Annotated in this window: 59 protein-coding genes and 1 tRNA gene (1 of these 60 only partly in view); 36 read left to right on the plus strand and 24 right to left on the minus strand. The window is 67.2% G+C overall.

Translation table 11 applies throughout. The features are described 5' to 3' along the window. The first annotated feature begins 313 nt into the window (after positions 1–313). Both mutM and GO615_RS16440 read left to right on the plus strand, forming a co-directional pair. Positions 314–1129, plus strand: coding sequence for a bifunctional DNA-formamidopyrimidine glycosylase/DNA-(apurinic or apyrimidinic site) lyase (gene mutM / locus GO615_RS16435; RefSeq protein ID WP_169129960.1), 816 nt, complete (start codon positions 314–316; stop codon positions 1127–1129). 173 nt (positions 1130–1302) lie between these two features. Then, the gene (locus GO615_RS16440) at positions 1303–3273 is read left to right on the plus strand and encodes a dynamin family protein (RefSeq protein WP_169129962.1); all 1971 of its coding nucleotides are present in this window, start codon (positions 1303–1305) and stop codon (positions 3271–3273) included. A gap of 108 nt (positions 3274–3381) precedes the next feature. Here the strand turns inward: GO615_RS16440 and GO615_RS16445 are convergent, their stop codons facing one another. From GO615_RS16445 to GO615_RS16465, 5 genes are read right to left on the minus strand one after another with little or no spacing between them, the layout of a single operon-like run. Beyond that, a complete protein-coding gene (locus tag GO615_RS16445; protein ID WP_169129964.1) occupies positions 3382–3636 on the minus strand; it encodes a YfhL family 4Fe-4S dicluster ferredoxin in 255 nt (84 codons plus the stop codon). A gap of 17 nt (positions 3637–3653) precedes the next feature. After that, on the minus strand, positions 3654–4142 hold the full coding sequence (gene coaD, locus GO615_RS16450) for a pantetheine-phosphate adenylyltransferase (RefSeq protein WP_169129966.1): 489 nt from the start codon (positions 4140–4142) through the stop codon (positions 3654–3656). Then, positions 4139–4678 (minus strand): 16S rRNA (guanine(966)-N(2))-methyltransferase RsmD, encoded by a 540-nt coding sequence (gene rsmD, locus GO615_RS16455; RefSeq protein ID WP_169129968.1) that lies wholly within the window; start codon positions 4676–4678, stop codon positions 4139–4141. The genes coaD and rsmD overlap by 4 nt, the downstream gene beginning before the upstream one ends. Further along, on the minus strand, positions 4675–6075 hold the full coding sequence (locus GO615_RS16460; protein ID WP_211167181.1) for a M16 family metallopeptidase: 1401 nt from the start codon (positions 6073–6075) through the stop codon (positions 4675–4677). The genes rsmD and GO615_RS16460 overlap by 4 nt, the downstream gene beginning before the upstream one ends. Position 6076: 1 nt before the next feature. Beyond that, a complete protein-coding gene (locus tag GO615_RS16465; RefSeq protein WP_169129970.1) occupies positions 6077–7453 on the minus strand; it encodes a M16 family metallopeptidase in 1377 nt (458 codons plus the stop codon). A 141-nt stretch (positions 7454–7594) separates the two neighbouring features. Between GO615_RS16465 and ftsY the strand changes: the two genes are divergently transcribed. The 4 genes from ftsY to GO615_RS16485 all read left to right on the plus strand — a co-directional run bounded on the left by ftsY (position 7595) and on the right by GO615_RS16485 (position 11561). After that, on the plus strand, positions 7595–8668 hold the full coding sequence (gene ftsY / locus GO615_RS16470; RefSeq protein ID WP_169129972.1) for a signal recognition particle-docking protein FtsY: 1074 nt from the start codon (positions 7595–7597) through the stop codon (positions 8666–8668). Then, positions 8665–9327 (plus strand): cell division ATP-binding protein FtsE, encoded by a 663-nt coding sequence (locus GO615_RS16475; RefSeq protein WP_169129974.1) that lies wholly within the window; start codon positions 8665–8667, stop codon positions 9325–9327. Before ftsY ends, GO615_RS16475 begins: the two co-directional genes overlap by 4 nt. Then, the gene (gene ftsX / locus GO615_RS16480) at positions 9324–10226 is read left to right on the plus strand and encodes a permease-like cell division protein FtsX (RefSeq protein WP_169129976.1); all 903 of its coding nucleotides are present in this window, start codon (positions 9324–9326) and stop codon (positions 10224–10226) included. The genes GO615_RS16475 and ftsX overlap by 4 nt, the downstream gene beginning before the upstream one ends. A 204-nt stretch (positions 10227–10430) precedes the next feature. Further along, positions 10431–11561: a radical SAM/SPASM domain-containing protein gene (locus GO615_RS16485; protein ID WP_169129978.1), complete on the plus strand. Its 1131-nt coding sequence runs from the start codon at positions 10431–10433 to the stop codon at positions 11559–11561. 14 nt (positions 11562–11575) lie between these two features. On the opposite strand, the gene GO615_RS16490 is transcribed toward GO615_RS16485, so the two are convergent. The 9 genes from GO615_RS16490 to GO615_RS16530 form a co-directional block, all read right to left on the minus strand. Continuing rightward, positions 11576–13288: a PAS domain S-box protein gene (locus GO615_RS16490; RefSeq protein WP_169129980.1), complete on the minus strand. Its 1713-nt coding sequence runs from the start codon at positions 13286–13288 to the stop codon at positions 11576–11578. A 228-nt stretch (positions 13289–13516) separates the two neighbouring features. Continuing rightward, positions 13517–14395 carry an AEC family transporter gene (locus GO615_RS16495; RefSeq protein WP_169129982.1) on the minus strand — a complete coding sequence of 293 codons (879 nt, stop codon included), beginning with the start codon at positions 14393–14395 and terminating at the stop codon, positions 13517–13519. Between the two features lie 50 nt (positions 14396–14445). Beyond that, positions 14446–15324, minus strand: a complete 879-nt coding sequence (locus GO615_RS16500; protein ID WP_169129984.1) for an NAD(P)-dependent oxidoreductase — start codon at positions 15322–15324, stop codon at positions 14446–14448. 49 nt (positions 15325–15373) lie between these two features. Next, on the minus strand, positions 15374–16633 hold the full coding sequence (locus GO615_RS16505) for a TRAP transporter large permease (RefSeq protein WP_169129986.1): 1260 nt from the start codon (positions 16631–16633) through the stop codon (positions 15374–15376). Beyond that, positions 16630–17196 (minus strand): TRAP transporter small permease, encoded by a 567-nt coding sequence (locus GO615_RS16510; RefSeq protein WP_211167182.1) that lies wholly within the window; start codon positions 17194–17196, stop codon positions 16630–16632. The genes GO615_RS16505 and GO615_RS16510 overlap by 4 nt, the downstream gene beginning before the upstream one ends. Further along, positions 17193–18164 carry a TRAP transporter substrate-binding protein gene (locus tag GO615_RS16515; RefSeq protein ID WP_169129988.1) on the minus strand — a complete coding sequence of 324 codons (972 nt, stop codon included), beginning with the start codon at positions 18162–18164 and terminating at the stop codon, positions 17193–17195. Before GO615_RS16515 ends, GO615_RS16510 begins: the two co-directional genes overlap by 4 nt. An 88-nt stretch (positions 18165–18252) precedes the next feature. Further along, positions 18253–19017 (minus strand): SDR family NAD(P)-dependent oxidoreductase, encoded by a 765-nt coding sequence (locus GO615_RS16520; RefSeq protein WP_169129990.1) that lies wholly within the window; start codon positions 19015–19017, stop codon positions 18253–18255. Positions 19018–19043: 26 nt separating this feature from the next. After that, complete coding sequence (locus GO615_RS16525) at positions 19044–20045, minus strand: transketolase family protein (protein WP_169129992.1); 1002 nt, start codon at positions 20043–20045, stop codon at positions 19044–19046. Next, entirely contained in the window at positions 20042–20890 is an 849-nt protein-coding gene (locus tag GO615_RS16530) for a thiamine pyrophosphate-binding protein (protein ID WP_169129994.1), read from the minus strand. The genes GO615_RS16525 and GO615_RS16530 overlap by 4 nt, the downstream gene beginning before the upstream one ends. 197 nt (positions 20891–21087) lie before the next feature. On the opposite strand from GO615_RS16530, the gene gcvA reads away from it, so the two are divergent. The 3 genes from gcvA (at position 21088) to GO615_RS16545 (ending at position 23763) form a co-directional block, all read left to right on the plus strand. Further along, positions 21088–21987: a transcriptional regulator GcvA gene (gene gcvA / locus GO615_RS16535; protein WP_211167183.1), complete on the plus strand. Its 900-nt coding sequence runs from the start codon at positions 21088–21090 to the stop codon at positions 21985–21987. Positions 21988–22133: 146 nt separating this feature from the next. Further along, a complete protein-coding gene (locus GO615_RS16540; RefSeq protein WP_169129996.1) occupies positions 22134–22685 on the plus strand; it encodes a hypothetical protein in 552 nt (183 codons plus the stop codon). A gap of 67 nt (positions 22686–22752) precedes the next feature. Then, complete coding sequence (locus tag GO615_RS16545; RefSeq protein WP_169129998.1) at positions 22753–23763, plus strand: nucleoid-associated protein; 1011 nt, start codon at positions 22753–22755, stop codon at positions 23761–23763. A 21-nt stretch (positions 23764–23784) separates the two neighbouring features. Here GO615_RS16545 and GO615_RS16550 read toward each other — a convergent pair whose 3' ends face one another. The 3 genes from GO615_RS16550 to GO615_RS16560 all read right to left on the minus strand — a co-directional run bounded on the left by GO615_RS16550 (position 23785) and on the right by GO615_RS16560 (position 26095). Then, positions 23785–24936 carry a methyltransferase gene (locus GO615_RS16550; RefSeq protein ID WP_169130000.1) on the minus strand — a complete coding sequence of 384 codons (1152 nt, stop codon included), beginning with the start codon at positions 24934–24936 and terminating at the stop codon, positions 23785–23787. Between the two features lie 46 nt (positions 24937–24982). Further along, the gene (locus GO615_RS16555; RefSeq protein ID WP_169130002.1) at positions 24983–25474 is read right to left on the minus strand and encodes an acyl-CoA thioesterase; all 492 of its coding nucleotides are present in this window, start codon (positions 25472–25474) and stop codon (positions 24983–24985) included. Positions 25475–25609: 135 nt separating this feature from the next. Then, on the minus strand, positions 25610–26095 hold the full coding sequence (locus GO615_RS16560; RefSeq protein ID WP_169130004.1) for a bacteriohemerythrin: 486 nt from the start codon (positions 26093–26095) through the stop codon (positions 25610–25612). A gap of 235 nt (positions 26096–26330) precedes the next feature. Here GO615_RS16560 and otnI point away from each other — a divergent pair, with 235 nt between their 5' ends. The 5 genes from otnI to GO615_RS16585 all read left to right on the plus strand — a co-directional run bounded on the left by otnI (position 26331) and on the right by GO615_RS16585 (position 29793). Next, positions 26331–27110: a 2-oxo-tetronate isomerase gene (otnI, locus tag GO615_RS16565; RefSeq protein WP_169130006.1), complete on the plus strand. Its 780-nt coding sequence runs from the start codon at positions 26331–26333 to the stop codon at positions 27108–27110. A 262-nt stretch (positions 27111–27372) separates the two neighbouring features. After that, a complete protein-coding gene (locus GO615_RS16570) occupies positions 27373–27774 on the plus strand; it encodes a hypothetical protein (protein ID WP_169130008.1) in 402 nt (133 codons plus the stop codon). A gap of 219 nt (positions 27775–27993) precedes the next feature. After that, positions 27994–29022: a type I glyceraldehyde-3-phosphate dehydrogenase gene (locus GO615_RS16575; RefSeq protein WP_169130010.1), complete on the plus strand. Its 1029-nt coding sequence runs from the start codon at positions 27994–27996 to the stop codon at positions 29020–29022. 102 nt (positions 29023–29124) lie between these two features. Continuing rightward, complete coding sequence (locus GO615_RS16580; protein WP_169130012.1) at positions 29125–29388, plus strand: hypothetical protein; 264 nt, start codon at positions 29125–29127, stop codon at positions 29386–29388. A 6-nt stretch (positions 29389–29394) separates the two neighbouring features. Continuing rightward, positions 29395–29793, plus strand: coding sequence for a RidA family protein (locus GO615_RS16585; RefSeq protein ID WP_169130014.1), 399 nt, complete (start codon positions 29395–29397; stop codon positions 29791–29793). Between the two features lie 109 nt (positions 29794–29902). On the opposite strand, the gene GO615_RS16590 is transcribed toward GO615_RS16585, so the two are convergent. Then, positions 29903–29979: transfer RNA gene (locus tag GO615_RS16590), tRNA-Met, on the minus strand. 52 nt (positions 29980–30031) lie between these two features. Between GO615_RS16590 and miaB the strand changes: the two genes are divergently transcribed. From miaB to GO615_RS16645, 11 genes are all read left to right on the plus strand, one after another. Continuing rightward, a complete protein-coding gene (gene miaB / locus GO615_RS16595; RefSeq protein WP_169130016.1) occupies positions 30032–31369 on the plus strand; it encodes a tRNA (N6-isopentenyl adenosine(37)-C2)-methylthiotransferase MiaB in 1338 nt (445 codons plus the stop codon). After that, on the plus strand, positions 31370–32350 hold the full coding sequence (locus GO615_RS16600; RefSeq protein WP_169130018.1) for a PhoH family protein: 981 nt from the start codon (positions 31370–31372) through the stop codon (positions 32348–32350). It begins immediately after the preceding gene. Further along, on the plus strand, positions 32350–32844 hold the full coding sequence (gene ybeY, locus GO615_RS16605; RefSeq protein ID WP_169130020.1) for an rRNA maturation RNase YbeY: 495 nt from the start codon (positions 32350–32352) through the stop codon (positions 32842–32844). Before GO615_RS16600 ends, ybeY begins: the two co-directional genes overlap by 1 nt. Before the next feature lie 25 nt (positions 32845–32869). Then, positions 32870–33703, plus strand: a complete 834-nt coding sequence (locus GO615_RS16610) for a CorC family transporter (protein ID WP_169130031.1) — start codon at positions 32870–32872, stop codon at positions 33701–33703. Continuing rightward, positions 33700–35232: an apolipoprotein N-acyltransferase gene (lnt, locus tag GO615_RS16615; protein ID WP_339380061.1), complete on the plus strand. Its 1533-nt coding sequence runs from the start codon at positions 33700–33702 to the stop codon at positions 35230–35232. The genes GO615_RS16610 and lnt overlap by 4 nt, the downstream gene beginning before the upstream one ends. Positions 35233–35373: 141 nt before the next feature. After that, positions 35374–36297: a glycine--tRNA ligase subunit alpha gene (gene glyQ / locus GO615_RS16620; RefSeq protein ID WP_169130033.1), complete on the plus strand. Its 924-nt coding sequence runs from the start codon at positions 35374–35376 to the stop codon at positions 36295–36297. After that, positions 36294–38381 (plus strand): glycine--tRNA ligase subunit beta, encoded by a 2088-nt coding sequence (gene glyS, locus GO615_RS16625; protein WP_169130035.1) that lies wholly within the window; start codon positions 36294–36296, stop codon positions 38379–38381. Before glyQ ends, glyS begins: the two co-directional genes overlap by 4 nt. 16 nt (positions 38382–38397) lie before the next feature. Beyond that, the gene (gene gmhB, locus GO615_RS16630) at positions 38398–38937 is read left to right on the plus strand and encodes a D-glycero-beta-D-manno-heptose 1,7-bisphosphate 7-phosphatase (RefSeq protein ID WP_169130037.1); all 540 of its coding nucleotides are present in this window, start codon (positions 38398–38400) and stop codon (positions 38935–38937) included. An 8-nt stretch (positions 38938–38945) separates the two neighbouring features. Further along, positions 38946–39716 carry a 1-acyl-sn-glycerol-3-phosphate acyltransferase gene (locus GO615_RS16635; protein WP_169130039.1) on the plus strand — a complete coding sequence of 257 codons (771 nt, stop codon included), beginning with the start codon at positions 38946–38948 and terminating at the stop codon, positions 39714–39716. A gap of 53 nt (positions 39717–39769) precedes the next feature. Continuing rightward, positions 39770–41479: a sensor histidine kinase gene (locus GO615_RS16640; RefSeq protein ID WP_169130041.1), complete on the plus strand. Its 1710-nt coding sequence runs from the start codon at positions 39770–39772 to the stop codon at positions 41477–41479. A 126-nt stretch (positions 41480–41605) separates the two neighbouring features. Then, positions 41606–42814 (plus strand): PilT/PilU family type 4a pilus ATPase, encoded by a 1209-nt coding sequence (locus GO615_RS16645; protein WP_169130043.1) that lies wholly within the window; start codon positions 41606–41608, stop codon positions 42812–42814. A 78-nt stretch (positions 42815–42892) separates the two neighbouring features. On the opposite strand, the gene GO615_RS16650 is transcribed toward GO615_RS16645, so the two are convergent. The 6 genes from GO615_RS16650 to GO615_RS16675 all read right to left on the minus strand — a co-directional run bounded on the left by GO615_RS16650 (position 42893) and on the right by GO615_RS16675 (position 47114). Beyond that, positions 42893–43231, minus strand: coding sequence for a hypothetical protein (locus GO615_RS16650; RefSeq protein WP_169130045.1), 339 nt, complete (start codon positions 43229–43231; stop codon positions 42893–42895). A 12-nt stretch (positions 43232–43243) separates the two neighbouring features. Continuing rightward, the gene (locus tag GO615_RS16655) at positions 43244–43810 is read right to left on the minus strand and encodes a phasin family protein (RefSeq protein WP_169130047.1); all 567 of its coding nucleotides are present in this window, start codon (positions 43808–43810) and stop codon (positions 43244–43246) included. A 329-nt stretch (positions 43811–44139) separates the two neighbouring features. Beyond that, the gene (locus tag GO615_RS16660) at positions 44140–44916 is read right to left on the minus strand and encodes an enoyl-CoA hydratase (RefSeq protein ID WP_169130049.1); all 777 of its coding nucleotides are present in this window, start codon (positions 44914–44916) and stop codon (positions 44140–44142) included. Positions 44917–44945: 29 nt separating this feature from the next. Next, positions 44946–45506 carry a lipopolysaccharide transport periplasmic protein LptA gene (gene lptA, locus GO615_RS16665; RefSeq protein ID WP_169130051.1) on the minus strand — a complete coding sequence of 187 codons (561 nt, stop codon included), beginning with the start codon at positions 45504–45506 and terminating at the stop codon, positions 44946–44948. Continuing rightward, positions 45503–46084, minus strand: a complete 582-nt coding sequence (gene lptC / locus GO615_RS16670; protein WP_169130053.1) for an LPS export ABC transporter periplasmic protein LptC — start codon at positions 46082–46084, stop codon at positions 45503–45505. Before lptC ends, lptA begins: the two co-directional genes overlap by 4 nt. A 34-nt stretch (positions 46085–46118) precedes the next feature. Next, complete coding sequence (locus tag GO615_RS16675) at positions 46119–47114, minus strand: KpsF/GutQ family sugar-phosphate isomerase (RefSeq protein WP_169130055.1); 996 nt, start codon at positions 47112–47114, stop codon at positions 46119–46121. A gap of 142 nt (positions 47115–47256) precedes the next feature. Between GO615_RS16675 and GO615_RS16680 the strand changes: the two genes are divergently transcribed. From GO615_RS16680 to murA, 11 genes are all read left to right on the plus strand, one after another. After that, positions 47257–49227, plus strand: a complete 1971-nt coding sequence (locus tag GO615_RS16680) for a monovalent cation:proton antiporter family protein (RefSeq protein WP_169130057.1) — start codon at positions 47257–47259, stop codon at positions 49225–49227. 160 nt (positions 49228–49387) lie between these two features. Continuing rightward, positions 49388–50206, plus strand: coding sequence for an ABC transporter ATP-binding protein (locus GO615_RS16685; RefSeq protein WP_169130059.1), 819 nt, complete (start codon positions 49388–49390; stop codon positions 50204–50206). Continuing rightward, positions 50203–50997, plus strand: a complete 795-nt coding sequence (mlaE, locus tag GO615_RS16690; RefSeq protein WP_169130061.1) for a lipid asymmetry maintenance ABC transporter permease subunit MlaE — start codon at positions 50203–50205, stop codon at positions 50995–50997. The genes GO615_RS16685 and mlaE overlap by 4 nt, the downstream gene beginning before the upstream one ends. Next, positions 50994–51467, plus strand: a complete 474-nt coding sequence (gene mlaD / locus GO615_RS16695; RefSeq protein ID WP_169130063.1) for an outer membrane lipid asymmetry maintenance protein MlaD — start codon at positions 50994–50996, stop codon at positions 51465–51467. Before mlaE ends, mlaD begins: the two co-directional genes overlap by 4 nt. Positions 51468–51495: 28 nt before the next feature. Continuing rightward, complete coding sequence (locus GO615_RS16700; RefSeq protein WP_169130065.1) at positions 51496–52272, plus strand: MlaA family lipoprotein; 777 nt, start codon at positions 51496–51498, stop codon at positions 52270–52272. A 57-nt stretch (positions 52273–52329) separates the two neighbouring features. Next, positions 52330–52950, plus strand: coding sequence for an MlaC/ttg2D family ABC transporter substrate-binding protein (locus GO615_RS16705; RefSeq protein ID WP_169130067.1), 621 nt, complete (start codon positions 52330–52332; stop codon positions 52948–52950). Continuing rightward, positions 52947–53231 (plus strand): STAS domain-containing protein, encoded by a 285-nt coding sequence (locus GO615_RS16710; RefSeq protein ID WP_169130069.1) that lies wholly within the window; start codon positions 52947–52949, stop codon positions 53229–53231. The genes GO615_RS16705 and GO615_RS16710 overlap by 4 nt, the downstream gene beginning before the upstream one ends. 13 nt (positions 53232–53244) lie before the next feature. After that, a complete protein-coding gene (locus tag GO615_RS16715) occupies positions 53245–54141 on the plus strand; it encodes an ABC transporter ATP-binding protein (protein WP_169130071.1) in 897 nt (298 codons plus the stop codon). Continuing rightward, on the plus strand, positions 54134–54901 hold the full coding sequence (locus GO615_RS16720; protein ID WP_169130073.1) for an ABC transporter permease: 768 nt from the start codon (positions 54134–54136) through the stop codon (positions 54899–54901). Before GO615_RS16715 ends, GO615_RS16720 begins: the two co-directional genes overlap by 8 nt. Positions 54902–54912: 11 nt before the next feature. Continuing rightward, a complete protein-coding gene (locus GO615_RS16725) occupies positions 54913–55170 on the plus strand; it encodes a BolA family protein (RefSeq protein WP_169130075.1) in 258 nt (85 codons plus the stop codon). A 10-nt stretch (positions 55171–55180) separates the two neighbouring features. Beyond that, a protein-coding gene (gene murA, locus GO615_RS16730) for a UDP-N-acetylglucosamine 1-carboxyvinyltransferase (protein WP_169130077.1) crosses the window boundary here: on the plus strand, positions 55181–55323 show its beginning. It continues 1120 nt past the right edge of the window; the window shows 143 of its 1263 coding nt (coding positions 1–143); the start codon lies at positions 55181–55183; its stop codon lies beyond the right edge, outside the window.

Raw genomic sequence — 55323 nt, forward strand, 5'->3', positions numbered from 1 at the left:
GGTGCTGACTGGGCGGGTGCTGACTGGGCGGAGGCCGGGAAGGCCAGCGCGATGGCCAGTCCCAGACCGGAAGCGAACGAGGAGATGAGGCGATTCATGTACTTGGCCCAGAGGGGATTGCACGAACTTCAAACCGGCCATGCGGTCGTGTCTGACGTATGCTGTTGCCGCGGTGCGTCGGCAGTCGTCCGTTAGAAGGCCCGAATGCGGATGCGTTCGCCCGATGTTATGCAGTTTCTTCGTTGGCGGGCAAGCGCGGCGGCTGTATGGGCCGTTTCCCGCAGTTTGTCTCCAGTGATTTCGAGTGTCGTGAATGCCTGAATTGCCTGAAGTCGAAACGACCTGCCGCGGCATACGCCCGGCGATCGACGGCCGGATCATGACCGGCGTGCGCGTGCGCAACGGCCGGCTGCGCGTGCCCGTGCCGCCCGACCTGGGCGAGCGCGTCGCCGGCGCGCCGCTGCAGGGCGTGCGGCGGCGGGCGAAGTACCTGCTGCTCGATTTTCCCGCCGGCAGCGTGATCGTGCATCTGGGCATGTCGGGCAGCCTGCGGGTGGTCGATGCGGACCAGCCGCCGGGTGTGCACGATCACGTCGATCTGGTCTTCGGCGACCGGGCGCTGCGTCTGCGCGATCCGCGGCGCTTCGGGCTGGTCGTGTGGCAGCCGGGCGATGCGCTCGCGCACCCGCTGCTCGCGCGCCTCGGCGTCGAGCCGCTCGGGGAAGAGTTCTCCGGCCCGTGGCTGCACCGTGCATTCAAGGGCGTGCGGGCGCCGATCAAGCAGGCGCTGATGGACGGCCATCGTCTCGTCGGGGTCGGCAACATCTATGCGTCGGAGAGCCTGTTCCGCGCGGGCATCCATCCGCTGGCGCCGGCCGGAAGCGTCGGGCCGCGGCGTGTGGGGCGCCTCGCCGAGGCGGTGCGCGGGACGCTGCTGGCGGCGATCGCCGCCGGGGGCAGCACACTGCGGGACTTCGTCGGCGGCGACGGGAAGAAGGGCTACTTCCAGCAGGAGTACTTCGTTTACGGCCGCGAAGGGCTGCCGTGCCGTGTGTGCGGGACGAGCGTGCAGCGGGTGGTGTGCGGCCAGCGCTCGACCTTCTTCTGCCCGCGCTGCCAGCGCATGTGACCGGAATGGCGGCGACGACGCGTAGTCGGCCGCGGATGTCGTTCGTCGGCGCCGGTGCGCCGCCGGTCGAGCCCGTGCGCCCACGCATTGGATGGCGCCCGATTCGGCGCTATGCTCACAGGATCTGAAACCTGTGCGCGCCCTGCCTGCGGGACCGCGCGAGCGAGACCTTCATGACCCTCGTGGATCAATTTTCCGCTTACAGCCAGTGGCGTGCCGATGCGGCGGGGGCGGTCGCGCGCCTGCGCCAGTGGCTGTCGCGCAACGAGCTCGGCGACGTGCAGGGCGACCTGCGGCTGCAGTACGTGCTCGACCGCCTGCGCGACGACAAGCTCACGGTGGCCTTCGTGGCCGAGTTCTCGCGCGGAAAGTCCGAACTCATCAATGCGATCTTCTTTTCCGCTCACGGCGATCGCGTGCTGCCGTCGAGCGCCGGGCGCACGACGATGTGCCCGACCGAACTGCAGTGGACGCCGGGTGCGCGCGCCGAGATCCGCATGCTGCCGATCCGCACGCGCGCGACGCATGCGAGCGTGAGCGAACTCAAGCAGTTCCCGGAAGAGTGGATGGTGCTGCGGCTCGATGCGGGGTCGCTCACGGACCTGCAGCAGGCTTTTGCGCGCGTCGGCGAAACCGAGCGGGTGGCGACCGAACTTGCGTCGCGCCTGGGCTTCGACATCGACGAGAAGGGCGAGACGGGCCTCAAGCCGGGTGCCGACGGCATGGTCGAGATCCCGAGCTGGCGCCACGCGGTGATCCAGTTCCCGCATCCGCTGCTCGAGCAGGGGCTGGTCGTGCTCGACACGCCGGGCCTCAACGCGATCGGCGCGGAGCCGGAGCTGACCCTGTCGCTGCTGCCCAATGCCCACGCGGTGCTGTTCGTGCTGGCGGCCGATACCGGTGTCACGCAGAGCGACATGGCGGTGTGGCGCGAATACGTGCAGGGCGGGCAGAACCGGCGCAAGGGACGGCTCGTGGTGCTGAACAAGATCGACGGCCTGTGGGACGGGCTGCGCGATGAGGCGCAGATCGACGCGGAGATCGCGCGCCAGGTGAGCTCGGTCGCGGAGACGCTGGAGGTTCCCGAGACGACGGTGTTCCCGGTGTCGGCACAGAAGGGGCTGGTGGGACGGATTTCCGGCGATGCCGCGCTGGTCGAGCGCAGTCGTCTGGGCGAGCTGGAACGAGCGCTGGCCGAGGACCTGCTGCCGACCAAGCAGGTGATCGTGCGCGACAGCACGCTCGCGGAGGTCGACGACCTGGTGACGCAGACCGATAGGCTGCTCGGCGCGCGGCTCAGCGGCTTGCGCGAGCAGCTGCAGGAGCTGACCGACCTGCGCGGCAAGAACCAGAGCGTGATCGAGTACATGATGCGCAAGATCCGCAGCGAGAAGACGGAGTTCGAGCAGGGGCTGCAGAAGTATTACGCGGTGCGCAGCGTGTTCTCGACGCTGACAAACAACCTGCTGGGGCATCTGGGCATGGATGCGCTGCGCGACGAGACGCGGCGCACGCGCGAGGCGATGCTGGAATCGACCTTCACGAAGGGCCTGCGCCAGGCGATGGAGAGTTTCTTCTTTTCGCTGCGCGGCAACCTGGCGCGCTCGGCGGACGAGATCGCCGAGATCACGCGCATGCTCGACAGCATGTACAAGCGCTTCAGCGTCGAGCACGGGCTCAAGCTCGCGGCGCCCGAGGCCTTCTCGACGCTGCGCTACGAGCGCGAACTCGACCGGCTCGAGTCGGCCTTCAATCGCCAGATCAACTCCGCGCTGGCGCTGGTGACGACCGAGAAGCACACGCTGACGCAGAAGTTCTTCGAGACCGTGGCGGTCGAGGCGCGGCGGACCTTCGAGGTGGCGAACCGCGACGTCGAGCAGTGGCTGCGCGCGGTGATGTCGCCGCTGGAGACGCAGGTGCGCGAGTACCAGCTGCAGTTGAAGCGCCGCCTCGAGAGCGTCAAGCGCATCCATCAGGCGACCGATACGCTGGAGGAGCGCGTCGCGGAACTGGAGCAGGCCGAAGCGGCCATGCTCGCACAACTGGCGGAACTGAAGGAGATCGCCGGCGGTATCCACGCGGCGCTGGGGGCGGCGGCGCCGGTCGCGGCCGACGCCGCGATGATGCAGGGCCGCGCGGCCTGAGTGCCCCGGGGGCCGGGGACGCATGTCGCCCCGGGGGGGGGGCGTGAACGAAAAAGCGGACCGTTTCGGTCCGCTTTTTCGTGAATCCTCCGGCGCCGGCCGGGGAGTTCAGGCCTTGTTGCCGGTCAGGCGGACGAACTTCTCCATCAGCTGTTCCTTGGTCTCGACCACATCCGGGTTGAGCGGGATACAGTCGACCGGGCAGACCTGCTGGCACTGCGGCTCGTCGAAGTGGCCGACGCACTCGGTGCACTTGTTCGGATCGATCTCGTAGATCTCGTCACCCTGCGAGATCGCGCCATTGGGACATTCCGGCTCGCACACATCGCAGTTGATGCATTCGTCCGTAATCATCAGAGCCATCTTTCAATTCCTCGTATTCACTTCACTGAAACTTTCTGCAGCAGCCGCTGATAGACGGCCGGCTGCACGAACTTGCTGACATCGCCACCCAGGCGGGCGATTTCGCGAACCATCGTGGCCGAGATGAACATGTATTCCTCCGCCGGCGTCAAGAATACCGTTTCGACGTCGGGAAAGAGTTTCCGGTTCATTCCGGCCATCTGGAATTCGTACTCGAAGTCCGACACGGCCCGCAGGCCGCGCAGGATCAGGCGCGCGTTCTGGGCGCGCAGGAAATCCATGAGCAGGCCGTCGAAGCCGATGACGTCCACGTTGCCGAACGGCGCCACGACCTCGCGGGCGATCTCGACGCGTTCGGCGAGCGTGAAGATCGGCCCCTTGCCGCGGCTTTCGGCGACGGCGACGACCACCTTGTTGAACAGCAGCGACGCGCGCCGCACGAGATCCTCGTGCCCGCGCGTGAAGGGGTCGAAGGTCCCCGGATAGATCGCCACCCCTTCCCTCATTCCTGCCTCCCATGCAGAAGATGAAAATGCACCTGGCCGGCGCGGCCCGCCTTGACCGTGCTCAATCCTGCCAGTTCAGTCACTGCTGCTTCAGATTCGGCGTAAATCCAGCCGTCCGGCTTCAGCACCCGGCCGAGCCAGGGCTCCAGCCGCTCGAGCCAGCCCTGGTTGTAGGGCGGGTCGAGGAACACCACGTCGAACCTGTCGGAGGTGGTTTGCGCGAATTTTAGCGCATCGCCGCGAATGAGCTCCACCTGCGACGCTTGCAGGGTCATTGCGGCCTGGCGCAGTGCCGCGAAGGCGCGCGCGTCCGACTCCACGATCACGACACGCTCGGCCCCGCGCGAGGCCGCCTCGAAGCCGAGGATGCCCGAGCCGCCGAAGAGGTCGAGGCAGCTGAGGCCGTCCAGGTCCTGCCCCAGCCAGTTGAACAGCGTCTCGCGCACGCGGTCCGGTGTCGGGCGCAGGCCGGGGACGTGCGCGACTTCAAGGAGACGCGAGCGCCATGCGCCGCCGACGATGCGAACCCGACTCACTTGCCGTGGCCTGCCTTCTTCGCCGCAGGGGCTGCGCTGCCAGTGCCGTTGTCGCCGTCGCCGCCGGCGACCACCGTGACGAGGTGCTCCGCCTTGACGCGGCGGGCGAAGGCGTCGCGTACCGACTCCACGGTGACCGCCGCGACCTTCTTCGGGTAGGTCTCGAGCCAGTCGAGCGGCAACTGGTAGAAGGCGATCATGCCGACGTAGTCGAGGATCTTGCGGTTGGAGTCGAGGCGCAGGCCGAAGCCATTCACCATGTTGTCGCGCGCGGCCTTGAGCTCGGCGGGCGTCGGTCCCTTGGCGACGAAGTCGTCGAGGACGCCGTTGATGACCTTGAGTGCCTCCTCCGCCTGGCTGCCGCGGGTCTGCAGGCCGATCTCGAAGGGGCCGGCGACGCGCAGCGGCATGAAGTAGCTCGACACGCTGTAGGCGAAGCCGCGCTTCTCGCGCACTTCCCTGGTCAGGCGCGACACGAAGCCGCCGCCGCCGAGCACGTAGTTGCCGACGAGCAGCGGGAAGTAGTCCGGATCGTCGCGGCTCATGCCGGGCATGCCCATCAGGATGTGGGCCTGCGCCGAGGGGTGGGCGATGTGCTCGCTGCTGCGTGCGGGCAGTTGCGGTGCGGCGATCGGCGCGGGCGCGGTGCCGGCGGGGAGGTCCTCGGTGAGCTGGCGTGCGATGGCATCGGCCTCGTCGCGGCTGACGTCCCCGACGATGGTCACCGCGGCGCTGCCTGCGGTGTAGTGGGTGCGGTGGAAGGCCTGCAGCTGGTCGCGCGTGATGGCTTGCAGCGATTCCACGGTGACGGAGCGGCCGTAGGGGTGGCTGCCGTAGATCATCGCCATGAAGCGGCGCGACGCGAGGGTGTCGGGCTGGGTGAGCGATTCCTTGAGGCCGGCGATTGCGCGCGCGCGTTCGCGTTCGAGGATGTCGGCAGGGAAGGTCGGCTTTGCGAGCAGGCGGGCGGCGAGCGCGATCGCGGCATCGCGCTCGGCGGCGCTTGACAGCGTGCGCACCGACAGCGTCGCCATGTCGGTGTCGGCCCCGCCGCCGATGCGCGCGCCGGTGTCGGCGATGCGCTCGGCGATCTCCTGCTCGTTCAGCCCTTCGGTGCCGGCGTCGAGCAGGCTGCGGGTGAGGCTGGCGACGCCCGTGGCGCCGTCGGGTTCGTAGGCGCTGCCGGCGGGGAAGGAGATCTGGATGTCGATGAGGGGCAGCGCGTGGCTCTCGACGAAATACACGCGCGCGCCGGTTGCGGCGTTCCAGTGCTTGATGTCCGGGCCGGCGGCGGCGTTCGGGCTCGCGAGCGGGCCGAGCAGGGCGGCTAAGGCGAGCAGGGTGCGGAACGGACGGAAATTTGGACGGAAGAACGCGGTCATGGGCTTCGTCTGCATGTCAGTGCCTCGCTCCCGGGGCGGTCGCGCGCGGCTTCGCGTCGGCGGGCAGCGGCAGCGGGTCGAGGCGGGCGCGGGTGAGGGTGTTGTCGGTGAAGTACTTGCGGGCGACGGCCTGGACGTCCTCGGCGGTGACCTTGCGGATGCCTTCGAGGAGCTTGTCGTCGTCGCGCCAGGACAGGCCGGTGGCTTCGAGGAAACCGATCTCCATCGCCTGGCCCATCAGCGAGTCGCGCTTGTAGACCTGGCCGGCGACGGTCTGCGTCTTGACCCGGCGCAGTTCGTCCTCGGCGACGCCTTCCTTCTGGATGCGTTCGATCTCGGCGCGCAGCGCGGCCTCCACGTCTGCGACGGTCTTGCCGGCGGCGGGGGAGCCGTCCATGACGAAGAGCTGCGGGCCGCGCCCGGTGCCGTCGTAGCCGGCGCCGGCGGATACGGCGACCTGGTTCTCGCGCACCAGGCGGCGCGGCAGGCGGGCGCCGTCGTAGCCGTCGAGGATTGCGGCGAGTACTTTCAGCGCGTGCACGTCGCGGTCGTTCTCGGGGTCGCGCAGCGTCGGCGCGCGCCATGCGAGCGCGAGGTAGGGCAGCTCGGCGGGCGCCTTCACGACGGTCTCGCGCGGTCCGAGCTGCTCGGGCTCGGTGGTGATGCGTCGCGGCGGCAGCGGGCGCGCCTTGATCGCGCCGTAGTGCTTGCGCGCCATGTCGAACACGGACTTGTGATCGACGTCGCCGACCACCACCAGGCGCGCGTTGTTCGGCGTGTACCACGTCTTGTGCCACTTGCGCGCGTCTTCCGCGGTCATCGTGTCGAGGTCCGTCATCCAGCCGATGATCGGGCGCCCGTAGGGGTTGGCCTGGAACGCGGTCGCCATCAGCTGTTCGCTGACGAGCGAGCGCGGCTGGTCGTCCGTGCGCAGGCGGCGCTCTTCCTTCACGACGTCGAGCTCGGGCTTGAAGTTGGCGTCGGTGATCTTCAGGTTGCTCATGCGGTCGGCTTCGAGCTGCATCACGTCTGCGAGGCGCGCGGACGGAATCTGCTGGAAGTAGGCCGTGTAGTCGTGCGAGGTGAAGGCGTTGTCGCGGCCGCCGACCGCGGCGACGCGCTTGTTGAATTCGCCCGGACCGACCTTGTCGGTGCCCTTGAACATCATGTGCTCGAGCAGGTGGGCGATGCCGGAGACGCCGGCGGGCTCGTCCATCGCGCCGACGCCGTACCACACCATGTGGACGACGGACGGGGCGCGGCGGTCTTCCTTGACGATGATCTTCATGCCGTTCGCAAGCGTGGTCTCGTACGGATTGGCTTGCAGGGGGCCGGCCGCCACGGCGAATGCGGCGGCCACGAGTGCGGCGCGTGGAAAGGTCTGGCGAAACATGGACATGTCCTGCATCTGGTAGAATTTGCGGTTCACGTCGCCCGTGGTTCGGGCATCCGATTCGACGCGAAGCCGCATCTTAGCGTTATTGGCGGCTCGGCGTCCGCCGTCGTTAAAACCTCACAACAGACCCGAGTGAGCATGTTTGGTTTCCTGAAGAAGTCCCCGAAGCCCGAGCCGGTCGAGCAACCGCAGGCCGAGGTCGCGCCGTCCGCCACGCCGTCCGCGCCCGCATCGGTGCCTGCGCCGGTGGTCGAGCCCGCGCCCGAGCCGGTGGTCAAGCGTTCCTGGGCGGAGCGGCTGAAGGCGGGCCTGTCCCGCACGCGCCAGCAGATCGGCGGCGGCCTTGCGAGCCTGTTCGGGCTGCGCAAGATCGACGAGGATCTGCTCGAAGAGCTCGAGACGACGCTGCTGATGGCCGATTGCGGCGTCGAGGCGACGCAGCATCTGTTGGATGAGCTGCGCAAGCGCTGGAAGCGCGACAAGCTCGAGACTGCCGACCAGTTGCAGAAGGCGCTCGCCGACGAGCTGCTGGCGCTGCTGCAGCCGCTCGAGCAGCCGCTCGAGGTGACGGGGCATTCGCCCTACATCATCATGATTGCGGGTGTGAATGGCTCCGGGAAGACGACCTCGATCGGCAAGCTGGCGAAGTATTTCCAGTCGCAGGGCAAGAGTGTGCTGCTCGCGGCCGGCGACACCTTCCGCGCGGCGGCGCGCGAGCAGCTCATGACCTGGGGCGAGCGCAACAACGTGACGGTGATCGCGCAGGAGGGCGGCGATGCCGCGGCGGTGATCTTCGATGCGATCAACGCGGCGAAGGCGCGCGGCATCGACGTCGTGCTGGCGGACACCGCGGGGCGGCTGCCGACGCAGCTCCACCTGATGGAGGAGATCGCCAAGGTGCGTCGCGTGATCGCGAAGGCCGAGCCGACCGGGCCGCACGAGGTGCTGCTGGTGCTCGACGCGAACATCGGCCAGAACGCGCTGGCGCAGGTGAAGGCCTTCGATGCCGCGATCGGCGTTACCGGGCTGGTCGTCACCAAGCTCGACGGCACGGCCAAGGGCGGCGTGCTCGCGGCGATCGCACGCCAGTATCCGCGACCGCTGCGCTTCATCGGCGTCGGCGAGGGTATCGACGACCTGCAGCCGTTCAAGGTGCGCGAGTTCGTCGATGCGCTGTTCGAACCCGTCGCAGGAGCCGGCGGCGCGGCATGATCGTCTTCAACGAAGTCGTGAAGCAGTACCCCGGCGGCTATACGGCGCTGGCCGGGGTCAGTTTCGAGATCCGCCACGGCGAGCTGGCGGTGCTGTCGGGCCACTCGGGGGCGGGCAAGAGCACGCTGCTGAAGCTGATCGCTGCGATCGAGCGGCCGACTTCGGGCAGCGTGAGCATCAACGGACAGGACGTCTCGGCGCTGCGCCCGCGCGCGATTCCCTACCTGCGCCGCAATCTCGGCCTGGTGCTGCAGGAGCACCGCCTGCTGTACGACCGCAGCGTGTACGACAACGTGATGCTGCCGCTGGTCATCACCGGGCATCCGCCGCGCGATGCGGCCAAGCGCGTCGCGGCGGCGCTCGAGCGCGTCGGCTTGTCCGGGCGCGGGCGCGAGATGCCGGCGGGGCTGTCGGGCGGCGAGCAGCAGCGTGTCGCGATCGCGCGTGCGATCGTGAATCGCCCGTCCATCCTGATTGCCGACGAGCCGACCGCGCATCTCGACACGGCCTACGCGAACGAGATCGCAAGCCTGTTCAAGTCCTTCAATGCCGCGGGGGTCACGGTGCTGGTGTCGACGCACGACGAGCGCCTGTTCGCGCAGCACAGCCCGCGCCGGCTGGTGCTGCACAAGGGGCTGCTGCAGGGGGCGGGCGCATGATGAACTGGTTATATCTTCACGGGCGGGCCTTTGCGCAGGCGCTGCGGCGCCTCGCCTCGCAGCCGCTGGGCACGCTGCTGTCGGCGCTGGTGGTGGGCATCGCGCTGTCGCTGCCGGCGGCGGGCTACCTGCTGATCGACAACGTCGCGTCGCTGGCGCGCGGGGTGTCCGGCACGCCGGAGATCAGCGTGTTCATGAAGCAGGATGCGTCGGCCGAGGACATCGCGGCGGCCGAGAAGCGGCTGCGCGGCGATGTGCAGCTCGCGGGGTATCGGCATGTGACGAAGGACGAGGCCCTGCGCCAGCTCGAGAAGAGCGGGCTGGGCGACGTGCTCGGCGGGCTGACCGCGAATCCGCTGCCGGATGCCTTCATCGTGACGCCCCGCGGCGAGGATCCGGCCGTCTACGACAGCCTGCACGCGCGCTTCGCCGCCTGGCCGGGAGTGGCCCACGTGCAGCTCGATTCCGCGTGGGTGAAGCGCCTGCACGCGCTGCTGGGACTGGGCCGTTCGGCAGTGTTGCTGCTCGCGGGCCTGCTGGGCTTCGCGCTGGTGATCGTGACCTTCAACACGATCCGGCTGCAGATCCTCACGCAGCGCCACGAGATCGATGTGAGCCGCCTGCTGGGGGCGACCGACCCCTTCATCCGCCGCCCGTTCTACTGGTTCGGCAGCCTGCAGGGCCTGCTTGGCGGGTGCGTGGCGCTGGCGACCGTGTGGGCGACGGTGCAGGCGCTGGGCCGCCCCGTCGCGAGCTTGGCGGAGACCTACGGCGCGGTGTTCGCGCTGAGCGGGCCGGGGCCTCTGGAGAGCGCGGCGATCCTCGGTTTTGCGGTCTTGCTCGGCTGGCTCGGCAGCGCGATTTCGGTGCGTCGGCATCTGGCGGAAAGGCTGCGCTGAGACGACGGGCGGTCGTGTGGGAGCGGCTTCAGCCGCGAATCAACCGTTCACGCCCGACAAGCGTCGATTCGCGGCTGAAGCCGCTCCCACAGAGAAAGGCTTCCGGAGTGCGCGTGCGATGACCCGCCCCGCATTGCGCGGTCCCCGCTATAATCTCCGCCCCCAATGTTGGGGGTAAATCTTTCTTCGGAATCGGACTCGCACATGAATGCGCCGGAACTGCGTTCGCCCATCGTCGGCAATCGCGTCGAGCTGAACATCTTCACGACGTTGACCTGCAACCTGAAGTGCTCGTACTGCTCCATCGCGGTCGGCGATGTCGTCGGTTCGCAGGGCAAGGCGCAGTATTCGCTCGACACGTTGGATGCCTTCGTCGCAACGCATCTCGCGGACAAGGAGATCTACGTCACCTTCTACGGCGGCGAGCCGACGCTGAACATCCCCTTCATCGTCGGCCTGATGGAGCGCCACCCGACCTGGCGCTACCAGCTGCAGACCAACGGCACGTTGCTGCACCGCCTGCCCGACGCGGTGCTGGCGAAGCTCTCCAACGTGCTGGTGTCGGTGGATGGCGCGGAGCACACGACCGACCATTACCGTGGGCGAGGGGTGTATCGCAAGGTCACGTCCAACATCGAGAAGATCCGACCCAAGCTCGGCGGCAAGCTCACCGCGCGCGTGACCTGGGGGCACGAGGACATCAGCTTCGAGGAACTCGACAGCCTGCTGCCGACCTTCGATTACGTTTACTGGCAGTTCGCCCAGGCGCACGGCTTTTATCGTCCCGAACACATGCGCCGCAAGAAGGAGGCGCTGGTGCAGCTGATCGACAAGTTCTTCGCCGTCGACGGCCTGTATCCGTTCATCCCGTTGATGGGCACGGTGCGCAACAAGGTGCTGCCGTCGCGGGCGCGTGAGGCGTGCAGCGGGCACACGCAGTGCCGTTCGTCTACGCACATCCTCAACATCCTGCCGGACGGGCGCATCTTCCCGTGCCCGGACCTGACGCATCTTCCCGAGTTGCAGAGCGGCGACCTGAACGCCAACTGGCTGAAGCCGAGCCCACTGCAGCCGGCGCCCGAGATGCCGTGCGAGGGCTGCGAGGCGTTGTCCTTCTGCCGCCGCAACTGCATGAAGAATCTGTACGTCGGGTATGTGCAGGACGATGTGCCCTACCGCGAGCGGGTGGTGGAGCCGATCTGCGAGCTGGTCAAGTTCATGGGCGCGGAGATCGACCGGCGCGACCCGCACGCGTGGTACGCGCGGGCGACGCTGCCGGTGCGGCGCGAGATCTCGGACTGCGAGATCTACGAGTATGTCGAGGTCATGCCCTGAGGATGCCTTGAGGCCTACATTGACGGGGTGTCGAGGACTTCGCGCACCATCTGCGCGAGGTCCTCGATCACGTAGGGCTTACTGATCATGCGGAACTCGCCGGGGATCGCCTCAAGTTCCAGCAGGGCATTGCCGGTGTAGCCCGAGGTGTAGAGCAGTCGCAGGTCCGGGCGCAGTCGCCGCGCGCGCCGGGCAATCTCGGGGCCGTTCATGCCGCCGGGCAGGACCACGTCGGTGAACAGCAGGTCGATGCCGGGGTCCTGGGCGAGGAGCGCGAGCGCCGTCCTGCCGTCGGCGGCCTGCAGGATGCGGTAGCCGAGCGCGCCGAGCACGCGGCATACGAGTTCGCGCACCTTGTCCTCGTCTTCAACCACGAGGATGGTCTCGTTGCCGGAGGCGTCGGGACGGGGGGCGGGCGCGTCGGCAGGCCGCGCGCCCGCTGGGCGGGCGATGACCGGCAGGAAGAGCTTCACCGTGGTGCCGGTGTCCGGCTCGCTGTAGATCTTCACGTGGCCGCCGGACTGTTTCACGAAGCCGTACACCATCGCGAGGCCGAGGCCGCTGCCCTTGCCGGTTTCCTTGGTCGTGAAGAAGGGGTCGAAGGCGCGCTGGACGACTTCCGGCGGCATGCCGCAGCCGGTGTCCGAGACGGCCAGCATCACGTAGGCGCCTGGTTTCACGTCGCCTTCGAGCGCCGCGTAGTGTTCGTCGAGACTCATGGCGCCGGTCTCGATCGTCAGCGAGCCGCCCTCGGGCATCGCGTCGCGTGAATTGACTGCGAGGTTGAGCAGCGCCGATTCGAGTTGGGTGACATCCGCGAGCGCGGCCGGCAGGTCCGTGGCGGCGTGGAACTTGATGTTGATGTGCTCGCCGAGACTGCGCTGCAGCAGGCTGGTCATGCCGGCGACGAGGTCGTTGAGGTCCAGCGGCACAGGGGCCAGGCGCTGCTTGCGCGAGAAGGCGAGCAGGCGCCGGTTGAGCTCGGCGCCGCGCCAGGATGCATCCATCGCGCCCTTGATGAGCTCGGCCGCCGCGGGGTCGTCCTGCACGCGGCGCGCGAGGAGCTGCAGGTTGCCCATCACCACCGTCAGCAGGTTGTTGAAATCGTGTGCGATGCCGCCGGTGAGCTGCCCGACGGCTTCCATCTTCTGTGCCTGATGGAGCGCGCGCTCGGCCGTGGCACGCTCCTCCATCTCCGACTGCAGGGCGCGATTGGCCTGCTCGAGTTCGGCGGTGCGTTCGCGCACACGCAGTTCGAGCTCGTCGCGTGCCTGGCGCAGCGCCTCCTGGGCGGCGCGGCGCTCGCTGATGTCGCGGATCGCGGCCGAGATCAGTACGTTGTCGCCGTTGCCGAGGGGGCTGAGGCTGATCTCGATCGGCACCTGCGAGCCGTCCTTGCGCTGCCCGGCGAGGTCCAGCCCGGTGCCCATCGGGCGCACGCTGGGTTGGCGGATATAGGCGTTGCGTTTGCCGACGTGGTTGCCACGCAATTGCTGCGGCACCAGCATCTCGATCGACTGGCCGACGAGCTCTTCGCGCGCGTAGCCGAAGAGCCGCTCGGTCTGGGCATTGACGAGGATGATGCGACCGTCGGCGTCCACGACGACGATGGCATCGGGGGCGGTCTCGATGAGCTGGCGGGCACGCTCCGCGGTCGCGCGGCTGCGCGCGAGCTCGGCTTCCAGGCGTGCGATCTCCTCTGCGTGCGAAGTGCCGGGTCCTTCCATCGTCTCCTCTCCGGGGTGTGGCGGGACGTGCGGGCGGTCCGTGTGCGGGAGCCAGCGCCGCCGTCCTGTTCTAATGGCGTGCCTGTTGTTGATCCGGTGCGGCGCCTATCGGTTCCCGTGGCCGCCGGGCGTGCCTGTTTCGGATATCGTAGTCCAGGCGCGCGGCGGACGGGGCGCGAACCCGAGCTGTTGTGCGATGTTTTACGCGTTTTCCGCTCGCGAGCGCGATCAGCTCGAAAGCCGGATCGCCAGCGCGGCCGAGATGAATACGAGGGCGGCGAGGTTCCCCATGATGACGATCGAGGCGACCTTCTGCGGTTCCTGTCCGTAGCGTTCGGCGAACATGAAATTGAGGACGGCCGGAGGCAGGGCGCCGAACAGCAGGAGCACGTCCGTCTCCGCGGAGGACAGGCCGAAGCCGAGGCAGAACAGCCAGGCGATCAGCATGCCGGTGAGCGGCGTCGCGACGGCGCCGACGAGGCCGATGCGCCATTCGGCGAAGGGCGCGGTGTTCAGGCGCACGCCGAGCGAGAAGAGCATGAGCCCGGTCGATACGTCGGCGATCACCTTGACCCCGGACATGAGCGGCGGCCACAGCGCGAAGCCCGACAGGCTCACCAGGATGCCCGCCATGCCGGCGGCGAAGACGGGTTCGCGGAACAGCTTCCACAGCTTCACGTTGTGCCCGAGCCACCAGGTCGAGATCGTGAAGTGCAGGACGTTCTCGATCAGGAAGAGGATCACGGCGGCCGGCAGGGCGCGCTCGCCAAAGGCCAGCAACAGGAGCGGCAGGCCCATGTTGCCGGCGTTCTTGAACATCATCGGCGGCAGCAGCGTCTTGGGCGAATAGCCCATCAGCCGCGCGATCGGCCAGCCGAGCAGGCCCGAGCCGAGTACGATCACCGCGCCGCCGAGGGCGATCATCTTCACCTCGGCGAACTCGAAGGACCGTCCGGCCAGCGCCAGGAACACCAGCGCCGGCACGAACACCTCCATGTTGACCTGGTTGGTCGCGATCATGTCGGGCCGGTGGCGGCGGCCGTAGAGATAGCCGACGACGATGACGGCGAAGATCGGGAAGACGATGCTGACGATCTGGATGAGCATGGGCGTTTCCCGCTTCGCCTTGTGCGCGCCGAAGGCGGAAGCGGTGGGTGTCAGGTCAGGCCGTTCAGGCGGTGGTAGCTGCGGATGACCTGGCTGTCGTCGGCCCGGCCTTCGCCACGTCCGGACGTGGCGAGGAACATCTGGTGTGCGACTGCCGCGATGGGCAGCGCGGCCTTGGCCTCGCGTCCGGCCTCCAGGACGATGCCCATATCCTTGACGAAGATGTCGACGGCGCTGCTGACGTCCGGCTCGGCCTGCAGCATGCGCGGCCCGCGGTCCTTGAGCATCCAGCTCGAGGCGGCGGAGCCGGCCATGATCTCCAGCAGCACGTTCAGGTTGACGCCGACCTTCGCCGCGAGCGAAAAGGCTTCGGCGACGACCGCGATATGCACTCCGCACAGGAGCTGGTTCACCGTCTTCACCGTGGCGCCTTGGCCGGGCTTCTCTCCGACGTGGAAGATGCGCTGGCCGATGGCGGCGAAGACCGGCTGAACCGCATCGAAGCTCGTGCGTTCGCAGGCGGCCATGATGGTCAGCGAACCCGCGCTCGCGCCGGCCGTGCCGCCCGAGACCGGCGCGTCGATGAAGCGGCGGCCCGTGGCTGTGACGCGCTCGGCGAGGCTAGCGACCACGCCCGGCGGACAGGTCGCCATCAGGCACACGATACCGCCCTCAGGCAGGGCCTGCAGTGCGCCGTCGGCAAAGAGCACCTGCTCGGCCTGGGCGGCGTTGATGACCATCAGTATCAGCACGTCGGCGCCGTGGGCCGCAGCGGCCGCGCCGGGTGTGCGCTCGCCGCCGGCCGCCGACAGCGCGTCGAGCGCCCCGGGATTGATGTCGATGCCGCGGACGCGGTAGCCGCGGGCGAGGAGATTGCGCGCCATGGGCATGCCCATCGCGCCGAGGCCGGCGAATGCGATCGTCGTCATGGTTGTCCTTCGGGCAAGGGACCCCGCGCGCGGCGGGGTCCCGATGGGGTCAGTAGAGGGTGAAGGCGGGCACGTAGGAGATGAGCACCAGCACCGTCACCGCCACCAGGTAGAAGGGCCACAGCTCGCGGACGATCTTGCCGACGGGCTCGCGCGAGATCGCAGCCGAGATGAACAGCGTCGTGCCCACGGGCGGCGTGAAGAGGCCGATGCTCAGATTGACCGCCATCATGATGCCGAGCTGGACGAGATCGAGGCCGATCGCGTTGCCGATCGCGACGAAGGTCGGGCCGAGCAGCAGGATCGCGGCGGGCAGGTCGAGGAACATGCCGACCACCAGCATGATCAGGTTCAGCATCAGGATGATCATGACCGGCGACTGGAGCACGCTCACGGTCCATTCGGCCACTGCCGTCGGCACGGACTCGACGGTGAGCACGTAGCCGACGAGGTTCGACGCCGCGATCACCAGCATCACGACGCCGGTCGTCAGCGCGGTATGCACGAGCGCATCGTAGAGCCTGCGCAGGGTCAGGTCGCGATACACGAGTGCGCTGACGAGCAGGCCATACGAGACCGCGATCACACTGACCTCGGTCGGGGTCGCGATGCCGGCGCGCAGCAGCACGACGATGAAGGCCGGCATCGCGAGCGCCGGAGCCGCGGCGACCGTGGCGCGCAGGATGTCGCGCAGCGTGATTTGCTCGGTGAGCCGCTTGAAGCCGCGCAGCCGTCCCGAGAGATAGCAGGTCAGCATGAAGCCGCTGCATAGCAGCAGGCCCGGCAGGATGCCGGCGAGGAACAGCGCGGCGATCGACTCGTTGGACACCGCGGCGAACAGGATCAGCGGGATCGACGGCGGGATCAGGCCGGCGATCACCGACGACGAGGCGGTGGCCGCGGCGGCGAACGCGCCGGGATAGCCTTCGCGCTTCTGCCACGGGATCAGCATCGAGCCGAGCGCGGACGCTTCGGCGACCGCGGAACCGGACACGCCGCCAAACACCGTCGAACCGACCACCGTGACTTGCCCGAGACCGCCGTGGAAGCGGCCGACGAGCGAGGTGGCGAAGTGGATCAGCCGCTTGCCGAGCGTGCCGCCCATCATCAGGTTTCCGGACAGCATGAAGAACGGGATCGCCAGTAGCGGGAAGCTCTGCGTCGGCTGGAAGATCTTCACGACCGCGGCGACGCTCGGCATTTCGCCGACGGTGATCGCCGCGAGGCCGGAGCTGATCACCAGTGCGTAGCCGACGGGGAGGGCCAGGGCGAGCAGCGCCCCGAACACCAGAATCATCATGAGGGTCATACGTCCTCCTCGATGTTGTGTGCGCGCACGGCAAGCGGGTCGCTCGCCACCAGCAGATGCACGAAAGTCGTCAGCGCCGTGATCCCGAGGCCGACGAAGCCCGCGATCAGCGCGAGATACGCCCAGCGCGCAGAGATGCCGGTGACCGGAAACTCCTCGCTGCCGGTGATTTCGATGACGTCGAGACCGACCCAGGCGAGATAGAAGAAGGTCGCGGCGACCAGGACCTGCTGCCCGAGCAGCAGCACGCGGTTACCCTTGCGGCCCAGCAGGGTGTTGAGCGCGGTGACCGCGATGTGCTGGCCGCGCTGCGCCGCCAGCACGATGCCGCTCATGACCAGCCACGGGAACAGGATGTTGGGCATTTCGGTCGGCCAGCCCATGCCCTGGTTGGTGAGGTAGCGGACGATCACCTCGGCCATCAGCGAGACGAACATCGCGACGAGCGAGCCGACGGCGATCGCGACGCTCGCCGCCACGATCGCGCTGTCCACCCACTTCACCACCGGAGCTGCGAAACCGGCTGGCTCCACAACGTGGGGAGAGGAGTGAGCGGCAGTCATTGCTTGCCCGCCTCGGCAACGATCAGCTTGACGAGGTCGGGGTACTGTTGCGCCCACTTGTCATAGACCGGCTTGGTCTTCGCGGCAAAAGCCGCCTGATCGACGTCGTTGATCTTCACGCCGGCGTCGGCGAGTTTCTTGCGCAGATCGGCGTCGGCCGCGAGCGACATCTGGCGGTTCAGCGTGCCGGCTTCGACCGCGGCCTCCTTCACGGCCTGCTGGTCCGCCTTCGAGAGGCCGTCCCACACCATCTTGCTCGCCAGCAGCGGCGTGGTCTCGTACTTGTGGCCGGTGAGCGAGATGTACTTCTGGACCTCATGCAGCTTGGACGAGTAGATGTTCATCAGCGGGTTCTCCTGGCCGTCGAACACGCCTTGCTGGAGCGCGATGTAGAGCTCGGAGAAGGCGAGCGGGCCGGGGTTCGCGCCCAGCGACTTGAAGATGTCGAGGGTGATCGGGTCCGGCGGCGTGCGCACCTTGATGCCGGCGAGGTCCTCCGGTTTCACGATCGGCCGCTTGTTGTTGCTGGTGTGGCGGATGCCGTTGTCCCACAGCGCGAGCACGACGAGTCCTTTCTTGCGGGCAAACTCATCGAGCTTCGCGCCGACCGGGCCGTCGACGACGCGGTAGGCGTGATTGAGGTCGCGGAACAGGAAGGGCAGGCCGATGACCGAGAATTCCTGGACGACGCCCGAGGTCGCGCCCTGCGAATTCGCGCTGAAGGCGAGCGTGCCCAGGCGCATGTTGGTCAGCGACTCCGTGTCGTCGCCGAACTGTGCGCTGCCGCCGACTTCCACCTTGACGCGCCCGCCGGTCTTCTGCGCGACGAGTTCGGCGAATTTCTTGGACGCCTCGGCCTTCGGGTTGCCGGGCGCGGCGTTGTGCGACAGGCGCAGCACTTGTTGCGCCCAGACGGGTGTCGTGGCCAGTGCGAGGCCTGCTGCGAGCGCGATCAAAGTCTTTTTCATGAGGGTCTCCTGCCTTCCGATGTCCCCTCGCGGCGGGTCTTTGCGAGCCCGCGCGAAAGGGTGGGTTCGATAGTTTTAGATTGCCGCGTCAGCCGTGGATCAGCATGCCGCCATTGACGTCGATCACCGCGCCGGTGATGTAGCCGGACAGCTCGGACGCGAGGAACAGGTAGGCTCCGGCGATCTCGTCGGCCTTGCCCAGCCGGTTGAGTGGAATCGTCGCCGCGATCTCGGCCTTCTTCGCATCGTCGAGCTTGCCGCTCGTGATGTCGGTGTCGATCAGGCCGGGGGTCACGCAGTTGAAGCGGATGTTGTCCGGACCGAATTCGCGCGCCATCGCCTTCGCGAGGCCCAGCACGCCGGCCTTGGCCGCCGAGTAGTGCGGGCCGCCGAGAATACCGCCGCCGCGCTGCGCCGACACTGACGACATGCTGACAACCGAGCCGCCGCCCTGCTTCTTCATCTGCGGGATCACGGCCTGCGACAGGTACAGCACGCCGCGCAGATTGACGTCGAGGATGCGATCCCAGCTCGCCGGGTCGATTTCCAGCGTCTTCACCGGCTGCGTGATGCCCGCATTGTTGATCAGGATGTCGATGCGGCCGAAGTCGGCGATGGCGCGACCGGCTGCGATCTGGCAGGCGTCGCGGTCGGCGACGTTGCAGGCGTAACCGCGGTGTTCCGGTCCGATGGAAGCGGCGGCGTCGGCGGCGGCCTTCTCGTCCAGATCCAGGATGGCGACCTTGGCGCCGTGCCTGGCGAACATGCGCGCCGTGGCGAGGCCGATGCCGCGCGGGGATGCCGCGCCGGAGATCATCGCGACCTTGCCTTCGAGTAGAAGCGAATTGCTCATCATTGTTCCTTGGGGTCGGGGCCGGCTCAGCCGAGCCAGTTCTTGATGGTCGAAGCCATCACGTTGGTCGAGATGCCGTAGCGGTCGTGCAGCGTCGGCAGCGCGCCGGCGTCGAGGAAGGCATCGGGCAGTGCGATCTGGCGGAACGGCGGCGTGACGCCGGCGGTCAGCAAGGCTGTCGCGATCGCCTCGCCCAGGCCGCCGATCGTCGTGTGGTTCTCGGCGACGACGACGAGGCGGCCCGAACGGCCCGCTTCGCGCAGGATCGTCGAGGTGTCGAGCGGCTTGATCGTCGGCACGTGCAGCACGGCCACGTCGACCCGATCCGCTTCCAGCGCCTTGGCCACTTCCAGCGCCCGCATCGTCATGATCCCGGACGAGATCACGAGCACATCGCGGCCGTCGCGCACGAGCTTGGCCTTGCCGAGTTCGAACTTGTAGTCGTACTCGTCGAGCACCAGCGGCACCTGGCCGCGCAGGAGGCGCATGTACACCGGACCCTTGTGTTCGGCCACCGCCGGCACCATCTGCTCGATGTCGAGCGCGTCGCACGGGTCGATGATCGTCATGCCCGGCATCGCGCGCATCAGCGCGAGGTCCTCGGCCGCCTGGTGGCTAGGGCCGTAGCCGGTCGTGAGGCCCGGCAGCGCGCAGGCGATCTTCACGTTGAGGTCGTCCTCGGCGATCGTCTGGTGCATGAAGTCGTAGGCCCGGCGCGTCGCGAACACCGCGTAGGTGGTCACGAAGGGCATCGCACCTTCATGCGCGAAGCCGGCCGCGGCGCCCATCAGCAACTGCTCGGCCATGCCCATCTGGTAGAAACGCTCGGGGTAGGCCTGCGCGAAGATGTGCAGGTCGGTGTATTTCGCCAGGTCGGCCGTCATGCCGACCACTTCGGGACGCTCGGCGGCGAGCTTCACGAGCGCGTGGCCGAAGGGCGCGGCGACGGTGCGCTGGCCTTCGCCGGCGATCGACGCGATCATCGCCGAGGTCTTGAGTTTGGGTTTTGCTGCGGTTGCAGTGCTCATGCTTGGTTCCTCCCGGCTTCCAGCGCTTCCAGGGCCAGTTGCCATTCGTGCGCATCGACGCGGATGAAGTGGTTCTTTTCCCGCGCTTCCAGGAAGGGCACGCCGCAGCCCATCAGGGTGTCGGCGATGATCATGCGCGGCTGGGGCAGGGGGTGGTTGCGCGCGGCGTCGAAGGCGGCGATCACGGCGTCGAGGTCGTTGCCGTCGATGCGCTGCGTGAACCAGCCGAAGGCCTGCATCTTCTCGGTAAGCGGCTCGAAGGCCATCACCTGCGACGACGGGCCGTCGGCCTGCTGGTTATTGACGTCGACGATCGCGATCATGTTGTCGAGCTTGTGATGCGCGGCCGACATCAGGCCTTCCCAGATCGCGCCTTCGTCCAGTTCGCCGTCCGAGAACAGCGTATACACGAAGGCGTCCGAGCCCTTGCGCTTCAGGCCGAGCGCGCGGCCGACGGCGATCGTCAGGCCCTGGCCCAGCGATCCGCCCGACATCTCCATGCCCGGCGTGTAGCTCGCCATGCCCGACATCGGCAGGCGGCTGTCGTCGCTGCCGTAGGTTTCGAGCTCTTCCTGGGGGATGATGCCCGCCTCGATCAGCGCCGCGTACAGCGCGATCGCGTAGTGGCCGTTCGACAGCAGGAAGCGGTCGCGGCCTTCCCAGTCCGGATCCTCCGGGCGGTAACGCATCGAGTTGAAGTAGGCCACCGCCAGCACGTCGGCGATGTCGAGCGCCTGGGCGATGTAGCCCTGGCCTTGCACCTCACCCATCCGCAGCGCGTTGCGCCGGATGCAGTAGGCGTGTTCGGCGACTCGGGCGCGATTGGCTGCCACGCTGATATCCACGCAAATCTCCTTTGTAGGTCCCGCCGTCCGACGACGTCGGGAGGGGGTTCTTTCTCTGTCGTGAGAGGGGTCTCTCCACCTTCGCTCGGGCCGTCCGCGGTCCGTCCGGCGAGTGGAGAAATCGTATTCCCTTGCCAAATCGCGCTCAAACGAATAATCATGGCTGATAGGTGAACTGGATTCATGTGAGTGGTGCAATGCAAAATCGTGTCCCCCTCAAGGCCGTGCAAGCCTTCGAAGCCGCTGCGCGGCTGTCTTCTTTTGCGCTTGCAGCAGAAGAACTGTTCGTGACGCCCTCCGCGGTGAGCCACCAGATCAAGCTCCTGGAGGAGCAATTCGGGGTCCGTCTCTTCCACCGCGTGCACCGTGCGGTGGTCCTGACGGACGCCGGGCGGCGCTACGCGGAGGAGGTATCCGCAGCGTTCTCGCGCATCGACCTGGCCACCCGCGAGCTCGGGCGCACCGAAAAGAGCGACATCCTCACCGTGCATTCGACGCCCAGTTTCGCGACGCAGTGGCTGATGCCGCGGCTGGCGCGGTTCAGCGCGGCCCATCCCGACATCGACGTGCGCCTGAACTCGTCCTACCCGCCACCGCCGGACCTGCTCACGCAGGGCGTCGATATCGACATCCGCTGGGGCATGCGGCGACTGCAGCCGGCCGGCACCATGGTGCTGCTCTTTCCGCCCGAGACCATCGTGCCGCTGTGCACGCCCGAACTCGCGAACGGCCCCCACCCGCTGCGCACGCCCGAGGACCTGCAGCACCACACCCTGATCCACAGCGAGGTCTGCCTCGTGAGCTGGCGCGACTGGATGCGCCAGCATCGCAAGGTCAAGCTGGACATCTCCCGCGGCCTGCGCTTCGACCGCTCCTTCATGGCGATCAGCGCCGCGGTGGACGGCCTCGGCGTGTGCCTCGAAAGCCTGCTTCTCGTTCAGCGCGAGCTGGAGACCGGGCGCCTGGTCGCCCCCTTCGGCCTGGAGGGGCCCAAGGTCCAGAGCTACACCTTCAACCTGCTGAAATCGCGCGCCGAGCTGCCCAAGATCCGCAGCTTCCAGGACTGGATCTTCGGCGAACTGGAGAGGGTGGCGTGAAGTTGGGAGTCCCCGCTGGTAACCGCCTGCAAGCTGTCCTATTAATGAAGCTCGGACCGCCCGTATACGGGCGGAAGGTGCCCGCAGCCGGGGCACGGCAGCATTCACGGACGCGACGGCCGTGAATCGGTGCAGGAGCAGCGACCATGTTCGACAAGGAACGGTTCATCCACGACTGCACGCACGCTGTGGCGGAAGGCCCGGCGGCGGTGCGCGAGATCGTCGCGGAGGCCGTCTCGGACGGCCCCTCGATCATCGCCGCGCTCGGCGCGCCCGCACATGCCGGCATCAACGCGTTGCTCCGCTCGCCCGAACTCACGATCATCAATTTCGTGTGGGCCCCCTGCATGAGCCTGATGCCGCACAACCACTGGATGTTCTCGGTGGTCGGAATCTACGCGGGGCGCGAGGACAACGTGTTCTGGCGCCGGTCCCCGCAGGGCATCGAGGCGTTCGGCGCGACTTCGCTGGGGGAAGGGGATGTCACCGCGCTCGAGCGTGACGCGATCCATTCGGTGCTCAACCCGATCGGCAAGATGAGCTGCGCAATCCACGTATATGGCGGCGATTTCTTCGCCCCGCCGCAGCAGCGCAGCATGTGGGATCACGAAACGCTCGTCGAGGAGCCCTGGGAAGTGGAGAAGGTGAAAGCGCTGTTCGACCAGGCGGAATCCCGCTTCAACGCCTGGCACGCGTGACGCGAAGGCGGTCACGTGCAGCTCCGGGCGTGCGAGAATCGCGCCCCCGTCTGCACGAGATGCCGCAATGAGCCAGGTCCAGCACACCGTCACCCACCTCGTCGTCCACAAACTTCACCGCGCCGGCGAGAGCCCGGCGAGCGCCGAGCTGCGCGAGGGCGCGTGCCGTGTGGACGATGCCGCATTGCGCCTGGTCGAGCGCCTGTGCGGCCACTACGCGGACCGCAGCAGCAGGGGCTACGGGCGCTTCGCGGAGGAGGCGGAGTCGGACACGCCCCTGCCGCGTCTCGTGCGCGAGCACGTCGTGGACAAGAGCCTCGACTTCGCCGCGCTGTCGCATCGCATGATGGACGCGCTGCGCCTGTGCGCGGACGAGGAAGGCGCGGAGGTCACGGGCTACGTCGTGATCGCGCGCATCCTCGAAGGCTCGACCGACTGCCTGTGGATCGCCGTGGTCGGCGAGGCCGTCGGCAGCGCCGTCACCGGCGCGCTCGACATCGTCGACTGCCTGCATCTCGACTTCACGGCGCTGCCCGCAGTGGGGCGCATCGACCTCACCGGCTGGCAACGCGGCGACGAGCGCTACATCAGCTTCCTCAAGGGGCGCGGCGATGTCGCGCCCTGGTTCAAGCGCTTCCTCGGCTGTGGCGACGTCGTGATCGCGCTGAAGGAAACCAAGAAGCTCGTGCAGCGTCTCTCCGACTTCGCCGACACGCAGCGCCTCGAGGCGCCCGCGCGCGACGCGATGCTGGAACGCGCGCACGGCTACCTCGACGAGCTGGGCGAGGCCGGCTCGCCGCTCGCGCTCGATGAGATCGCGCGCAAGGTGTGGCCCGAGCAGCCGGAGCGCCTTGACGCGGCCCTCTCGTCCGGCGAGGCGCCGCTCGCCAGCGGCTTCGTCCCCGACCGCCGCGCAATCCGCCCGCTGGTGCGTTTCCGTGCCGCCGGAGAGCAGTGGAAGCTGGAATTCGACCGCGCGAGCCTGCATTCGGGCGCCGTGCACTACGACCGCGCGAGCGACACGCTGGTGCTGTCGGGCCTGCCCGAGTACCTCAAGAAGATGCTGCAGGAGGAATGAGGCGACAGCGCTCGCGCCGGCTCAGCGCGCGGCGAGGCGCCACAGCGACGTGACTTCCGCGGCGCGTGCCGCGTGCAGCGCATCGTCGGCGTCGCTCGCCTTGCCATGCCGGGGACGGGCGTCGAGCCTTCCCAGCACCTGCAGGCCGCCCGCGTCGATCGCCGCGAGCAGCTCCTCGCGCGAGCGCAGGCCCAGATGCTCTGCGAGATCCGACAGGATCAGCCAGCCTTCCCCGCCGGGCGCGAGATGCGCCGCGAGGCCGGCGAGAAAGGCGCGCAGCATGCGGCTGTCGGGGTCGTACACGGCGTATTCGACGGGCGAGCTCGGGCGCGCCGGCACCCACGGCGGGTTGCATACGACCAGCGCCGCGCGCCCCTCGGGGAACATGTCGGCCTGCACGACTTCGATCTGTCCCGCATAGCCGAGGCGCGCTATGTTCTCGCCCGCGCAGGCCAGCGCGCGCGGATCCTGGTCGGTCGCGACGATGTGTGCCACGCCACGGCGCGCGAGCACGGCGGCGATCACGCCGGTGCCGGTTCCCACGTCGAAGGCTGTCGCGTCACCCGTGAGGGCCGCGGGCAGGGGCGCCTGCGCGACGAGATCGACGTATTCGCCGCGCACCGGCGAGAACACGCCGTAATGCGGATGGATCGCCGCGCCAAGCGCCGGGATCGGCACGCCCTTCTTGCGCCACTCGTGCGCGCCGATCAGGCCCAGCAGTTCGCGCAGCGACGCGACATAGGGTTCGTCGGCGGCGCCATAGGCTTCCGTGCAGGCCTGCCGCACGTCCGGCGCGCGGCGCAGCGGCAGGTCGTGGCCGGCCTCGAAGGGCAGCAGGAGCATGCCTAGCACCCGCGCGCGCTGCGCCTGCGCCTGGCGATGCAGGTGGAAGCTCTCGGTCGTGCTCTTCGCCGCGGCGGGCTTGCCGGGGCGGCGCGGCTTGCGCTCGATGCGCCGCGCCATCGCCTGCAGCAGCTGCTTCGCATTGTGGAAGTCGCCGCGGTACAGCAGCGCCGTGCCCTCGCACGCGAGCCGGTAGGCCTGGTCCGCGGGCGTCTGGTCGTCGACGAGCACGACCCGCCGCGGCGGCGGGCTGCCGCTTTCCGAGCGCCAGCGGGCCGAATGTGTCGCGCCGGTCTCATCCTGCCAGACGATTTGCGGGTGATCCTGCATCGGTTTTCCTTGATAAGTGCGCCACCCGCGGGGCGCAGGGGCGGGGTCAGGCCTTGTCGGCCGACCCGTGGGTCTCGGCGAAGCGCTTCTCGAGCTCCAGCCGCAGCGCCTTGCGCGCCTCCGCCGCCTCGAAACGCCGCTTCTCCTTCGGGCTGAACGGGCGCAGCGCCGGCACCGGCACCGGCTTGCCGTCGTCGTCGACGGCCACCATGGTGAAGAAGCAACTATTGGCGTGGCGCACTTCCTGGGTGCGGATGTTCTCCGCGACGACCTTGATGCCCACCTCCATCGACGACTTGCCGGTGTAGTTCACGCTCGCGAGGAAGGTCACGAGCTCACCCACCATGATGGGCTGGCGGAACATCACCTGATCCACCGACAGCGTGACGACGTAGCGTGCGGCGTAGCGGCTCGCGCAGGCGTAGGCAACCTGGTCGAGCAGCTTGAGCACGGCGCCGCCGTGCACCTTGCCGGAGAAGTTCGCCATGTCCGGTGTCATCAGCACCGTCATCGTGAGTTGGTGTGCAGGAAGATCCATCTCTGTTCTCGTCGGGGTTCGGGGGCGCGCCCTGTGCTCAGGGTCTGTCGGCGCATTGGCGCCAGCGGCGATTCTGAGCGCTCGCGCCGGGCGACGCAAACCCGCATGCGTCCCCGACGCGCTGCGTTGCGAGGATTACCAGAACTTCCACCACCACTTCTTTTTCTGCATCGTCGTCTTCACCTCTTCGGACCACTCCGAATAGCCCTTCAGGTCGGTGTTGCGGACGAAGTGGTTGCCGAAGCGCTTGTCGCTCTCGTTGATGTGTTTCGTCAGCCACACCTGCAGGAAGTGCAGCAGTTCGAAACTGATCGAGGCCTGGCCGCTGTCGAGCTTGTCCTGCAGCGACTTGACCTGGGCGATGAGGTCTTCGTGCTGCTGCTTGTGCAGTTCGAGACCGGGATAATGCGACACTCGCATCAGGCTCTCTTCCAGCAGGAAGTGGGTGCGCGTGTATTCCGCCAGCTGGTCGAGGATCGCGCGACAGGCCTGGCTGCCCTTGTGGTCGCGGATCGCGGCGTGCAGCTGGTTGAGCAGATCGACCAGCGTGCGATGCTGTTCGTCGATCTCCTGGATGCCGACGTTGAAGCTGTCGGACCACTCGAACAGGACTTGACTCATTAGTGCTCTCCGTACGACGTTGGAATTGTTGTGCGGGTCCGGCGGAGACGGGGCGGCGCCGCTACCGGATCGGCATCGCCCGATTATGCTCCGGGGGAAGGTGACTGTCATGCCGCGAGGCGCGATCCGAATGGCGCCGCAATGCTGGCGTGGTGCGGAGAAGTCCGCGACAATCGCCGCTCCGCGGGGCGTTCGCCCCTTGTCGCTTTTCCTGCCGTTTGCCGAGGACACCGCGATGCCCAGGTTTGCCGCCAACCTGACGATGATGTTCAACGAGCAGCCGTTTCCGCAGCGTTTCGCCGCCGCCGCGCGTGCCGGTTTCGCGGCCGTCGAGTTCCTCTTCCCCTACGAACACGCGCCGGCCGAGGTCGCAGCGTGGCTGCAAGACAACAGACTCGCCAACGTACTCTTCAACATGCCGCCGGGCGACTGGGCCGCGGGCGAGCGCGGCCTCGCGTCGCTGCCGGGGCGCGAGGCGGAATTCCGCGCGGGTGTCGCGCGCGGGCTCGAATACGCGCAGGCGCTCGGGACGCCTTGCCTGCACGTGATGGCAGGCCTGGCCGTGCCCGGCGTTGCGCCCGGCGTGCAGCGCGCCCTGTACGTCGACAACCTGCGCCATGCGGCGCGGGCTGCTGCGCAGCACGGCGTCAAGGTGCTGATCGAGCCGATCAACACGCGCGACATGCCGGGCTATTTCCTGAGCACCCAGGCCGAGGCGCATGCGATCCGCGAGGAAGTCGGCGAGCCCAACCTGATGGTGCAGATGGACCTCTACCACGCCCAGATCATGGAAGGCGACATCGCCACCAAGCTGCGCCGCTACCTGCCTCACATCGGCCACATACAGATCGCGGGCGTGCCGGCGCGCAATGAGCCGGACGACGGCGAACTCGACTACCGCTACCTCTTCCGCCTGCTCGACGAACTCGGCTACGCCGGCTGGGTCGGCTGCGAGTACCGGCCGCGCGGAAGGACCGAGGACGGACTGGGGTGGATGAGGGCGAACGTGGACTGACGGGCGGGGGGCGTTCTGGTGGAATTGACCCATGCCGGTGGGGCGAATCGCGCAGCGGGGCGGCCACAGGCTCGCGGCTGCCTGCGGAGTCATGTCGCCGGATGTTGGCAAAAATCAATTAAAACAGTGGATTGAAGAAAATCTCTCCTCGCGGGGACGGGCTGGCACGCGCAGTGCATAAGAGAAGTGTCGGGCAGCGCTCGACGACTCAGATCGTAATGGGCGTTCCGGCCCGTGCCCCAACCTCGACAGGAGAGACAAAATGAAAACCTTTCCGCGCAAGCTTGCCGCAGCCATCATCGTCCTCGGATTCGCGACCACCGCGAGCTACGCAGCCACCGTGTCCGCCACCGCTCCAGCGCAAGGCAGCCAGGCAAGCGCGCCTGCCGCCCCGGTAACGATGCTGGCCAGGAAAGGGGCGGACGATGGCGCTCCCAAGCCCCGCCCCGATGACACCGGCTGCGACGATAACGGCACCGACATCTGCAACGCGATCGTCGCGAAGAAGGGTGCGGACGATGGCGGAGGTCGCAAGCCGCGGCCCGACGATACCGGCTGCGATGATAACGGTACCGACATCTGCCATGCGGTCGTCGCCAAGAAGGGAGCCGACGACACCCATCCGGAGGATGAGTCGGAGTTCGAGACCGAGACAGTCGGCTGAGACCAAGTCGGCAGCGAGCTTCGCCGCATGACGGCGAGGCTCACCGGAAGTTTCCCCCCCCTTGCCGGAAGTGTCTCGCGCCAGCGCGGGCGCGTCCGGTGAGGGGGCAATGGTCTTCGAACGGCAAGGCGCATCGGGCGAACGCGACGGCACCCCCTTTCTCCGGCTATGCTTCGGTTTGAACATTCAACCGCATGGCCCGTCCGTCCCGTTCCCCGAATGAGCTTCCGCATCGCAATCAACGGCTACGGCCGTATCGGCCGCTGCTTCCTGCGCGCCCTCCACGAATCGCCGCTGCGCCAGTCGCTATCCGTCGTCGCCATAAACGAGCCGGCAGACATCGAGAGCATGGCCTATCTGACGCGCTTCGACTCGACCCACGGCTGTTTCCCCGGTACCGTCGGCATCCGTGACGGCTGCCTGCACATCGACGACCAGGACATCACCGTGACCCACGCGACGACGCCCGATGGCGTCGACTGGCGGGCCTTCGATGCCGACCTCCTCGTCGAGGCTTCCGGGCGCTACCGCTACCGGCACGAACTCGAAGCCTTCCTCGGCGCCGGCTGTCCGCGCCTGCTGCTCTCGCACCCAGGTCACAGCGCCGCCGATGTCGATCGCACCGTCGTGTTCGGCATGAACCACGAGTCGCTCGAAGGCAACGAGCGCATCGTCTCCGCCGCCTCCTGCACCACCAATGCCGTCGTGCCCATCCTCGCGATCCTCGAGCAGGCATTCGGCATCGAGCACGCGCTGACCACGACGCTGCATTCGGTGATGAACGACCAGCCCGTGATCGACGGCTACCACGCCACCGACCTGCGCATGACGCGCTCGGCGATGCAGTCGATGATCCCGGTCCAGACCGGCCTCGCGAAAGGCATCTCCCGCCTGCTGCCGGCGCTGGAAGGGCGCGTCGTCGCCAAGGCCATCCGCGTTCCCGTGCCGAACGTGTCGGCCATCGACCTGACGGTGACGCTCCGGCGCAACGCCACGGTCGAGACGATCAACCGCCTGATGCGCCGCGTAGCCGAGGAGGACCGCCACGGCGTGCTCGCGTACTCCGACGGCCCGCACGCGTCGGTGGACTTCAATCACAACGGCTTCTCCGCCATCGTCGACGGCAGCCAGACCCATGCGAGCGGGGAGCGGCTCGTGAACCTGATGCTGTGGTTCGACAACGAATGGGCCTTCTCGCGCCGCATGCTGGACGTCGCGGCATTCTGGGCGAAGCGGCTGGGGCGCTGAGCGTCGCGCCGCCGTCTGCACGGCGCGGCGAATGTGCAGTGCATCGACTATTCTGGATGGGCACGCCGCATTCTGCGGCCGCAACCATTCACGGAGTGTCGTGTGGCAAGCAAATACTTTTGCCTGGTGCTGACGCCGGACGGGCTTTCCGAACTGGCGCCGGTCCTGAAGGACTATCTGCACGAAGGCCCCATCGGCACCTACCTGTACTGCCGGGAGGCCGACCCGGGGCGCAACTACTTCCATGTGGTCGCGGAATGCGTCAAGGACAACCGCCCGACGATCGAATCCGAGGCTTTCATCCCGCACCGTTTCGTCAAGGTCGTCATCTCCAGTCCGGACCGCAAGCACATCGGCTTCCTCTGACTGCGCATGACCAAGCGGATCGTCCTCATCAAGGACGCCCCCACTCCTGTCGGCCCGTATTCGCAGGGCGTAATCATGGATGGGTGGGTCTGGACCTCCGGGCAAGTCGGCTTGAATCCGGCCACGGGGGAACTGGTTGGCCCTGACGTGGCGACGCAAGCCAATCAGGCGCTGCACAACATCGAGGCGATCCTGCGCGCGGCTGGATCCAGCCTGAACCAGGTTGTCCGCGTGACCGTCTTCCTGACGAACATGGACGACTTTTCCGCCGTGAATGCCGTGTATGCCAACTACTTTGCGACGGATTTCCCGGCGCGCTCGTGCGTGGAAGTCTCGCGCCTGCCGCTCGGTGCCCTGGTCGAGATCGATGCGATGGCCAGGGTGAATCGCCTTGCGTCTCGATAGCGCGTATTCGCTCCATGCAACCCACTTGCCCGCACACAGGATCCGGGCGAAAGCGGGCAGGAAAGCAAAAAGCCCAGCCGGTGAGGGCTGGGCTTTCGCTTGGAAATCGTGGTGGTGATGGGCAGAATCGAACTGCCGACCTATGGGTTATGAATCCATCGCTCTAACCGTCTGAGCTACATCACCGCTCGAGCCTGCTAATATAGCGGTTTGGGAATCTGCGCGTCAACACGCTTCAATGAAGAAACTGTATATCCGCACTTTCGGCTGCCAGATGAACGAGTACGACTCGGACAAGATGGCGGACGTGCTCGGGGCGACCGAGGAACTGGTGAAGACCGACAACCCCGAAGAGGCGGACGTGATCCTCTTCAACACCTGTTCGGTGCGCGAGAAGGCGCAGGAGAGGGTGTTCCACGACCTCGGGCGGGTGAAGCACCTGAAGCAGGCGAATCCGAACCTCATCATCGGCGTCGGCGGTTGCGTCGCGAGCCAGGAGGGCGAGGCGATCGTCGCGCGTGCGCCCTACGTCGACGTCGTGTTCGGACCGCAGACCCTGCACCGCCTGCCGCAACTGATCGCCGAGCGGCGCTACAGCGGCCGCTCGCAGGTCGACATCTCCTTCCCCGAGATCGAAAAGTTCGACAACCTGCCGCCCGCGCGCGTCGAGGGGGCGAGTGCCTTCATGTCGATCATGGAAGGCTGCTCCAAGTACTGCACCTTCTGCGTCGTGCCCTACACGCGGGGCGAGGAGGTGTCGCGGCCGCTTGACGACATCCTCACCGAGGTCGCCGGCCTCGCCGGCCAGGGTGTCAAGGAAGTGACCCTGCTGGGCCAGAACGTCAATGCGTGGCGCGGGCCGATCACGAAGCAGGGCGGCGAGACGGGCGACTTCGCCTTCCTGCTCGAATGCGTCGCGGAGATCCCCGGTATCGAGCGCCTGCGCTACACGACCTCGCATCCGCGCGAGATGACGCAGCGCGTGTTCGATGCGTACGCGAACATCCCCAAGCTCGTGAGCCACCTGCACCTGCCGGTGCAGTCGGGTTCCGACCGCATCCTCGCGGCGATGAAGCGCGGCTACTCGGTGCTGGAGTTCAAGTCGGTGGTGCGCAAGCTGCGCGCGGCCCGTCCCGATCTTTCGCTGTCGTCGGACTTCATCGTCGGTTTTCCCGGCGAGACCGAGGAGGACTTCGAGAAGACGATGAAGCTGATCGACGAGGTCGGGTTCGATGCGTCCTTCAGTTTCGTGTATAGCCCGCGTCCCGGCACGCCTGCCGCGGATCTGGAAGACCCGGTGCCGCAGGAGACCAAGCTGCGCTGGCTCGCACGCCTGCAGAAGCGCATCGACGAGCAGGCCCAGGCGATCAGCCAGGCGATGGTGGGGCGAGTCGAACGCGTGCTGGTCGAGGGGCATGCGCGCAAGGACGAGACCGAGCTCGCCGGGCGCACCGCCAACAACCGCGTCGTGAACTTTCCCGGCAATGCGCGCCTGATCGGGCAGTTCGTCGACGTGACGATCACCGCCGCCCTGCCGCACAGCCTGCGCGGCGAAATCGTGACGAGAGAAATCTGAATGGGCCGACCCACCGAAGTGGTGCTGGAGCCGCTGGACAACCAGCGGCTCGCGAACCTGTGCGGCGCGCTGGACGAAAACCTGCGCCAGATCGAGACCGCGTACGACGTGACCATTGCGCGCCGCGGCGAGCGCTTCACGCTGCAGGGCGGGGCCGCGCAGGCGGCGTTGGCGGCGAAGGCGCTGCGCGAATTCTACGAGCAGGCTGGCGAGCATCTCAGCGTCGATGACATCCAGCTCGGCCTGATCGAGATCGCCAATCGCCGCAAGTCGGATCAGGCCGCGCCGGCGCTGCTGACGCGCAAGACCGAGCTGCACGGCCGCACGCCGCGCCAGGTCGAGTACCTGCGCAACATCCAGGCGCACGACATCACCTTCGGCATCGGTCCCGCGGGTACCGGCAAGACCTATCTTGCGGTCGCGAGCGCGGTGGATGCCTTCGAACGCCAGCTCGTCGAGCGCATCATCCTGACGCGTCCGGCGGTCGAGGCGGGCGAACGCCTCGGGTTCCTGCCCGGCGACCTCGCGCAGAAGGTCGACCCCTACCTGCGCCCGCTCTACGACGCGCTCTACGACCTGATGGGCTTCGATCGCGTTGCCAAGCTGTTCGAGCGCGGCAGCATCGAGATCGCGCCGCTCGCCTTCATGCGCGGGCGCACGCTCAACCACGCCTTCATCATCCTCGACGAGGCGCAGAACACGACGCCCGAGCAGATGAAGATGTTCCTCACCCGCATCGGCATCGGCGCGAAGGCCGTCGTCACCGGCGACCTCACGCAGATCGACCTGCCTCGCGGCCATCGCAGCGGCCTACTGGAGGCGCGCGAGGTGCTCGCCGCCGTGCGCGGCATCGCCTTCACCGAGTTCCAGAAGGAAGACGTCGTGCGCCACCCGCTGGTCGCGCGCATCGTCGAGGCCTACGACAACCAGGCGACGCGCGCCGCGATGCAGGCTGCGCTCGCCAAGAAGGAGCAGGCCTGATGATCGATTCCCCGCCGCATCTGGCGCTGACGATCCAGAAGGCCATCGGCAAGGCCAATCGCGACAACGCCCCGTCTTCCACCGACATGCGCCGCTGGGCGCAGGCCGCGCTGCAGGGCGTCGATGCCGAAGTCACGGTGCGTCTCGTTGGCGCGACCGAGGGGCGCGAGCTCAACCGCGATTTTCGCGGCAAGGACTACGCCACCAACGTGCTGACCTTCGTCTATGGTGAAGGCGAGGGCATGCCGGACCAGGATGACGATGCGCCGCTCGCCGGCGATCTCGTGCTGTGCGTGCCCGTCGTCGTGCGCGAGGCCGCCGAGCAGGGCAAGCCGCTGGCCGCGCATTACGCCCATCTGATCGTGCATGGCATGCTGCATCTGCAGGGCTACGACCACGAGGACAGCGACGAGGCCGAGGAGATGGAGGCGCTCGAAACACGGATTCTCGCCGAACTGGGCTATCCTGATCCCTACGCCGAACGCTCCGCCTGACCCGCCCGACCGATTCTTCCGACATATGGACCCCGCATCACCCCGACCTAGTCTGCTCGAACGCCTCTCCGCGCTGCTGTCGCGCGAGCCCGAGGATCGCGAGGAACTTCTGGCCCTGCTGCACGCGGCCTTCGAACGCAACCTGCTCGACGCCGATGCGCTTGCGATCATCGAAGGCGCGCTGCAGATGTCCGAGCTGCAGGTCGGCGACGTGATGATCCCGCGCGCGCAGATGGACATCATCCGCCTCGACGAGCCGGTGGACCGCATCGCCGCGCACGTCGTCGATACCGGCCACTCGCGCTTCCCGGTCGGTGACAGCAAGGACGACATCGTCGGCATCTTCCTCGCCAAGGATCTGCTGCGCTACTACGCCGGTCGCGACTTCGACATGCACACCTTGCTGCGTCCGGCCGTGTTCGTGCCCGAGTCGAAGCGACTGAACGTGCTGCTGCGCGAATTCCGCGTCAGCCGCAACCACATGGCCATCGTCGTCGACGAATACGGCAGCGTCGCGGGCCTGGTAACGATCGAGGACGTGCTCGAGCAGATCGTCGGCGACATCGAGGACGAATTCGACCGGCTCGAGCCCAGCGACAACATCCAGCTCGATGCGGATGGCCGCTACCGTGTCCGCGCCACCACCGAGATCGGCGAATTCAATGCCGCCTTCGGCTCCGACTTCAGCGACGCCGAGGTCGACACCGTCGGCGGCCTGCTAATCTGCCAGCTCGGCCGCCTGCCGCGCCGCGGCGAGGTGGTGATGCTCGGAAACCTGCGCGTCACCGCGCTACGTGTGGATGGCCGGCGTGTGCATACCCTGCTCGTGCAGCCCCTCGCCGGAACGGCCGAAGCGTGACCCATCCGGTGCAGGACTCGGGCGCCGCACCGGCGGGCGGGCGGGTGCGCGGCCTGCTGGCGGCGCTGCTCGCGGGCGGCACGTCGGTCCTTGCCTTTGCGCCCTTCGGAATCTTTCCGCTGGCGGTGCTGAGCCTCGCCGTGCTGGCGGGCCTGGCCGCGCGGCAAACGCGTGCGCGTGCAGGTTTTGCGCTCGGCTTCGCGTGGGGGTTGGGCGCCTTCCTGGCCGGGGTGTCCTGGCTTTATGTCGCGCTCAATCGCTACGGCGGCATGCCGATGCCGCTCGCTGCGCTGGCGATCCTGCTGTTCTGTGCCTATCTCGCCCTCTTCCCGGCTGCGGTCGGGGCGCTGTTCGTGCGCTTCGGGCGGGGTGGGGCGTGGCGGCGCGCGCTGCTCTTCGCCGGCCTGTGGATGGGCTCCGAGCTCTTGCGCGGCTGGTTGTTCACGGGTTTCCCGTGGCTCGCGGCCGGCTATTCGCAGACCCCGCCGAGCCCGCTCGCAGGATTCTTCCCCGTGCTGGGCGTGTATGGCGTGGGCGGCCTTGTCGCCTTCCTTGCGGCGTTGGTCGCCCTCACTCGCTGGCGTAGCGCGCGTCCCGCCGCGGAGGCCCTCGCCGCGATCCTCGTCCTGAGCGGGGCAGGCTTCGGCCTGGGGCGTATCGCCTGGACCTCCCCTGTCGGCGAGCCGCTCGAAGTCGCGCTGATCCAGACCAACATCGAGCAGAGCCTGAAGTGGCGCCCCGAATTGCTGTCCGACTGGCTGGAGAGCAACGCGCGCCTCGTGCGCGAAAACCCCGCGGACCTCGTCGTGCTGCCCGAGACGACGCTGCCGCTGCTGGCAGACCGCCTGCCCGACGGCTACCTCGAAGAGCTTGCCGCCCCGGTCGCAGCGCGCGGTGGCGACGTGGTGTTCGGCGTGTTCCTGCGCGACGCGCGCGGCGCCATCTACAACGCCGCGCTGAGTCTCGGCGCTTCGCCTTCGCAGAGCTACGCGAAGCAGCACCTCGTGCCCTTCGGCGAATACTCCCCGCCGCTCTTCGGCTGGTTCTACGAGATGGTCGATATTCCCATGTCCGACCAGACGCGTGGCGCCCCCGACCAGCCGCCGCTGCGCCTCGGCACGCAGCGCGTAGCGATCAACATCTGCTACGAAGACCTCTTCGGTCGCGAGCTGATCCGCAGCCTGCCCGAGGCGACGCTGATGCTGAACCTGTCGAACCTCGCCTGGTACGGCGACTCCCTCGCCCAGCCCCAGCACCTGCAGATCGCCCGCGTGCGCGCGATGGAAACAGGGCGGCCGATGCTGCGCTCGACCAACACCGGCATGACTGCGCTGGTGCAGCCCGACGGCCGTGTCGCCGAGGTCCTGCCGGCCTTCATGCAGGGGGGGCTGAGCGTGTCGGTGCAGGGCTACGAAGGGCTCACCCCTTATGCGCGCTGGGGCGATTTTGCCGCGCTGCTGCTGGGCGTGCTGGCGCTTGCCGTCGCGGGCCGCCTGCGGCGTGATGGGCACGCCCGGCGCGGGATCTGACGCCGGCGTGCGCGGCGTTTCGCCCGCGAGACGCGCATTTTCCGTCGGGGAACTTCGCCCTGTCCCCGGAATGCCATTAAAATCCACCCTTTGCGTCCGCCGCGCGGCGCCCTTGTCGTCGCCTACAGCTGTCGAGAGACCATGTCCCTGCACAAACCCACCTTCCAGCAAGTCATCCTGACGCTCCAGCAGTTCTGGGCCGAACGAGGCTGCGTGCTGCTGCAGCCCTACGACCTCGAAGTCGGCGCCGGCACCTCGCACACCGCGACCTTCCTGCGCGCCATCGGCCCCGAGCCGTGGAACGCCGCCTACGTCCAGCCCTCGCGTCGCCCCAAGGACGGTCGCTACGGCGAGAACCCCAACCGCCTGCAGCACTACTACCAGTTCCAGGTCGTGCTCAAGCCCTCGCCGCTTGAGTTTCAGGAGCTCTACCTCGACTCCCTGCGCGCGCTCGGCATCGACACCAACGCGCACGACGTGCGCTTCGTCGAGGACGACTGGGAGAACCCCACGCTCGGCGCCTGGGGCCTGGGCTGGGAAGTGTGGCTCGACGGCATGGAAGTCACGCAGTTCACCTACTTCCAGCAGGTCGGCGGCCTCGACTGCAAGCCGGTGCTGGGCGAGATCACGTACGGCCTCGAGCGTCTCGCGATGTACCTGCAGGGCGTCGAGAACGTCTATGACCTCGTGTGGGCGGTGTATCCGGACGGCCGCAAGGTCACCTACGGCGACGTGTACCACCAGAACGAGGTCGAGCAATCGACCTTCAACTTCGAGCACGCCAACGTCGAGTTCCTGTTCTCGCTGTTCAACAACTACGAATCCGAAGCGAAGCGCCTGATCGAAATCGGCCTCGCGCTGCCCGCCTACGAGATGGTGCTGAAGGCCGGGCACAGCTTCAACATGCTCGACGCGCGCGGCGCCATTTCCGTCACCGAACGCGCCGCCTACATCGGTCGCATCCGCAACCTGTCGCGCGCCGTCGCGCAGGCCTATTACGATTCCCGCGAGAGCCTGGGCTTCCCGATGCTCAACACCGCCGCAACCAAGACGGAGGCCGCATGATGACCGCCTCCCTGCTCGTCGAACTACTCACCGAGGAACTGCCGCCCAAGGCGCTGCCGCGTCTGGGCGAAACCTTCGCCGCGAAGATCTTCGACGGCCTCAAGGCGCGCGACCTCGTCGCCGAGGATCGTGGCTTCCGCTGGTTCGCCGCGCCGCGCCGCCTCGCCATCACCGTGCCGCACGTCCGCGCGGCCGCCCCGGCGCGCGAAGTCACCGAGAAGATCATGCCGGTGCAGGTCGCGCTCGACGCCGACGGTTGTCCGACCGCGGCGCTGCTGAAGAAGCTCGAAGCCAAGGGCATTGCGGCGGAGGCCGTCGCGAGCTTCGAACGTCGCATGGACGGCAAGGCCGAAGCGCTGTTCTACACCCGCAATGAAGACGGCGCCACGCTCGACGCCGTGCTCGCCGAGATCGTCCAGGAAGCCGTCAAGGCCCTGCCCATCCCCAAGCTGATGCGCTGGGGCGCGGGTGATGCGCAGTTCGTCCGCCCGGTGCACAAGCTCACGCTGCTGCACGGCGATCGCGTCGTTCCGGGTCGCGTGCTCGATCTCGACTCCGACCGCGTCACGCGCGGCCACCGCTTCATGAGCTGCGGCGACATCGCGCTCGCGACCGCCGATGCCTACGAGCCGACGCTGCTGGCCGAAGGCAAGGTGATGCCGGACTTCGCCGAACGGCGCGCCGAGATCGAGCGCCAGCTCCTCGCGACCGCCGCACGCGAGGGTTCCAGCCTGGGCGAGTACGCCGACCTCCTCGACGAGGTCGCCGCGCTGGTCGAGCATCCCACCGTCTATGTCGGCGAATTCGAAGCCGAATTCCTCGCCGTGCCGCAGGAATGCCTGATCCTGACGATGCGCGCGAACCAGAAGTACTTCCCGCTGTTCGACCCCGCCGGCAAGCTGCGCAACCGCTTCCTGATCGTGTCGAACATGCGACTCGAGGACGCCTCCAACATCATCACCGGCAACCAGCGCGTCGTGCGCCCGCGCCTGTCGGATGCGCGTTTCTTCTTCGAGCAGGACCGCAAGCACACGCTCGACAGCCGCCTGCCGCGCCTCGCCCCGGTCGTCTATCACAACAAGCTCGGCAGCCAGCTCGAGCGCGTCGAACGCCTCGAGCGCCTCGCCGGCGCGATCGCCGCCAGGCTGCACGGCGACGCGAAGGCCGCCGCCCGCGCCGCGCGCCTCGCCAAGGCGGACCTCGTCACCGACATGGTCGGCGAGTTCCCCGAGCTGCAGGGCGTCATGGGGCGCTACTACGCGCTCAACGACGGCGAGGGCGAGGTCATCGCCGACGCGATCCAGTCGCACTATCAGCCGCGCTTCGCCGGCGATGCGCTTCCCGCCGGCAACGTCGCCGGCGCCGTCGCCCTCGCCGACAAACTAGACGCGCTCGTGGGCTTCTTCGGCATCGGCCAGTTGCCGACCGGCGACAAGGACCCCTTCGGCCTGCGCCGCGCCGCGCTGGGCGTGCTGCGCATCCTCATCGAAACGCCGCTGCCGCTGGACCTTGCCGAGCTCATCAATGACGCCGCCGCCGGCTTCAAGCCGGGCCTGCTGACCGCCCAGGGTTTCGAAGCGCAGCTCCTCGACTTCATGTTCGAGCGCCTGAAGAACCTGCTGCGCGATGCCGGCCACGCCGGCGACGTCATCGACGCCGTGCTCGCGCTGCGCCCGACCCGCATGGATCTCGTCCCCGCCAAGCTCGCCGCCGTGCGCACCTTCCGCGCCCTGCCCGAGGCCGAGGCGCTCGCCGCCGCGAACAAGCGCATCGTCAACATCCTCAAGAAGGTCGAAGGCGAACTGCCCGAGCCCGACGTCGCGCTGCTGCAGGAAGAGGCCGAGAAGGCGCTGTTCCACCGCGTCGTCGAGGTCGCGCCGCTGGTGCGCTCGCACATGGCGAACGAGGACTACACCGACGCCCTGTGCGTGCTCGCCGGCCTGCGTGCGGCAGTCGACACCTTCTTCGACGAGGTCATGGTGATGGCCGAGGAGCCGATGACGCGCCAGAACCGCCTGGCACTCTTGCGCCAGCTCGCCGGCCTGATGAACCAGGTGGCGGACCTGTCGCGCCTGTCCGCCTGACGACGGGAAGCATTCCATGCCGCAGAAGCTGATCATCCTGGACCGCGACGGCGTCATCAACTACGACTCCGACCAGTTCATCAAGTCGCCCGACGAGTGGAAGCCGATCCCGGGCTCCCTCGAGGCGATCGCGCGCCTCAACCAGTGGGGCTGGCGTGTCGTCGTCGCGTCGAACCAGTCCGGTGTCGGGCGCGGCCTCTTCGGCATGGACACCCTCAACGCGATCAACGAAAAGATGGTGAAGAGCCTCGCCCAGGTCGGTGGCCGGCTCGACGCGATCTTCTTCTGCCCGCATTCGGCCGATTCCACCTGCGACTGCCGCAAGCCCAAACCGGGTCTGTTCCTGCAGATCGCCGAGCGTTTCAACGCGAACCTCGACCGCGTGCCGGTGGTCGGCGACAGCCTGCGCGACCTGCAGGCCGGCGTCGCGGTCGGCTGCAAGCCCTACCTGGTCCTCACCGGCAAGGGCATGAAGACGCGCGACGATCCCGCGCTGCCCGAAGGCACGCTCATCTACCCCGATCTCGCGGCCCTCGTCGCCGATCTCACCGCCTGAAGGATACCGTGGTCGTCCTGCGCTCCCTGCTGTTCGCCATCGTCCTGGCGATCTTCACCCCGCCGTTCGCCCTGTTCGGCATCCTCGCCTATCCCTTGTCTCCCCGCACGCGCCACCGCATCGTCACGGCCTGGGCGCCGCTGATGATGTGGTTCATCCCGCGCATCCTGGGCATCCGCTACAAGGTCATCGGGCGCGAGAACATCCCTTCCGTGCCTTCCGTGATCCTCTCCAAGCACCAGTCGGCATGGGAGACGATGGCCCTGCAGGTGATCTTTCCGCCCTTGTGTTTCGTCCTCAAGCGCGAGCTCCTCAGGGTGCCGTTCTTCGGCTGGGGGCTCGCGGCCATTCCGGGCATCGCCATCGACCGCGCAGCCGGGAAGGATGCGCTCGCCCAGGTGGTCGATCAGGGCCGTGCCCGGCTCGCTGAAGGCTATTGGGTGGCGGTCTTCCCCGAGGGGACGCGCACCGCTCCCGGCGCCAAGCGCCGCTACAAGGCGGGCGGGGCTGCGCTGGCGCAGCAGGCGGGCGTGCCCGCGGTCCCGGTGGCGCATAATGCCGGGGAGTTCTGGGGCCGCGAGGCCTTCCTCAAGTATCCCGGCGAGATCACCGTCAGCATCGGCCCCGCGATCGATCCGACGGGCCTGGATGCCGCCGAGGTCAATCGCCGCTCCGCGGCGTGGATCGAAGGCGAGATGCACCGCCTGTTCCCGCACCACTACCGGAGTGGGCGCAGCAGCGCCGGTGCAGTGCCCGGCGAGGTCGAAGAGGCGGAGTGAACCGGGCGGCTTCGGTCGTCCCGCAAGCGCCCCTCCGGGGCACGGAGCGTGGAATGGATGGGGCGGAAGAAGTGCAGATGATGGATCGTCGCGGCAGGATCTCGTCCCGTCCGGCGCGATCGCAGGCGGGCGAGCCTGTCGGTCATTTCCGCCTGATGCGCTATTTCACGCTCGCCAGCCTTGCCGCGTTCGTGATCGTCGCCGTCGTCCTGTATTTCCTGCAGCGCGGCGAGATCACGTTCTTCTCCGAAGTCCAGCGCGAGCAGGGCGAGTTCTTCTCCCGTGCGCAGACGGATCTGGCTGCCAAGCAGGACCAGGCCGCGCGCGCCAGTCTGCTTGCGCTGCACGAAGCCGGGCATGTCACCCTCACGCGCGTTGTCGGCAATGTGCTGTGGGATACGCACATCGCGCCTTTCGCCGCGCGTGCGCAGGCCATTTCAGCGGCCCCCTGCCGCAGCGTTCCCCCTTCCGTCGCGGGCAGCAACGATCCGCGGCGCGCATGCTTTGCGGAGTTGGGCCGGACGATCATGGCGCTGCCGGGATTCGCCGAGCTCGACGCCAAGGCCTATGAGACGATGCGGGCGAGCAGCGTGTTCAAGATCAAGGTGTTCGATCTGCGCGGCATCACGATCTACTCGTCGGAGCACGCGCAGATCGGCGAGGACAAGGCGGATAACCAGGGGTGGAGGAGCGCTGCCGCCGGCGTGCCCGCGAGCGAGATGACCCATCGCGAGCGCTTCAGCGCCTTCGAAGGCGTGGTCGAGAACCGCGACCTGATCTCGAGCTACATCCCCGTGCGCGAGCGTGGCAGCGATCGCGTCATCGGCGTGTTCGAGATCTATTCCGACGTCACTTCCTTCCTGGGACACATCCAGGCGGTTTCGGCCGAACTCGGGGGGCTCGCGCGTGCGAACCAGACCGAGCTGGAGCGGACGCTGGCACAGAACGAGGCCAAGGTCCGGGGCAGCTCGGAAGTCTTTCTGCTCATCGTGGGAGGTACGCTGGTCGTCCTCTACGGCGCCCTGTGGGCGATAGTCCGCATCGGACAGCGCATCATCGACGCACAGGCAGGGGCGCAGGAGCGCGCCGCGGAGCGCGAAGAGCGCTGGCATCATGAGAAGATGGCCGCCCTGGCGACGATGGCCGCGAACGTCTCGCACGAGGTCGGCAATCCCTTGGCAACGATCTCGATGCTCGCGCAGGAGATCCAGCTCAACAAGCAGCGCGGCGGGTGCGAAACCTGCCAGCCGGCGCTGATTCTCGAGCAGACCCGCCGCATTGCCGGAATGACGCGGCAGATCTCGGAGTTCGCCGCGGCGCGACGGGAGTCGCGCGAACTCATCGATATCAACACGATGGTCAAGTCGGTCCTCGATTTTCTCGGCTTCGACCGCCGTTTCCGCTCGATTCGCCTCGAATTCAAGGGAGGTGCCGATCTTCCGGCTGTCTCGGTGATCCCCGATTATCTCAACGAAGTGCTGATGAACCTGCTGCAGGCCTGCACGGAATGTCCAGCAGGTCCGGGCGGAAAGGGGGGCGCCATCATCGTCGAGACGATGACCAGCGGTGCCGAGCTGCTGATCCGCATCTCCAGCGAGTGCAAGGCCTATCCGGGCGTCTGCAAGGACCATGAGCGTTTCGAGGACAGCCGCTTCGATGTCGTTAGGCGGCGCATGCGGAGCCTGGGCGGCCGCGTCACGCGCGAGCGCTCGTACTACGAGATCGCCCTGCCGGCCCATGCGCCGGTCGCGCCCGCGTCCTGATTTTCCGGCTGACCTTCCCGCGGTACCGTATCCGGCCTTGCCGGGGATGCCCTAAAATTTCGCTTTCGTTGCTGAATCCGGTGGTCTGGCGGTTTCATGCCAGGCTTGCCCCCTGAAGGAATCCTTATGTCGTCCGCCCTGGGCATAGAAGAAGCCCGTTCCTACATGCACAGGCTGCTGAATGCGATGCACCAGATGGACGGGTCCGACCTGTTCATCTCGGTGGATTTTCCGCCGACCGTGAAGGCGCATGGCACGATGAAGGCGCTCAGCCAGCAGCGGCTCACGCCCGACATCACGCGTTCGCTGGCGCTTAGCCTCATGAATGACCGCCAGCGCGCAGAGTTCGAGGCAGAGATGGAGTGCAATTTCGCCATCTCCATCCCCGGTGTGTGCCGCTTTCGCGTGAACGTCTTCGTCCAGCAGCAGCACGTCGGGATGGTGATCCGCACCATCGCGTCCGAGATTCCCTCGCTCGCCAAGCTAGGTCTGCCCGAGGTGCTCAAGGAGATCATCATGACCAAGCGCGGCCTCGTGCTGGTCGTGGGCGGCACCGGTTCGGGAAAGTCGACGACGCTCGCGGCGATGATCGATCACCGCAACAGCTCGGGGCCGGGACACATCATCACCGTCGAGGATCCGGTCGAGTACGTCCATCGCAACAAGCAGTGCCTCGTCACCCACCGCGAGGTCGGCGTGGACACGCACTCCTGGGAGCACGCGTTGAAGAACACGCTGCGCCAGGCGCCCGATGTGATCCTGATCGGCGAGATCCGCGACCGCGAGACGATGGAACACGCGATTGCCTTCGCCGAGACCGGCCACCTGTGCCTGGGCACGCTGCATGCGAACAACGCCAACCAGACGATAGACCGCATCGTCAATTTCTTCCCCGAGGAGCGCCGCAACCAGCTGCTGATGGATCTGTCGTCGAACCTGCGGGCGATCGTGTCGCAGCGCCTGATCCGCACCGAAGACGGCAAGGGGCGCAAGGCCGCGATCGAGATCCTGCTCAACACCCCGACGATCGCGGAGATGATCTTCAAGGGGCAGTTTCAGTCCATCAAGGAGATCATGGCGAAGTCGCGCGAGCTGGGCATGTGCACCTTCGACCAGGCCCTGTTCGACCTCTACGACGCCGGCTTCATCAGCTACGAGGAGGCCATCCGCAACGCCGACTCGACCAACGAGCTGCGCCTGCAGATCAAGCTGAAGGCCGAGCGCGGCCAGCCGAAGACCTCCGCGGCCGCGGAACTGAGCCTGTCTATCGAGGAGGAGAAGGACGAGGAGGAGGCCGAGGGCTCCGCCGCTCCGGGCGTGAAGGTCGCTGGCTAGGAGCCTGTCGGACTTGAAGAATCGAAGCGAAAATTCGGCTGTGCGAGGACAGATTTTGTCGATTTTGCAGGTCAATAGTCATTCTATTGACCAAAAAAGCGGCGAAATATGGACCGCCCAGGCGGATTTGCAGCCGATTTCCTTTAAGTCCGACAGGCTCCTAGGTGGCGAGTCGTCGATCGGGCACGCGGATTCCGTTCGGCCGAGCCCTTCGACTTCGTTCAGGGCAGGCCTGTCGAAGCCTTGCCGATTCCCTTCGACAATCCAGCCCTGAGCAAGATCGGAGGATTTTGATCGTTCGCCGCCGTTAACGACCGCGCCCCTGCGATTCCCGCCGTAAAACAAAAAGCCCAGCAGATTGCTCTGCGGGGCTTTTTGCTGCCGCGCCGCCCCGGACGGGGCGGGCGCGTCGATCAAATCAGGCAGCGATCAGGCAGCCTTCTTCGAAGCGGTCTTGGCGGTGGCGCTCACGGCCTTGACGGTGGCGTTGGTCGCGGCAGCGACGTTCGCCTCGGCGATCTCGGCGACTTGCTTGGCAGCCTTGCTGACGCTGTCGTAGGCGCTGTTGGCGGCGGCGATGGCCGACTTGACGGCGGCGACGGCGACGTCCGAACCGGCGGGAGCCGACTTGGCAGCCTTGTCGAGAGCGGCGGCGACGTTCTTGTTCAGCTCGGCGATCTGGGCTTCGACCAGCTTCGAGACTTCTTCCTGACCCTGCGAAGCGATTTCATACACGCTGCGGTTGTAGGCCACGGCCTTCTCGACCAGCGGCTGAACCAGCGCGGCCTGCAGGCCCAGGAATTCCTGAGCGTCCTTCGCGCCGAGCAGGGCCTTGGAGTTGGCCAAGCCGTCTTCGAGGATCGAACGGGCGGTGTTCAGGTTCAGGGCGGCGAAACGCTCGGTGCTGGCGAAGGCGTTGTTGGCCAGGGTCAGCAGGGTTTCGACGTTGGTCTTGTTGGCGGCGGCGAATTGCTCGGGAGTAGCAAACATTTTCATCTCCTGATGAAGGTTACGTTTGGATTTGGTTTGCTTCGCGCCGGCCGCAGTGCGTGGTGCGTCGCAACATGGATTCGATTATAGGTCGGCGCAACTGCGTGTCAAGCTCTTTTGTGCGTTGCACAAAAAAATTCTTGCAGCGCTTGCCGGCGTCCCGCGTTTCTCTATGTGCCTGTTTTTTCTTTGTTTCATATTGAAACAAATGCCAAGCGGCAGGTTGCGATTATGTGCCAACGGCATTGATGCCGCTACGCAGCATGCGCTGCGAAGATTACACGAAAATTACGGGAGGAGGGCGCCGCCGCAGGATTGCGGCGGCGCAAAAAGCATCAGCGATGCTTGAAGACGGGCTTGCGCTTCTCGACGAAGGCGGCCATGCCTTCCTTCTGGTCTTCCAGGCCGAAGGCGGAATGGAAGGTGCGACGTTCGAACAGCAGGCCTTCGGTGAGGCTGCTCTCGAAGGCGCGATTCACCGACTCCTTGATCATCATGACGGCCGGCAGAGAGAAACTGGCGATGATCGTGGCGGCCTCGATCGCCTCTTCGACGAGGCGGTCGGCGGGGATGATGCGAGCGACGAGGCCGGCACGTTCGGCCTCGGCGGCGTCCATCATGCGCGCGGTGAGGCACATGTCCATCGCCTTGGCCTTGCCGATCGCGCGCGGCAGGCGCTGCGTGCCGCCGGCGCCGGGCAGGACGCCCAGCTTGACTTCGGGCTGGCCGAACTTGGCGGTGTCGGCGGCGAAGATCATGTCGCACATCATCGCCAGCTCGCATCCGCCGCCCAGCGCGAAGCCGGCGACGGCCGCGATGATCGGCTTGCGGCAGGTCTTCAGGCGCTCCCAGTTGCGCGTGATGTAGTCGCCCTTGTAGGCGTCCATGTGCGAGTAGTTTGCCATCGCGCCGATGTCGGCGCCGGCCGCGAAGGCCTTTTCCGAGCCGGTGATGACGATCGCGCCGATGTCCTCGTTCTTCTCGAAGCCGTCGAGCGCGTGGCCGACTTCATCGATCAGCTGGTCGTTGAGGGCGTTCATCGCCTTCGGGCGATTGAGCGTGATCAGTCCGACCCGTCCGCGCGTTTCGACGATGATGTTGTTGTACTCCATGCGTTCTCCTCGGTTGCAGGGTGAAGCGGTCAGTTGGTCTTCTCGGTGCCGGAATTCTTCGGCTGGATCACGGCGCGCACGCGCCCGTCGCCGGCGGCGCGCGTCTCGGTCTTGCCGGGCTGGTTGGTGACCAGGTAGTTCTCGCTCAGCGAGTCGTACTCGATATAGTGCCCGCGCACCTCGTCGGCGCCGGATTTCACGTGGGCCTGGTTGAACAGGCGTGCGCGCTCGGCGCGGCTGTCGTACTCGATGCGCTCGGCCTCGCCTTCGACGTACTCGTTGCTGCCTTCGCGCTTCTGGCGGAAGGTCGCGAGCCGTTTCTCGCTGCCGGTTGCGACGCCCGACTGGAAGCCGTCCGCCCCCTGGGTCACGACCAGCTTCGCGCCCTTGATCACGAGGGTGCCCTGGGTCAGCACCACGTCGCCTTCGAAGACGTGCACCTTGTTGCGGTCGTCTACGGTGACGCGGTTGGCTTCGATGTTGACCGGTTGGTCGCGGTCGGCGCGCTCGGCCAGCGCGGGTTGCGACAGCAGGCCCAGAACGAGTGCGTGAGCGAGCGCCAGCAGGGCAGGGAGGGAAGTGCGCGTCATGGTGAGTTCCGGTTGGTGCGCGGGATGTGCACGCGCGCGTTGCCGATGAGTTCCAGGGTGCCGAAGATATTGTCGGACTTCATGCCGTTCGCGTGGGCCGTGCTCGTCCCCTGCGTGATCGCGACCGGGTCGGAGCTCGCGGCGCGCTCGTCGTCGGGCCAGATCGTCAGCGAGGACGAGGCGAGCGTCATTTCCGGGCTGCCTTCTGCCGCATCGCGTCGCGCTCGCACGTCGCCGGTCAGGCGTACCTCTTCGCCCTCGCGCAGCACCTCGCCCTGTTCCGAGCTGAGATGCAATTCGCGTCCGTCGGCCTCGTAACGCAGGCGGGGGCGCTCCAGCCCCGTGGTATTCGTTTGCGGGTGGTGCGTGATCCGGTCGGCCAGCAATTCGTAATGTTGGCGGCCTTCGCGGTCGAATGCGATCAGGCGCGTGCGTTCGGCGATGAAGTCCGGTTCGGCGCGCGTCTGCGCCGACGGGCGGGCCTCGTCTCCGGTGGTGACACGCTCCAGCCACAGCGAGGCGCCGGCCACGATGAGCAGGCCGGCGAGGGGGTAGAGTTGCTGGACGGACGGTTTCACGGCCGGGGTGTCGGGCGGGACAGGGCGAAGCGCATCAGATCACCTTCGCGAGCATGAGGTCGTGGGTCGTCAGTGCACCGGCCAAGGCGCCCCGATCGTCGACAACCAGCAGCTGGTTGATGCGCTGCCGTTCCATCATCTCGGCGGCGGCAACGGCGAGCGCGTCGGGGCCGATGCTGCGCGGGCTGCGCGTCATCACCTCGGCGATCGTCGCGCTGCGCGCGTCGCAGCCGCGTTCCAGCGCCCGGCGCAGGTCGCCGTCGGTGAAGATGCCGATCGGGCGGCCGTCGGTGGCGACTACCGCGGTCATGCCCATGCCGCCGCGCGACATCTCGATCAGCGCCGCCATCATCGAGGCGTCCTCGCGTACCTGCGGCACGCGCTCGCCGGGGCGCATCACGTCGCTGACATGGGTCAGCAGGCGGCGACCGAGACTGCCTCCCGGGTGCGAACGGGCGAAATCGTCGGCGCCGAAGCCGCGCGCATCCAGCAGCGCCACCGCGAGGGCGTCGCCGAGCGCGAGCGCGGCCGTGGTGCTCGCCGTCGGGGCGAGATTCAGCGGACAGGCTTCCTCGGCCACGGCCGCGTCCAGATGCACATCGGCTTCGCGCGCGAGCGGGGATTCCGGTCTGCCGGTGATCGAGATGAGCTTGGCGCCCTGCCGCTTGACCAGCGGCACGATGGTGAGCACTTCCTCGCTCGCGCCGGAGTTCGACAGCGCGATCACGATGTCTTCCGGGGTGATCATGCCGAGGTCGCCGTGCGCGGCCTCCGCCGCGTGAACGAAGTAGGCCGGGGTGCCGGTGCTGGCGAGGGTGGCCGCGAGCTTGCGTCCGATGTGGCCCGACTTGCCGATGCCGGTGACGATGACGCGCCCGCGGCGCTGCAGGATCAGGTCCACCGCCTGTTCGAATTCGGCGCCGAGACGGTCCGCGAGGGCGACGATCGCATCGGCCTCGATGCGCAGCACGCGCCGTGCGAGGGGGATGGCGCCTGCTTCCCGCGCGGATTTGGGCTGGGGTGGGTTCATGGCGTTCGGAGCGGTTACACTTTTCTTTTATAGATCGCGTCGCGCGTCACGAGTCGTCGATAATGCAACGACGCTGCAGCGCACCAAGACAGGCGAGTATACCCGAACCGCCCGTCGAACCCGATGCACAACGCGGAGCCCCATGCCCAATACCCTGGAGTTGGTTCTCCTCCTGTTGGCCGCGGCGGTCGTCACGGTGGCGATCTTCCGCAGCCTCAATCTGCCGCCGGTGCTCGGCTATCTGCTGGTCGGCGCGGCCGTGGGGCCGCACGCGCTCAAGCTGGTGCCGGCGTCGGACGGTGCGAGCCATCTCGCCGAGTTCGGCGTCGTGTTCCTGATGTTCTCGATCGGCCTCGAGTTCTCGCTGCCCCGCCTGCTGGCGATGAAGCGGACCGTGTTCGGCCTGGGCTCGGCGCAGGTGCTGGGCTGCATCGCGCTCGTGATGGGGCTGGGCCATCTGTTCGGCCTGCCCTGGGGGGCGGGGCTCGCGCTCGGCGGTACGCTGGCGATGTCCTCGACCGCGATCCTGTCCAAGCTGTTGTCCGATCGCATGGAGCTCGACAGCAAGCACGGCCGCGAGACGATGGGCGTGCTGCTGTTCCAGGACATCGCCGTCGTGCCCCTGCTGATCCTGATTCCGGCCTTGTCGCAGCCGGCCGAGGCGCTGGCGGAGACCCTGGGCGTCGCGGCCCTGAAGGCCGTCGTCCTGCTGGTCCTGGTGCTCGGTTTCGGTCAGCGGCTGATGCGCGCCTGGTTCACCATCGTCGCGCGGCGCCGCTCGGGCGAGCTCTTCATGCTCAACGTGCTTCTCATCACGCTCGGGTTGGCGTGGTTGTCGCAGTGGGTCGGGCTGTCGCTGGCGCTCGGCGCCTTCCTCGCCGGCATGCTGATCTCCGAGACCGAGTTCCGCTATCAGGTCGAGGAGGACATCAAGCCTTTTCGCGACGTGTTGCTTGGGCTCTTCTTCGTCACGGTCGGCATGTTCCTCGACGTGCATGTGATCGCGAGCCATCTCTTCGCAGTGCTGGGCATGGTCGCGGCGTTGTTGGCCGTGAAGTGCGCGATCGTGTTCGCGGCCTCGCGCGCCTTCGGTTCCTCTGCCGGCACGGCGTTGCGCACCGGCCTGTGGCTGTGCGCGGGCGGCGAATTCGGTTTCGTGCTGGTGTCGCAGATCGACGGCCTCGGCCTGATGCCGCCTGCGCTGCTGCAGACCACGGTCGCCGCGCTGGTCGTGTCGATGCTGCTCGCACCGCTGGTCGTGCAGGCGAGCGACCGGATCGTGCTGCGCTTCGTTGCCTCCGAATGGCTGCTGCGTTCGATGGAGCTGACGCGCGTAGCGGCGCAGTCGATGAACACCAGCAAGCACATCATCATCTGCGGCTACGGGCGTAGCGGGCAGTACATGGCGCGCTTCCTCGAGCAGGAGAACGTCAGCTACGTCGCGCTGGATCTCGATCCCGAGCGCGTGCGCGAGGCCGCGGCGGCCGGCGATACCGTCGTCTACGGCGACGCCTCGCGCCACGAGACGCTGATGGCGGCCGGCATCATGCGCGCGAGCGCGCTGGTGATCTCCTTCGGCGAGGTCGAGGCTGCGCTGCGCGTGCTGCATCGCGCACTCGCGCTGCGACCGGACCTGCCCGTCGTTACACGCGCCGCGGACGAGAAGGACATGGATCGTCTGGCGCAAGGCGGTGCCGCGGAAGTCGTCCCGGAGGCCTTCGAGGGCAGCATCATGCTCGCGTCGCACGCCCTCGCGCTCATCGGCGTGCCGCTCAATCGCGTCGTGCGGCGCATCCGCGACGTGCGCAACCAGCGCTATGCCCTCATGCGCGGCTTCTTCCACGGTACCTCCGATGCGGCCGACGGCCCCGAGGCACGCCAGGTGCGCCTGCATCCCGTGACCCTTCCGGCCGGCGCGCATGCGGTCGGCCGCACCCTGGGGGCGATGGCGCTCGACGAGTTCGGCGTGAGCGTGTCGGCCGTGCGCCGGCGCAACATCCGCGGCCTCGCGCCGAGTGCGGAAACGCTGATGCAGGCGGGCGACGTGGTCGTGCTGATGGGCGTGCCCGCCGACCTCGAGCAGGCGGAAGGGCGGCTGCTGCGAGGAAGGTGAGCCGCTGCGACGCCGATGGCGGCGTTTGTGCTTGCGAATGCGCCGCAGGGCGCAACACTGTGTTCGTGTATTCGTTCCGCATCGGGGCGGCGGCAATGGCTGCCGCTTCCGCCCTGTCTGCTAAACTAGCAGGCTTTGAAGATCCCCGAGGGGCCTCGACTTGGTTTCCGAAACCGACAATCTGCTGGTGAGCCTGAAGGATGTCCGCTTCGCCTACGGCGAGCGCGAGATCCTGCGCGGCGTCAACCTGAAGGTGCCGCGGGGCAAGGTCGTTGCGATCATGGGTGGCAGCGGTTGCGGCAAGACCACGCTGTTGCGCCTGATCGGCGGGCAGCTGCGTGCGACGGCCGGCACCGTCGAGGTCGCGGGCCGCAATGTCTCGTCGCTGGATACGGCCGAGCTGTACGAGATGCGCCGGCGCATGGGCATGCTGTTCCAGTTTGGCGCGCTATTCACCGACATGTCGGTGTTCGACAACGTCGCCTTCCCCCTGCGCGAACACACCGACCTGCCGTTCGGGCTCATCCGCGACATGGTGCTGATGAAGCTCAACGCCGTCGGACTGCGCGGCGCGGCGGATCTCATGCCGGCGGAACTGTCGGGCGGTATGGCACGCCGCGTCGCGCTGGCGCGGGCGATCGCGCTCGATCCGATGCTGATCATGTACGACGAGCCCTTCGCCGGCCTCGATCCGATCTCGCTCGGCGTCATCGGTCAGCTGATCCGCAAGCTCAATGATGCGCTCGGCGCGACGACGATCATGGTGACGCACGACATCATGGAGTCGCTGCAGATCGTCGATTACATCTATTTCGTCTCCGAAGGCGGCATCGTCGCGGAAGGCACTCCCGACGAGCTGCGCGCCTCCAAGGATCCCTGGGTGTACCAGTTCATCCACGCCGAGCCCGACGGCCCCGTGCCCTTCCACTATCCGGCCGAGGCGCTGGACGAATGCCTCATCGGCGGGAGGGCCGCATGAACGGCCTGCTGAACTTCATCCGCCGCTTGGGCGCAATGGCGGTCGAGGGGGTGTGGCGCATCGGTTTCGCCGCACGCTTCTTCATGCTGCTGCTGCGCCATTCGGGGCAATCGTTGACCCGCATCCACCTGACGGTGCGCGAGATCTACTTCAGCGGGGTGCTGTCGCTGCTGATCATCGTCGTCTCGGGCCTCTTCGTCGGCATGGTGCTGGGCCTGCAGGGCTACGAGACGCTGCAGCGCTACGGTTCGGGCGATGCGCTGGGCGTGCTGGTGTCGCTGTCGCTGACGCGCGAGCTCGGCCCGGTCGTCGCGGGGCTCCTCTTCGCCAGCCGCGCCGGCCTCGCCGTGACCGCGGAGATCGGCCTGATGAAGACCACCGAGCAGCTCGATGCGATGGACATGATGGCGGTCAATCCCATCGCCCGCGTCGTCGCGCCGCGCTTCTGGGGCGGCGTGATTTCGATGCCGCTGCTGGCCGCGCTGTTCTCCGCGATGGGCGTGTTCGGCGGCTGGCTGATCGGTGTCGTGTTCATCGGTGTCGATGACGGCGCATTCTGGTCGCAGATGCAGGCGGCCGTGGATTTCCGCTTCGACATCATGAACGGCGTGATCAAGAGCTTCGTGTTCGGCGCGACGGTTGCGCTGATCGCCGTGTTCGAGGGCTACGACTGCACGCCGACCGCCGAGGGGCTGTCGCGGGCGATCACCCGCACCGTCGTGACCTCCGCGCTGGCGATCCTGGCGCTCGATTTCGTGCTTACATCTCTTATGTTCCGAGGGCAGTCATGAGGCGTACAACGCTCGACCTGTGGGTCGGTTTCTTCGTGATCATCGGCATGGCCGCGCTGATGTTCCTCGCGTTCAAGGTCGGCAATCTGGGGGCTGCCAACGGCGGCGAGACCTATCTCGTGAGCGGACAGTTCGACAACATCGGCGGCCTGAAAGTGAGGGCGCCGGTGAAGAGTGCCGGTGTCGTCGTCGGCCGCGTCAAGGAGATCCGCTTCGACTCCAAGACCTATCGCGCCGTCGTCTCCCTGTCGCTCGATGCGAGCTACCAGTTCCCGCGCGACACGATTGCGACCATCCTGACCTCCGGCCTGCTCGGCGAGCAGTATGTCGGCCTCGAGCCGGGGGGCGACGAGGCGATGCTGAAGAGCGGCGACGCGCTGCAGATCACCCAGTCGGCGGTCGTGCTGGAGAAGCTCATCGGCCAGTTCATGTTCGACAAGGCTGCCGAAGGGTCGGCGCCGGCGAACTGATCCGGTTGCGCGCAATCTGAATCCCATAATGAAAAAGAAGACCTCCCCCAAGCTCGTGAAGGCGCTCGCCCTTGCGTCCGCCTGTTTCGCGCTGGCCGGCTGCACCGCGCGCGTCGCCAATCCGGACGATCCGCTCGAAAGCTACAACCGCGCGATGTTCACCTTCAACGAGAAGGTCGACCAAGCCGCGATCGAACCCGTCGCCAAGGCCTACGACAAGGTCACGCCGCTGCCGGTGCGCACCGGCGTCGGCAACTTCTTCGGCAACGTCGGCGACGTGTGGATCGGCGGCAACAACCTGTTGCAGGGCAAATTCGCGGATGGCCTGAGCGACCTGCTACGCTTCGCGATCAACTCGACGGTCGGCATCCTCGGCTTCTTCGATGTTGCCAGCGAGCTCGATCTGCCCAAGCACGACGAGGATTTCGGTCAGACCCTGGGCTGGTGGGGTGTGGGTGAAGGCGCCTACTTCGTGGTGCCCTTCTTCGGCCCCCGCACCGTCCGCGATGCCGCGGTATTGCCGATCGACCTGTACGGCGACGACGTGTGGGGCATCCGGGATGTCCCGACGCGCAACAGCCTCACGGCACTGCGTCTCGTGCATGCACGCGCCAACCTGCTCGGCATCGACAAGACGCTCGAGGAAGGCACGCTGGACAAGTATGCGTATGCGCGCGATTTCTACCTGCAGCAGCGCCGCTACCGCGTGTTCGACGGCAATCCGCCGCTCGAGGAGATCGATTTCAACGGCGCCCGCAGGCAGCAGGATGACGCCGAGCTGCTGGCGGAAAGCGGCGCGCAATAAGTGTTTGAAGGACAACAGGGGCCCGCGCATGGTCGCCGGAGTCCCCGAGGAGTGATGATGAAGAAGTTCCTGCTTTCCCTGTGTCTGATGTTCGCGGTGCTGCCGGCGTTTGCGGGCGACGCGCCCAAGGCGCCCGATGCGCTCGTGCGCGAGGTGAGCGACGATGTCCTGACCATCGTGCGTCAGGACAAGGCGATCCAGTCCGGCGACACGCGCCGTGTGATCGACCTGGTCGAGGAAAAGGTCCTCCCGCATTTCAACTTCCGCCGCATGACCATGCTGGCGGTGGGCAAGGACTGGCGCCAGGCAAGCCCCGAGCAGCAGGGCAAGCTCGTCGAGGCCTTCCGCACCCTGCTCGTGCGCACCTATTCCAACGCGCTGACGCAGTATCGCGACCAGACCATCGGCTACAAGCCCGCCAAGTTCGGCGAGGCCGACACCTCGGTGCGCGTGCAGACCGAAGTCCGCCAGGCCGGCGCGCAGCCGATCAACATCGACTACACGCTCGAAAAGACCGCCGAAGGCTGGAAGGTCTTCGACGTGGTCGTCGCCGGCGTGAGCCTCGTGACCAACTACCGCGGCACCTTCGCCCAGGAGATCCGCAGCGGTGGCGTGGATGGCCTGATCAAGTCGCTGGAGCAGAAGAACCGCGACCTCGCCGCGCCGGCACGTACATGAGCGCCGCTTCGGGCAAGGTCCTCGCCATCGACGGCGAGCTGACGATGGCGACGGCCGCGCAGTGGATCGAGCGCGGTCGCGCACAGGCACGCACGGAGGATCTCGTCGTCGACCTGTCCGGCGTCACCGCAGCGGATTCGTCCGCGCTGGCACTGCTGTTCGACTGGATGCGCGTTGCCCGCGCGAGCGGGAACAAGGTTCGCCAGACCGGCATGCCGGCGGGGATGCGCAGCCTTGCGACGCTCTACGGTGTCGACGAGTTGCTGCCCGCCGACGCCTGAGCCGCTGCAGTCGATGACTACACCCGCAATACGGATTGTTTCGGCGACCAAGCGCTATGCTTCCCTCCAGGCGCTCGCCGGCGTCGACCTCGAAGTCGCGCAGGGCGAGTTCTTCGGCCTGCTCGGGCCCAACGGCGCAGGCAAGACGACGCTGATCTCGGCCCTCTCGGGGCTGGTGCGCCCGGATGGCGGGATCTTCGAGATCATGGGCCACAACGTCGTCTCTGATTACCGCAATGCCCGGCGCAACCTCGGCGTCGTGCCGCAGGAGCTGGTCTTCGATCCCTTCTTCTCGGTGCGCGAGCTGCTGCGCATCCAGTCGGGCTACTTCGGCATCCGCAACAACGACGACTGGATCGACGAGATCCTCGCGAGCCTCGACCTGACCGCCAAGGCCGGCGCCAACATGCGCATGCTCTCGGGCGGCATGAAGCGGCGCGTGCTCGTTGCGCAGGCGCTCGTGCATCGTCCGCCGGTGATCGTGCTCGACGAGCCGACCGCGGGCGTCGACGTCGAATTGCGGCAGGGCTTGTGGCAGTTCATCCGCAAGCTCAACCGTGACGGCCACACCATCGTGCTGACCACGCACTACCTCGAGGAGGCCGAAACGCTGTGCGGTCGCATCGCGATGCTGAAATCCGGCAAGGTCGTCGCGCTGGACACCACGGAGAACCTGCTGCGGCGTTTCGCGAGCCACTCGCTCGGTGTCCGCCTGGAGAACCCCGAGATGGCCGCCGCACTCGGCGGAACGCTTGCGGTGGGCGGATGGGCCAATTTCCCGCTCGAGCGCTACGAGGATCTCGAGCCGCTGCTCGCGCGGCTGCGCGAGGCGGGGGCAAGGATCCTCGAGCTGCGTCTCGGTGAGGCGGACCTCGAGCGCGTGTTCGTGGAGGTCATGAATCGTGCATGACCGCCTGATCGGATTCCGCACGCTGCTGTACAAGGAAGTGCTGCGCTTCTGGAAGGTGAGCTTCCAGACCGTCGGCGCGCCGGTGCTCAATGCGCTGCTCTACCTGCTGATCTTCTCGCATGTGCTTGACCGACACGTGACGGTCTATGGCGACGTCGCCTACACCGCCTTCCTCGTGCCTGGGCTGGTGATGATGTCGCTGCTGCAGAACGCCTTCGCCAACAGCTCCTCGTCGCTGATCCAGAGCAAGATCACCGGCAACATCATCTTCGTGCTGCTGCCGCCGCTGTCCTACCGCGAGTTCTATGCCGCCTACGTGATTGCGTCGGTGCTGCGAGGGCTGTTCGTCGGCTGCGGGGTGTTGCTCGTGTCCTTCCTCTTCGTCGAGCTGCCGCTGGCGGCGCCGGGCTGGATCTTCGCGTTCGGTCTCATGGGGGGCGCGATCCTCGGTTCGCTGGGCGTCATCGCGGGTATCTGGGCGGACAAGTTCGACCAGCTCGCGGGCTTCCAGAACTTCCTGATCATGCCGCTGACGATGCTGTCCGGCGTGTTCTACTCGATCCACTCGCTGCCGGCGTTCTGGCAGAAGGTCTCGCACATCAATCCGTTCTTCTTCATGATCGACGGTTTCCGCTACGGCTTCTTCGGCCAGTCCGACGTTTCGCCGTGGCTGAGCCTTGCGGTCGTGGGTGTCTGTTTCGTGTTCCTCGCAGTGCTGACCCTGGCGATGCTCGCCCGGGGCTACAAGCTGCGGGCTTGAGGGTAGTCAAAATGTTTGAAGCAGCAGAAATCAAGCGTCTCATCGAGCAGGGCATGGCCTGCGAATTCGTGGAGATCCAAGGCGACGACGGGGTGCATTTCACCGGCATCGTCGTCAGCGCGGAGTTCGAGGGCAAGCCCAAGGTGCGCCAGCACCAGGCCGTGTATGCGACGCTCGGCAGGTTCATGGGCAACGAGATTCACGCGCTGCAGCTGCAGACCTACACCCCCGCCAAGTGGGCCGAAGTGCGCACCGACCTGGGCTTCTGAGCGGGACGCGATGGACAAGCTTCTGATCGAAGGCGGCGCCCGTCTCACGGGCGAAACCGCCATTTCCGGCGCGAAGAACGCGGCCTTGCCCATTCTGTGCGCGGCGCTGCTGACGCGCGAGCCGGTCACCTTCACGAACGTGCCTCAGCTCAA

Source organism: Aromatoleum evansii, from assembly GCF_012910805.1.
Lineage (GTDB): Bacteria > Pseudomonadota > Gammaproteobacteria > Burkholderiales > Rhodocyclaceae > Aromatoleum > Aromatoleum evansii.

Coding starts and splice junctions, on each gene's coding strand:
- mutM (WP_169129960.1), top strand. CDS start 314: ATGCCTGAATTGCCTGAAGTCGAAACGACCTGCCGCGGCATACGCCCG.
- GO615_RS16440 (WP_169129962.1), top strand. CDS start 1,303: ATGACCCTCGTGGATCAATTTTCCGCTTACAGCCAGTGGCGTGCCGAT.
- GO615_RS16445 (WP_169129964.1), bottom strand. CDS start 3,636: ATGGCTCTGATGATTACGGACGAATGCATCAACTGCGATGTGTGCGAG.
- coaD (WP_169129966.1), bottom strand. CDS start 4,142: ATGAGGGAAGGGGTGGCGATCTATCCGGGGACCTTCGACCCCTTCACG.
- GO615_RS16460 (WP_211167181.1), bottom strand. CDS start 6,075: ATGCAGACGAAGCCCATGACCGCGTTCTTCCGTCCAAATTTCCGTCCG.
- GO615_RS16465 (WP_169129970.1), bottom strand. CDS start 7,453: ATGTTTCGCCAGACCTTTCCACGCGCCGCACTCGTGGCCGCCGCATTC.
- ftsY (WP_169129972.1), top strand. CDS start 7,595: ATGTTTGGTTTCCTGAAGAAGTCCCCGAAGCCCGAGCCGGTCGAGCAA.
- GO615_RS16475 (WP_169129974.1), top strand. CDS start 8,665: ATGATCGTCTTCAACGAAGTCGTGAAGCAGTACCCCGGCGGCTATACG.
- ftsX (WP_169129976.1), top strand. CDS start 9,324: ATGATGAACTGGTTATATCTTCACGGGCGGGCCTTTGCGCAGGCGCTG.
- GO615_RS16485 (WP_169129978.1), top strand. CDS start 10,431: ATGAATGCGCCGGAACTGCGTTCGCCCATCGTCGGCAATCGCGTCGAG.
- GO615_RS16490 (WP_169129980.1), bottom strand. CDS start 13,288: ATGGAAGGACCCGGCACTTCGCACGCAGAGGAGATCGCACGCCTGGAA.
- GO615_RS16495 (WP_169129982.1), bottom strand. CDS start 14,395: ATGCTCATCCAGATCGTCAGCATCGTCTTCCCGATCTTCGCCGTCATC.
- GO615_RS16500 (WP_169129984.1), bottom strand. CDS start 15,324: ATGACGACGATCGCATTCGCCGGCCTCGGCGCGATGGGCATGCCCATG.
- GO615_RS16505 (WP_169129986.1), bottom strand. CDS start 16,633: ATGACCCTCATGATGATTCTGGTGTTCGGGGCGCTGCTCGCCCTGGCC.
- GO615_RS16510 (WP_211167182.1), bottom strand. CDS start 17,196: ATGACTGCCGCTCACTCCTCTCCCCACGTTGTGGAGCCAGCCGGTTTC.
- GO615_RS16515 (WP_169129988.1), bottom strand. CDS start 18,164: ATGAAAAAGACTTTGATCGCGCTCGCAGCAGGCCTCGCACTGGCCACG.
- GO615_RS16520 (WP_169129990.1), bottom strand. CDS start 19,017: ATGAGCAATTCGCTTCTACTCGAAGGCAAGGTCGCGATGATCTCCGGC.
- GO615_RS16525 (WP_169129992.1), bottom strand. CDS start 20,045: ATGAGCACTGCAACCGCAGCAAAACCCAAACTCAAGACCTCGGCGATG.
- gcvA (WP_211167183.1), top strand. CDS start 21,088: ATGCAAAATCGTGTCCCCCTCAAGGCCGTGCAAGCCTTCGAAGCCGCT.
- GO615_RS16540 (WP_169129996.1), top strand. CDS start 22,134: ATGTTCGACAAGGAACGGTTCATCCACGACTGCACGCACGCTGTGGCG.
- GO615_RS16545 (WP_169129998.1), top strand. CDS start 22,753: ATGAGCCAGGTCCAGCACACCGTCACCCACCTCGTCGTCCACAAACTT.
- GO615_RS16550 (WP_169130000.1), bottom strand. CDS start 24,936: ATGCAGGATCACCCGCAAATCGTCTGGCAGGATGAGACCGGCGCGACA.
- GO615_RS16555 (WP_169130002.1), bottom strand. CDS start 25,474: ATGGATCTTCCTGCACACCAACTCACGATGACGGTGCTGATGACACCG.
- GO615_RS16560 (WP_169130004.1), bottom strand. CDS start 26,095: ATGAGTCAAGTCCTGTTCGAGTGGTCCGACAGCTTCAACGTCGGCATC.
- otnI (WP_169130006.1), top strand. CDS start 26,331: ATGCCCAGGTTTGCCGCCAACCTGACGATGATGTTCAACGAGCAGCCG.
- GO615_RS16570 (WP_169130008.1), top strand. CDS start 27,373: ATGAAAACCTTTCCGCGCAAGCTTGCCGCAGCCATCATCGTCCTCGGA.
- GO615_RS16575 (WP_169130010.1), top strand. CDS start 27,994: ATGAGCTTCCGCATCGCAATCAACGGCTACGGCCGTATCGGCCGCTGC.
- GO615_RS16585 (WP_169130014.1), top strand. CDS start 29,395: ATGACCAAGCGGATCGTCCTCATCAAGGACGCCCCCACTCCTGTCGGC.
- miaB (WP_169130016.1), top strand. CDS start 30,032: ATGAAGAAACTGTATATCCGCACTTTCGGCTGCCAGATGAACGAGTAC.
- GO615_RS16600 (WP_169130018.1), top strand. CDS start 31,370: ATGGGCCGACCCACCGAAGTGGTGCTGGAGCCGCTGGACAACCAGCGG.
- ybeY (WP_169130020.1), top strand. CDS start 32,350: ATGATCGATTCCCCGCCGCATCTGGCGCTGACGATCCAGAAGGCCATC.
- GO615_RS16610 (WP_169130031.1), top strand. CDS start 32,870: ATGGACCCCGCATCACCCCGACCTAGTCTGCTCGAACGCCTCTCCGCG.
- glyQ (WP_169130033.1), top strand. CDS start 35,374: ATGTCCCTGCACAAACCCACCTTCCAGCAAGTCATCCTGACGCTCCAG.
- glyS (WP_169130035.1), top strand. CDS start 36,294: ATGATGACCGCCTCCCTGCTCGTCGAACTACTCACCGAGGAACTGCCG.
- gmhB (WP_169130037.1), top strand. CDS start 38,398: ATGCCGCAGAAGCTGATCATCCTGGACCGCGACGGCGTCATCAACTAC.
- GO615_RS16640 (WP_169130041.1), top strand. CDS start 39,770: ATGGATGGGGCGGAAGAAGTGCAGATGATGGATCGTCGCGGCAGGATC.
- GO615_RS16645 (WP_169130043.1), top strand. CDS start 41,606: ATGTCGTCCGCCCTGGGCATAGAAGAAGCCCGTTCCTACATGCACAGG.
- GO615_RS16655 (WP_169130047.1), bottom strand. CDS start 43,810: ATGAAAATGTTTGCTACTCCCGAGCAATTCGCCGCCGCCAACAAGACC.
- GO615_RS16660 (WP_169130049.1), bottom strand. CDS start 44,916: ATGGAGTACAACAACATCATCGTCGAAACGCGCGGACGGGTCGGACTG.
- lptA (WP_169130051.1), bottom strand. CDS start 45,506: ATGACGCGCACTTCCCTCCCTGCCCTGCTGGCGCTCGCTCACGCACTC.
- GO615_RS16675 (WP_169130055.1), bottom strand. CDS start 47,114: ATGAACCCACCCCAGCCCAAATCCGCGCGGGAAGCAGGCGCCATCCCC.
- GO615_RS16680 (WP_169130057.1), top strand. CDS start 47,257: ATGCCCAATACCCTGGAGTTGGTTCTCCTCCTGTTGGCCGCGGCGGTC.
- mlaE (WP_169130061.1), top strand. CDS start 50,203: ATGAACGGCCTGCTGAACTTCATCCGCCGCTTGGGCGCAATGGCGGTC.
- mlaD (WP_169130063.1), top strand. CDS start 50,994: ATGAGGCGTACAACGCTCGACCTGTGGGTCGGTTTCTTCGTGATCATC.
- GO615_RS16700 (WP_169130065.1), top strand. CDS start 51,496: ATGAAAAAGAAGACCTCCCCCAAGCTCGTGAAGGCGCTCGCCCTTGCG.
- GO615_RS16705 (WP_169130067.1), top strand. CDS start 52,330: ATGAAGAAGTTCCTGCTTTCCCTGTGTCTGATGTTCGCGGTGCTGCCG.
- GO615_RS16710 (WP_169130069.1), top strand. CDS start 52,947: ATGAGCGCCGCTTCGGGCAAGGTCCTCGCCATCGACGGCGAGCTGACG.
- GO615_RS16715 (WP_169130071.1), top strand. CDS start 53,245: ATGACTACACCCGCAATACGGATTGTTTCGGCGACCAAGCGCTATGCT.
- GO615_RS16725 (WP_169130075.1), top strand. CDS start 54,913: ATGTTTGAAGCAGCAGAAATCAAGCGTCTCATCGAGCAGGGCATGGCC.